This window comes from Pseudomonas sp. R3.Fl (assembly GCF_023516765.1).
In the GTDB taxonomy this organism is placed as follows: domain Bacteria; phylum Pseudomonadota; class Gammaproteobacteria; order Pseudomonadales; family Pseudomonadaceae; genus Pseudomonas; species Pseudomonas citronellolis.
This window is the reverse complement of sequence record NZ_JAMGSO010000001.1, coordinates 2,813,095-2,866,986: the sequence shown is the minus strand read 5'-3', so window position 1 is coordinate 2,866,986 and position 53,892 is coordinate 2,813,095. Positions and strand designations below refer to the sequence as shown.

Sequence of the window (53,892 nt, the reverse complement as noted above, 5' to 3'; positions counted from 1 at the left end):
CCGTCCCGTCGTAATGCCCTGGCCATGCGCTGGCTGGTGGACTACGCCCGCAAGCGCGGCGAGAAGTCCATGGCCCTGCGCCTCGCCGGCGAGCTGCTGGATGCCGCCGAAGGCAAAGGCGCCGCCGTCAAGAAGCGTGAAGACGTGCACCGTATGGCTGAAGCCAACAAGGCCTTCTCCCACTACCGCTTCTAATCGCGGCTTCCATTCTTTTGCGAGGGCTTTATGGCTCGTACTACAGCAATTAACCGCTACCGGAACATTGGTATCTGCGCCCACGTCGACGCGGGCAAGACCACCACTACCGAGCGGATCCTGTTCTACACAGGTCTCAGCCACAAGATGGGTGAGGTGCACGACGGCGCTGCTACCACCGACTGGATGGTGCAGGAGCAGGAGCGTGGTATCACCATCACTTCCGCTGCGATCACGACCTTCTGGGAAGGTTCGCGCGGCCAGTACGACAAGTACCGCGTAAACGTCATCGACACCCCCGGCCACGTAGACTTCACCATTGAAGTCGAGCGCTCCCTGCGCGTACTGGACGGCGCTGTCGTGGTGTTCTGCGGCACCTCCGGCGTTGAGCCGCAGTCCGAAACCGTATGGCGTCAGGCCAACAAGTACGGCGTTCCGCGTATCGTCTACGTGAACAAGATGGACCGCGCCGGCGCCAACTTCCTGCGCGTCGTCGCTCAGATCAAGAACCGCCTGGGCCACACCCCGGTTCCGGTTCAGCTGGCCATCGGTGCAGAAGATGACTTCCAGGGTCAGATCGACCTGATGAAGATGAAGGCCATCTACTGGAACGAAGACGACAAGGGCACCAGCTACCGCGAGGAAGAGATTCCCGCTGAGCTGCTGGACCTGGCCAACGAATGGCGCAACAACATGGTCGAGGCTGCTGCCGAGGCCAACGAAGAGCTGATGAACAAGTACCTGGAAGAGGGTGAGCTGACGATCGAAGAGATCAAGGCCGGCCTGCGCCAGCGTACCATCGCCTGCGAAATCGTTCCGGCGGTCTGCGGTTCGTCCTTCAAGAACAAGGGCGTGCCCCTGGTTCTGGACGCCGTCATCGACTTCCTGCCTGCTCCGACCGAGATCCCGGCCATCCAGGGCGTCCACCCGGACAGCACCGATGACAACGAGATCCATGACGAGCGTCCGGCTGACGACAACGCTCCGTTCTCCGCTCTGGCGTTCAAGATCGCTACCGACCCGTTCGTCGGTACCCTGACCTTCGTCCGCGTCTACTCGGGCGTTCTGGAGTCCGGTAACTCCGTTATCAACTCCGTGAAGGGCAAGAAAGAGCGCGTTGGTCGTATGGTGCAGATGCACGCCAACCAGCGTGACGAGATCAAAGAAGTGCGCGCTGGCGACATCGCGGCTCTGATCGGCATGAAGGACGTCACCACCGGTGACACCCTGTGCGACATCGAGAAGCCGATCATCCTCGAGCGCATGGACTTCCCGGAGCCGGTCATCTCGGTAGCTGTCGAGCCGAAGACCAAGGCTGACCAGGAGAAGATGGGTATCGCCCTCGGCAAACTGGCCCAGGAAGACCCGTCGTTCCGCGTCAAGACCGACGAAGAAACCGGCCAGACCATCATCTCCGGTATGGGTGAACTGCACCTGGACATCCTCGTCGACCGCATGAAGCGCGAGTTCGGCGTCGAGGCCAACATCGGCAAGCCGCAGGTTTCCTATCGCGAAACCATCTCGAAGGACAACGTCGAGATCGAAGGCAAGTTCGTTCGCCAGTCCGGTGGTCGCGGCCAGTTCGGTCACTGCTGGATCCGCTTCTCGACTCCGGATGTGGATGAGAAGGGCAACATCACCGAAGGTCTGGTGTTCACCAGCGAAGTTGTGGGTGGTGTGGTTCCGAAGGAATACATCCCGGCGATCCAGAAGGGCATCGAAGAGCAGATGAAGAACGGCGTCGTCGCCGGCTATCCGCTCATCGGCCTGAAGGCCACCGTGTTCGATGGTTCCTACCACGACGTCGACTCCAACGAGATGGCGTTCAAGATCGCTGCTTCCATGGCGACCAAGCAGCTGGCCCAGAAGGGCGGTGGCAAGGTGCTCGAGCCGATCATGAAGGTGGAAGTGGTGACTCCTGAGGACTACATGGGCGACGTGATGGGCGACCTGAACCGTCGTCGCGGTCTGATTCAGGGGATGGAAGACTCGGTTTCCGGTAAGGTTATCCGTGCCGAGGTTCCGCTGGGCGAGATGTTCGGTTATGCGACCGACGTACGTTCCATGTCCCAGGGTCGCGCGAGCTACTCCATGGAATTCTCCAAATACGCCGAAGCTCCGTCGAACATCGTCGAAGCGCTGGTTAAAAAACAAGCTTGATTCAGCCCTTTAAGTAAGAGGTTACTGTCGTGGCTAAGGAAAAATTTGAACGTAACAAACCGCACGTCAACGTCGGCACCATCGGTCACGTTGACCACGGTAAGACCACTCTGACCGCTGCTCTGACCAAGGTCTGCTCCGAGACCTGGGGTGGCTCCGCTCGCGCCTTCGACCAGATCGACAACGCGCCGGAAGAGAAAGCCCGTGGTATCACCATCAACACTTCGCACGTCGAATACGACTCGCCGGTACGCCACTACGCTCACGTAGACTGCCCGGGCCACGCCGACTACGTGAAGAACATGATCACCGGTGCTGCCCAGATGGACGGCGCGATCCTGGTTTGCTCGGCTGCTGATGGCCCCATGCCGCAGACCCGCGAGCACATCCTGCTGTCCCGTCAGGTAGGCGTTCCCTACATCGTCGTGTTCCTGAACAAGGCCGACATGGTTGACGACGCCGAGCTGCTGGAACTGGTCGAGATGGAAGTTCGCGACCTGCTGAACACCTACGACTTCCCGGGCGACGACACTCCGATCGTGATCGGTTCCGCTCTGATGGCTCTGAACGGCCAGGACGACAACGAGATGGGCGTTTCCGCCGTGCGCAAGCTGGTAGAAACCCTGGACTCCTACATCCCCGAGCCGGTTCGTGCCATCGACCAGCCGTTCCTGATGCCGATCGAAGACGTGTTCTCGATCTCCGGCCGCGGCACCGTGGTAACCGGTCGTGTTGAGCGCGGTATCGTCAAGGTCCAGGAAGAAGTGGAAATCGTCGGCATCCGTCCGACCACCAAGACCACCTGCACCGGCGTTGAAATGTTCCGCAAGCTGCTCGACGAAGGTCGTGCTGGCGAGAACGTCGGCGTCCTGCTGCGCGGCACCAAGCGTGAAGACGTAGAGCGTGGCCAGGTTCTGGCCAAGCCGGGCACCATCAAGCCGCACACCAAGTTCGAGTGCGAAGTGTACGTGCTGTCCAAGGAAGAAGGTGGTCGTCACACCCCGTTCTTCAAGGGCTACCGTCCGCAGTTCTACTTCCGTACCACCGACGTGACCGGCAACTGCGAGCTGCCGGAAGGCGTCGAGATGGTAATGCCGGGTGACAACGTCAAGATGACCGTCACCCTGATCGCTCCGATCGCCATGGAAGACGGCCTGCGCTTCGCTATCCGCGAAGGCGGCCGTACCGTTGGCGCCGGCGTGGTTGCCAAGATCATCGAGTAATCGACTGATCTAGCGCATGAGGAAAAGGGGCCCTTCGGGGCCCCTTTTTCGTTGGATTGGTTAAATATTGACACCCTCGGGGGGCATCCGTACAATTGCGCCTCCTTTTAACGGGCGGAGTCCGTCCGTTGGGAAAGGCAACTTGGAGTCTGAGGTCAAATGCAAAATCAACAAATCCGTATTCGGTTGAAGGCTTTTGACCACCGCCTGATCGACCAATCTACCCAGGAAATCGTGGAAACCGCGAAACGTACTGGGGCTCAGGTGCGTGGTCCGATTCCTCTGCCGACCCGCAAGGAACGTTACACCGTGCTGATTTCCCCGCACGTCAACAAGGACGCTCGTGACCAGTACGAAATTCGTACCCACAAGCGTGTGCTCGACATCGTTCAGCCGACCGACAAGACCGTCGACGCGCTGATGAAGCTCGACCTTGCTGCTGGCGTCGAAGTACAGATCAGCCTCGGCTAATGCCTTCGGCATTGGTCGTGTAACGCTCTGAAATGGGCGGCCATAGCGGGTGAAAGCCCCGTACACTAAAGAGGTTCTTAAGATGACAATTGGTGTTGTCGGTCGTAAGTGCGGCATGACCCGCATTTTCACCGAAGATGGTGTCTCCATTCCGGTCACGGTCATTGAGGTCGAGCCGAATCGCGTCACCCAGTTCAAAAACGAAGAGACCGATGGCTATCGCGCTGTGCAGGTAACTGCCGGCGAGCGTCGTGCTTCTCGCGTGACCAAGGCTCAGGCCGGTCACTTTGCCAAGGCGAATGTCGCCGCCGGTCGCGGCGTGTGGGAATTCCGTCTGGGCGAAGAGGAGTTCAAGGCAGGCGATTCCATCTCCGTCGATCTGTTCCAGGCAGGCCAGCTGGTAGACGTTACCGGCGAGTCGAAGGGTAAAGGCTACGCCGGTACCATCAAGCGCTGGAACTTCCGTGGTCAAGACAATACCCACGGTAACTCCGTTTCCCACCGCGTCCCGGGTTCGATCGGCCAGTGCCAGACTCCTGGTCGAGTGTTCAAGGGCAAGAAAATGTCCGGTCACATGGGTGCTGAGCGTGTAACCGTTCAATCCCTTGAGGTCGTGCGTGTCGATGCCGAGCGTAATCTGCTGCTGGTCAAGGGTGCCGTTCCTGGCGCTACCGGCGGTGACGTTCTCGTGCGTCCGGCAGCCAAGGCTCGCGGTTAAGAGGGGAAGCTGAGATGCAACTTAATGTGAATGGCGCTCAGGCTATCGAAGTCTCCGAGCGTACCTTTGGCAGCGAATTCAACGAGACTCTGGTTCACCAGGCTGTCGTCGCCTACATGGCTGGCGGCCGTCAGGGCACCCGTGCTCAGAAGACTCGTTCCGAAGTTTCCGGTGGCGGCAAGAAGCCGTGGCGTCAGAAGGGCACCGGTCGTGCTCGTGCTGGTACCATCCGCAGCCCCATCTGGCGTGGGGGCGGCACCACTTTCGCCGCCAAACCGCAGGATCACTCCCAGAAGCTCAACAAGAAGATGTACCGCGCAGCCCTGCGCTCCATCCTCTCCGAGCTGGTCCGTCTGGACCGCCTGGTTGTCGTTGCCGACTTCGCTGTCGATGCACCGAAAACCAAAGGTCTGGTCAGCAAGCTGGACGGCCTGGGCCTGAAAGACGTGCTGATCGTCACCGATGGCGTTGATGAAAACCTGTACCTGGCTGCGCGCAACCTGGCGCACGTCGATGTACGCGACGTCCAGGGTTCCGACCCGGTCAGCCTGATCGCCTACGACAAGGTGCTCGTCACCGTGTCCGCCGTGAAGAAGTTCGAGGAGCTGCTGGCATGAACCAGGAACGCGTATTCAAAGTGCTGCTGGGCCCGCATATCTCCGAGAAAGCCACGGGGCTGGCGGACGGCAAGAGCCAATTCGTTTTCAAGGTTGCCACTGATGCAACCAAGCTGGAAATCAAGAAGGCCGTCGAAAGCCTGTTCGGCGTGAAAGTACGTCGCGTCACCACCCTGAACGTTCAGGGCAAGACCAAGCGTACCGTTCGCGGCCTGGGCAAGCGTAACGACTGGAAGAAGGCGTACATCGCCCTTCAGCCCGGCCAAGATCTCGATTTCGCAGCTGGCGCTGAGTAAAGGGGTGCATCATGGCAATCGTTAAATGCAAACCGACTTCCGCTGGTCGTCGCTTCGTCGTCAAGGTCGTGAACCAGAACCTGCACAAGGGTGCTCCGTTCGCTGGCCTGGTCGAGAAGAAGTCCAAGTCGGGCGGCCGTAACAACAACGGTCGTATCACCACCCGCCACATCGGCGGTGGTCACAAGCAGCACTACCGTCTGGTCGACTTCCGCCGCAACAAGGATGGCATCCCTGCCATCGTCGAGCGCGTGGAATATGACCCGAACCGCACTGCGCACATCGCTCTGCTGAAGTACGCGGACGGTGAGCGTCGTTACATCATCGCCCCCAAAGGCGTGGTGGCTGGCGATCAACTGATCTCCGGTATCGGCGCTCCGATCAAGCCCGGCAACAACATGCCGCTGCGCAACATCCCGGTTGGTAGCACCATCCACGGTATCGAGCTGAAGCCGGGCAAAGGCGCCCAGCTGGTTCGCTCCGCTGGCGCCTCGGCCCAGCTGGTAGCCCGTGAAGGCGCTTACGTGACCGTGCGTCTGCGTTCCGGTGAAATGCGTAAAGTCCTGGCTGACTGCCGTGCGACCCTGGGCGAAGTCTCGAACTCCGAGCACAGCCTGCGTTCGCTGGGTAAAGCTGGTGCCAAACGCTGGCGCGGCATTCGCCCGACCGTTCGTGGCGTCGCCATGAACCCGGTCGACCACCCGCATGGTGGTGGTGAAGGTCGTACCTCTGCTGGTCGTCATCCGGTATCGCCGTGGGGTCTTCAGACCAAGGGTAAGAAGACTCGCGCGAACAAGCGTACCGATAACATGATCGTCCGTCGCCGCAAGTAAATAGAGGGATACGACAGTGCCGCGTTCTCTGAAAAAAGGTCCTTTTATCGATCTTCACCTGCTGAAGAAGGTCGAAGTGGCGGTGGAAAAGAACGACCGTAAGCCGATCAAGACCTGGTCGCGTCGTTCGATGATTCTGCCGCATATGGTTGGTCTGACCATCGCTGTCCACAATGGCCGTCAACACGTGCCGGTCCTGGTCAACGAAGACATGGTCGGTCACAAACTCGGCGAGTTCGCTGCTACCCGCACTTATCGTGGGCATGCTGCGGACAAGAAAGCCAAGCGTTAAGGGGTAAGGAAGATGGAAGTAGCCGCTAAGCTGTCGGGCGCTCGTATCTCCGCCCAGAAAGCCCGCTTGGTCGCCGACCAGATCCGCGGGAAGAAGGTGGGCGAAGCGCTCAACCTCCTGGCTTTCAGCAGTAAGAAAGCCGCCGAGATCATGAAGAAAGTGCTGGAGTCGGCTGTTGCCAACGCTGAGCACAACGAAGGCGCCGATGTGGATGACCTGAAGGTCTCCACCGTCTTCGTCAACGAAGGTCGTTCGCTCAAGCGCATCATGCCGCGCGCCAAAGGCCGTGCTGATCGCATCGTCAAGCGGTCTTGCCATATCACTGTCAAGGTTGCGGACAAGTAACGGAGTCGATCAGATGGGTCAGAAAGTACATCCCAATGGCATCCGCCTGGGTATCGTCAAGGAGCACACCTCCGTTTGGTACGCAGATAAGCGCACTTACGCCGATTATCTGTTCGCCGACCTGAAGGTTCGTGAGTACCTCCAAGACAAACTAAAAAGCGCGTCCGTAAGCCGTATCGATATCCATCGCCCGGCTCAAACCGCACGTATCACCATCCACACCGCCCGTCCCGGTATCGTGATCGGCAAGAAAGGTGAAGATGTTGAGAAGCTGCGCCAGGACCTGACCAAGCAAATGGGTGTGCCCGTGCACATCAACATCGAGGAAATCCGCAAGCCGGAACTCGATAGCATGCTGGTTGCGCAGAGCGTAGCTCAGCAGCTGGAACGCCGCGTCATGTTCCGTCGCGCCATGAAGCGCGCCGTGCAGAACGCCATGCGTATTGGTGCCAAGGGCATCAAGATCCAGGTGAGTGGTCGTTTGGGCGGCGCTGAAATTGCTCGTACCGAATGGTATCGCGAAGGTCGTGTGCCCCTGCACACCCTGCGTGCCGATATCGACTATGCCACCTACGAAGCGCACACCACCTACGGTGTGATCGGTGTCAAGGTTTGGATCTTCAAAGGCGAGGTCATCGGTGGCCGCCAGGAAGAGCTCAAGCCGGTAGCGCCCGCTCCTCGTAAAAAAGCTGCTAAGTAAGGAGTACGCAAATGCTGCAACCTAAGCGTACGAAGTTCCGCAAGCAAATGACCGGTCACAACCGTGGCCTGGCTCATCGCGGTAGCAAAGTCAGCTTCGGCGAGTTCGCCCTCAAGGCGACCAGCCGTGGCCGTCTCACCGCGCGTCAGATCGAGTCCGCACGTCGTGCGCTGACCCGTCACGTAAAACGTGGCGGCAAGATCTGGATCCGCGTATTCCCCGACAAGCCGGTTACCAAGAAGCCCCTCGAAGTTCGTATGGGTAAAGGTAAGGGCGGCGTCGAGTACTGGGTAGCCCAGATTCAACCGGGCAAGGTCCTGTACGAGATCGAGGGTGTATCCGAAGAGCTGGCGCGTGAGGCATTCGCCCTGGCTGCTGCAAAGCTGCCGCTCGCCACCTCCTTTGTTAAGCGGACGGTGATGTGATGAAAGCGAATGAACTTCGTGAGAAATCCGTGGAGCAGCTGAACGAGCAACTGCTCGGCCTGCTGCGCGACCAGTTCAATCTGCGCATGCAGAAAGCAACTGGCCAGTTGGCGCAGTCCCACCTGCTCTCGCAGGTGAAGCGCGACATCGCTCGCGTCAAAACTGTGCTCAATCAGCAAGCAGGTAAGTGAACATGGCTGAAGCTCAGAAAACCGTCCGTACGCTGACCGGCCGCGTCGTCAGCGACAAGATGGACAAGACCGTCACCGTTCTGATCGAGCGTCGCGTCAAGCACCCGATCTACGGCAAATACGTGAAGCGTTCGACCAAGCTGCACGCCCACGACGAAACCAATCAGTGCCGCATTGGTGACCTAGTCACCATTCGCGAAACCCGTCCGCTGGCCAAGACCAAGGCCTGGACCCTGGTTGATATCGTCGAGCGCGCAGTGGAAGTCTAAGGGTCGGAGATAGATAATGATTCAGACTCAATCCATGCTCGATGTCGCTGATAACAGCGGCGCGCGTCGCGTAATGTGCATCAAGGTGCTCGGCGGTTCCCACCGTCGCTACGCCGGCATTGGCGACATCATCAAAGTCACCGTCAAGGAAGCGATTCCGCGCGGCAAGGTGAAGAAAGGCCAGGTGATGACTGCCGTGGTCGTTCGTACCAAGCACGGCGTTCGTCGCACCGACGGCTCCATCATCCGCTTCGACGGTAACGCCGCCGTCCTGCTGAACAACAAGCAGGAGCCGATCGGCACCCGTATCTTCGGGCCCGTGACTCGTGAACTTCGTACCGAGAAGTTCATGAAGATCGTCTCGCTCGCCCCTGAAGTGCTGTAAGGAGTAGCCGTCATGCAAAAAATTCGTCGTGACGACGAAGTCATCGTCATTGCCGGCAAGGACAAGGGCAAGCGTGGCAAGGTGCTGAAAGTTCTCGCTGACGACCGTCTGGTCGTTGGCGGTGTGAACCTGATCAAGCGCCACACCAAGCCCAACCCCATGCTCAACCAGCAAGGCGGGATCGTCGAGAAGGAGGCGCCTCTGCACGTCTCCAACGTCGCCATCTTCAACCCGGAAACCAGCAAGGCTGACCGCGTTGGCTTCAAGGTAGAAGACGGTAAGAAGGTTCGTGTCTTCAAGTCGACCCAGAAACCGGTCCAGGCTTGAGGGAGTAGGTAGATACCATGGCACGATTGAAAGAACTGTACCGGAAGGAAATCGCGCCCAAGCTGAAGCAAGAGCTTCAGCTGGCGAACGTGATGGAAGTTCCGCGCGTTACCAAAATCACCCTGAACATGGGTCTTGGCGAAGCTGTCGGTGACAAGAAAGTCATCGAGAGCGCCGTGGCCGATCTGGAAAAGATCGCAGGCCAGAAGCCGGTCGTGACTTACGCTCGTAAGTCCATCGCCGGCTTCAAGATCCGTGAAGGCTGGCCGATCGGCGTGAAGGTCACCCTGCGTGGCGAGCGCATGTACGAATTCCTGGACCGCCTGCTCTCCATCTCCCTGCCGCGCGTGCGTGACTTCCGCGGCCTGAATGCCAAGTCCTTCGATGGCCGCGGCAACTACAGCATGGGTGTGAAAGAGCAGATCATCTTCCCGGAAATCGATTACGACAAGATCGATGCTCTGCGCGGCATGGACATCACTCTGACCACCACCGCCCGTACGGACGATGAAGGTCGCGCTCTGCTGCGCGCCTTCAACTTCCCGTTCCGCAACTGATTGGAGTAGGAACATGGCCAAAGAGAGCATGAAAAACCGTGAGCTGAAGCGTCAGCGCACGGTCGCCAAGTACGCCCAGAAGCGTGCCGAGCTGAAAGCGATCATCGCTAATCCGAACTCCTCCCAGGAAGAGCGTTGGAATGCGCAGGTCGCCCTGCAGAAGCAACCGCGTGACGCGAGCGCCAGCCGCCTGCGTAACCGTTGCCGCCTGACCGGTCGTCCGCACGGCTTCTACCGCAAGTTCGGCCTGAGCCGTAACAAGCTGCGTGAAGCCGCCATGCGCGGCGACGTACCGGGCCTGGTGAAAGCCAGCTGGTAAGTCGGTCGAGACGGGGCCGGCAACGGCTCCGTTGATCGCTTTGCGAATCAAGCCCCCTCGTGGGGCTTGATTCGTTTTTGAGCGATCTCTAGAATACCCGGCTCCCCCGAGCCTGGGCTTTTCTCGCCCTGTGTTTTGAGGGTGAGTATCGTTGAAGGCTTATCTTTTGTATCAGGAGCATTAAGCCCATGAGTATGCAGGACCCGTTAGCAGACATGCTAACTCGCATCCGTAATGCCCAGATGGCTGAGAAGACCGTCGTGAGCATGCCGTCTTCCAAGCTGAAGGCGGCAGTAGCCAAAGTCCTCAAGGACGAAGGTTACATTGCGGACTATCAGGTCAGCGCCGAGGCCAAGCCTCAGCTGTCCATCGAGCTGAAGTACTTCGAAGGCAAACCCGTCATCGAAGAAGTGAAGCGAATCAGCCGTCCTGGCCTGCGCCAGTACAAGTCCGTAGATCAGCTGCCGAAAGTTCGCGGCGGTCTGGGTGTGTCGATCGTCTCCACCAACAAAGGTGTGATGACCGACCGCGCTGCCCGTGCCGCTGGCGTTGGTGGCGAAGTGCTCTGCACTGTGTTCTAAGGGGAATCAGCATGTCTCGCGTTGCTAAGAACCCCGTCAAACTGCCCGCCGGCGTTGAAATCAAGCTGGCTGGTCAGGAACTCTCGGTCAAGGGCTCCAAAGGCTCCCTCGAGCTGAAAGTCCACCCGTCCGTAGAAGTCATCCAGGACAACGGTGAGCTGCGTTTCGCTGCCCGTAACGGCGACCAGCAGACCCGTGCCATGGCCGGTACCACCCGCGCCCTGGTCAACAACATGGTGATCGGCGTCAGCCAGGGCTTCGAGCGCAAGCTCCAGCTGGTCGGCGTTGGTTACAAGGCGCAGGCCAAAGGCCAAGTGCTGTCCCTGGCCCTCGGCTTCTCCCATCCGGTCGATTACGAACTGCCCGCCGGCATCGTCGCCGAAACCCCCAGCCAGACCGATATCCTGATCAAGGGCATCGACAAGCAGCTGGTCGGCCAGGTTGCCGCGGAGATCCGCGATTTCCGTCCGCCGGAGCCGTACAAAGGCAAGGGCGTGCGGTATTCGGACGAAGTCGTACTTCGTAAAGAAGCCAAGAAGAAGTAGGGCATAGCAAATGAGCGTCAAGAAAGAAACCCGTCTGCGTCGCGCTCGCAAGGCACGCCTGAAGATGCGCGAGCTGGAAGCCGTACGCCTTTGCGTGTACCGCTCCTCCCAGCACATTTACGCCCAGGTCATCGCGGCCGACGGCGGCAAGGTCCTGGCCAGCGCCTCGACCCTGGACAAGGAACTGCGCGAAGGTGCCACCGGCAACGTCGACGCAGCCAAGAAAGTTGGTCAACTGGTCGCCGAACGCGCCAAGGCTGCCGGCGTCACTCAGGTGGCGTTCGACCGTTCTGGCTTCAAGTACCACGGCCGCATCAAGGCCCTGGCTGATGCCGCTCGCGAAGGCGGTCTGGAGTTCTAAGTTATGGCAAACAACGATCAAAAGCGCGACGAAGGCTACATCGAGAAGCTGGTTCAAGTTAACCGCGTCGCCAAAACCGTAAAAGGTGGCCGTATCTTCGCCTTCACCGCGCTGACCGTGGTTGGCGATGGCAAGGGCCGTGTTGGCTTCGGTCGTGGCAAGGCGCGTGAAGTGCCTGCCGCCATCCAGAAGGCCATGGAAGCTGCCCGCCGCAACATGATCCAGGTGGATCTGAACGGCACCACCCTGCAGTACCCGACCAAGTCCGCCCATGGCGCCTCCAAGGTGTACATGCAGCCGGCTTCCGAAGGTACCGGCATCATCGCCGGCGGCGCCATGCGTGCCGTCCTGGAAGTGGCCGGTGTGCAGAACGTTCTGGCCAAGTGCTACGGTTCGACCAACCCGGTGAACGTGGTTTACGCCACCTTCAAGGGCCTGAAGAACATGCAGTCCCCTGAGTCGGTAGCGGCCAAGCGTGGCAAGAGCGTCGAGGAGATTCTCTAACCATGGCAACTGTCAAAGTTACCCTGATCAAAAGCCTGAACGGCCGTCTGGCCAATCACAAGGCTTGCGTCAAAGGCCTCGGCCTGCGTCGCATCAATCATACCGTCGAAGTTCAGGACACTCCTGAGAACCGCGGCATGATCAACAAGGCCTACTACCTGCTGCGTGTGGAGGGTTAATCCATGCAACTGAACGATCTGCGTTCCGCGCCGGGTGCCCGTCGCGAGAAGCTGCGTCCGGGCCGTGGCATCGGTAGCGGTCTGGGCAAGACCGGTGGCCGTGGCCACAAAGGTCAGACCTCGCGCTCCGGCGGCACCATCGCCCCGGGCTTCGAGGGTGGCCAGCAGCCGCTGCACCGCCGTCTGCCGAAGTTCGGCTTCAAGTCCCTGAAGGCCCTGGATCGCGCCGAGGTTCGTACCTCCGAGCTGGCCAAGGTCGAAGGCGACGTAGTCACCGTGCAATCCCTGAAGGATGCCAACGTGATCAACCGCAACGTACAGCGCGTCAAAGTCGTGCTGTCCGGTGAAGTTGCCCGCGCGGTTACCCTGAAGGGCATCGGCGCCACCAAAGGCGCTCGTGCGGCTATCGAAGCAGCTGGCGGCAAATTCGAGGACTAAATGGCTAAGCAAGGTGCTCTCTCTGCGCTGAGCAACGGTGGTGGTCTGTCCGAGCTCTGGGCACGTCTGCGTTTCCTGTTCCTGGCGATCATCGTCTACCGGATAGGTGCGCACATCCCGGTTCCGGGCATCAACCCCGATCGCTTGGCGGCACTGTTCCGGCAGAACGAGGGGACCATTCTTAGCCTCTTCAACATGTTTTCCGGCGGCGCGCTGGAGCGCATGAGCATCTTCGCACTGGGGATCATGCCGTACATCTCGGCATCGATCATCATGCAGCTCATGACCGCTATCAGCCCGCAGCTGGAGCAGTTGAAGAAAGAGGGTGAGTCTGGGCGTCGCAAGATCAGCCAGTACACCCGCTACGCAACGCTCGTCCTGGCACTCGTCCAGGCCATCGGCATGGCCGTTGGTCTGGGCAGCCAGGGCGTGGCCTTCTCCAATGACTTCGGCTTCTACTTCGTGGCAGTCACCACCTTCGTGGCGGGTGCGCTGTTCATGATGTGGCTGGGCGAGCAGATCACCGAGCGGGGCGTCGGCAATGGTATCTCCATGCTGATCTTCTCCGGGATCGTCGCCGGCCTGCCGCGCGCCATCGGGCAGTCTTTCGAGTCCGCCCGCCAAGGTGACATCAACATCTTCGCCCTGATCTCCGTCGGCCTGCTGGCCGTCGCGATCATCGCGTTCGTGGTGTTCATCGAGCGCGGTCAGCGCCGCATCGCCGTGCATTACGCCAAGCGCCAGCAAGGTCGCAAGGTGTTTGCCGCGCAAACCAGCCATCTGCCGCTGAAAGTGAACATGGCGGGCGTGATCCCGGCCATCTTCGCCAGCAGCATCCTGCTGTTCCCGGCGTCCCTGGGCGCCTGGTTCGGTCAGTCGGAGGGCCTGGGTTGGCTGCAGGACGTCGCGCAAGCGATCGCGCCGGGGCAGCCGCTGAACATTCTGCTGTTTAGTGCAGGGATCATCTTCTTCTGCTTCTTCTACACAGCGCTGATGTTCAATCCCAAGGACGTGGCGGAAAACCTCAAGAAGTCCGGTGCATTTATTCCGGGTATCCGTCCGGGCGAACAGTCCGCTCGCTACATCGATGGCGTGCTGACCCGTTTGACCATGTTCGGTGCCCTGTACATGACGGCGGTGTGCCTGTTGCCCCAGTTCCTGGTGGTGGCTGCCCACGTTCCGTTCTACCTCGGCGGGACCTCGTTGCTGATCGTGGTCGTGGTTGTGATGGACTTTATGGCCCAAGTACAATCGCACCTCGTTTCTCACCAGTACGAATCCCTCATGAAGAAAGCCAACCTGAAGGGTTATGGCGGCAGCAGCATGCTGCGCTGACCGGCCCGTAAGGTTAGTAGGAGTCACTGATGAAAGTTCGTGCATCGGTTAAGAAGCTGTGCCGCAACTGCAAGATCATCCGTCGCGAAGGCGTCGTTCGCGTGATCTGCAGCGCGGAGCCGCGTCACAAGCAGCGCCAAGGCTGAGTGTGAACCACGCGTTATAGCCCGGCAGCTAGTGCGCTGCCGGGTTGATTATTTGTTATTACAGCGCTAATATCCGCGCCCTTTCTTGGCTTCCTGGGCGCCGGGTAGCTGTCAATTGGAGTTTTTCTGAATGGCCCGTATTGCAGGCGTAAACATTCCGGATAACAAGCACACTGTTATCTCGCTGACCTACATCTATGGTGTAGGTCGCACCACCGCACAGAGCATCTGCGCTGCCACTGGCATCAGCCCGGTAGTAAAGATCAAGGAACTGAGCGAAGAGCAGATCGATTCGCTGCGCAACGAGGTGGCCAAGCTGACCACCGAAGGTGACCTGCGCCGCGAAATCAACATGAACATCAAGCGTCTGATGGACCTCGGTTGCTACCGCGGTCTGCGTCATCGTCGCGGTCTGCCGGTTCGCGGTCAGCGTACCAAGACCAACGCGCGCACCCGTAAGGGCCCGCGTAAGCCGATCCGCAAGTAATCGCTTAGGAATATAGTCATGGCAAAACCTGCTGCTCGTCCTCGCAAGAAAGTCAAAAAGACGGTGGTTGACGGGATCGCGCATATCCACGCGTCCTTCAACAACACCATCGTTACCATCACCGACCGTCAGGGCAACGCCCTGTCCTGGGCCACCTCCGGTGGTTCGGGCTTCCGCGGCTCGCGTAAGAGCACCCCGTTCGCTGCCCAGGTAGCGGCCGAGCGTGCCGGCCAGGCTGCTCTGGAATACGGTCTGAAGAACCTTGACGTCAACGTCAAAGGCCCGGGCCCGGGTCGCGAATCGGCTGTTCGTGCGCTGAATGCCTGCGGTTACAAGATCGCCAGCATCACCGACGTAACCCCGATCCCGCACAACGGCTGCCGCCCGCCGAAAAAGCGTCGCGTGTAATAGGAGACAGTGAGAAATGGCTCGTTACATTGGTCCCAAATGCAAACTGTCTCGCCGTGAAGGCACCGACCTGTTCCTGAAGAGCGGCGCTCGCGCTCTGGACTCCAAGTGCAAGGCCGAACAGGTTCCTGGCCAGCACGGCGCTCGCCGTGGCCGTCTGTCCGACTACGGTCTGCAGCTGCGTGAGAAGCAGAAAGTTCGCCGCATCTACGGCGTTCTGGAGCGTCAGTTCCGTGGCTACTACCAAGAGGCTTCCCGCCGCAAGGGCTCCACTGGTGAGAACCTGCTGCAACTGCTGGAATGCCGTCTGGACAACGTCGTCTATCGTATGGGCTTCGGCTCCACCCGTTCGGAATCCCGTCAGCTGGTGTCCCACAAGACCATCAGCGTGAACGGTCAGACCGTCAACATCCCGTCCTATCAGGTGAAGGCCGGCGACGTCGTTGCTGTTCGCGAGAAATCGAAGAACCAGCTGCGTATCGCTCAAGCCCTCGAACTGTGCGCCCAGCGCGGTCGCGTTGAGTGGGTCGAAGTGGACACCGACAAGAAGGCCGGTACCTTCAAGAGCGTTCCGGCTCGTGCCGACCTGTCCGCCGACATCAACGAAAACCTGATTGTCGAGCTCTACTCCAAGTAAGGGCTAGAAAATAGGTGCATCCATGCAGAGTTCGGTAAATGAGTTCCTGACCCCCCGCCACATCGATGTGCAGGTGGTCAGCCAAACCCGCGCCAAGATCACGCTCGAGCCTCTCGAGCGTGGCTTCGGCCATACCCTGGGCAACGCGCTGCGTCGCATCCTGTTGTCCTCCATGCCCGGCTGTGCAGTGGTCGAGGCCGAGATCGACGGCGTACTCCACGAGTACTCGGCGATCGAAGGTGTTCAGGAAGACGTCATCGAAATCCTGCTCAACCTGAAAGGTCTGGCCATCAAGCTGCACGGCCGTGACGAAGTGACGCTGACCCTGGCGAAAAAGGGCTCGGGTGTGGTGACCGCTGCCGATATTCAGCTGGATCATGATGTCGAGATCGTCAACGGTGACCATGTTATCGCCCACCTGGCCGATAACGGCGCGCTGAACATGAAGCTGAAAGTCGCTCGTGGCCGTGGCTACGAGCCGGCTGATGCCCGCTCGAGCGATGAAGACGAAAGCCGCAGCATCGGCCGTCTGCAGCTCGACGCCTCGTTCAGCCCCGTACGTCGTGTTGCCTACGTGGTCGAGAACGCCCGTGTCGAACAGCGTACCAACCTGGACAAGCTGGTCCTCGATCTGGAAACCAACGGCACCCTGGACCCCGAAGAGGCTATCCGTCGCGCCGCTACCATCCTGCAACAGCAGCTGGCAGCGTTCGTGGACCTCAAGGGCGACAGCGAACCCGTCGTTGAAGAGCAGGAAGACGAGATCGATCCGATCCTGCTGCGTCCGGTCGATGACCTGGAGCTGACCGTTCGTTCGGCCAACTGCCTGAAGGCGGAGAACATCTACTACATCGGTGACCTGATCCAGCGCACCGAAGTAGAGCTGCTGAAAACTCCGAACCTGGGCAAGAAGTCCCTGACCGAAATCAAGGACGTTCTGGCCTCTCGCGGTCTGTCCCTCGGTATGCGCCTCGACAACTGGCCGCCGGCAAGTCTTAAGAAAGACGACAAGGCTACTGCCTGATCGTCGTAGCTACCGAACGTAAAGTTTGGAAAGGAATTGAACCATGCGCCATCGTAAAAGTGGTCGTCACCTGAGCCGCACCAGCGCGCACCGCAAGGCTATGTTCCAGAACATGGCTGTGTCGCTGTTCGAACACGAACTGATCAAAACCACCCTGCCCAAGGCCAAGGAACTGCGTCGCGTTGCCGAGCCGCTGATCACCCTGGCCAAGGAAGACAGCGTCGCCAACCGTCGTCTGGCTTTCGACCGTACCCGTTCGAAAGCTGCCGTAGGCAAGCTGTTCAACGAGCTGGGCAAGCGCTACGCCAACCGTCCGGGCGGCTACCTGCGCATCCTCAAGTGCGGTTTCCGCGCTGGCGACAACGCCCCCATGGCGTACGTCGAGCTGGTTGATCGTGCTGTAGGCGGCGAAGCGGTTGAAGCTGCTGAGTAAGGCGAAAGCCACTCATGAAAAACCGGGCCTTGGCCCGGTTTTTTATTGCCCGCTGGAAATGTATCTCGTTCCCTTCGGCCCATGATCTGCGCGTCTGGCAAGGCGCTATGGCGCCGGTGGGACTATCCTCGACTTGATGCGGATCATGGTCGTCGAGGCGCCAATTCTCTTCAATTCCTCATCGGACTCATGGAGCTGACTGATGCAAGGCCATGCTGAAGTAATCGACTACCTCAATACCCTGCTGACCGGCGAGCTGGCCGCGCGCGACCAGTACTTCATCCACTCGCGCATGTACGAGGACTGGGGCTTCGCCAAGCTCTACGAGCGCCTCAACCACGAGATGGAAGAGGAAACCCAGCACGCCGACGCCCTGATCCGCCGCATCCTGTTGCTGGAAGGCACGCCGCGCATGCGTCCCGACGATATCCACCCGGGCCGTACCGTGCCGGAAATGCTCGAAGCCGATCTCAAGCTGGAGCGCCAGGTGCGTGCGGCCCTGGCCAAGGGCATCGCGCTGTGCGAACAGCACAAGGACTTCGTCAGCCGCGACATCCTCAAGGTCCAGTTGGCCGACACCGAGGAAGACCACGCCTACTGGCTGGAGCAGCAACTCGGGCTGATCGCCAAGATGGGCCTGGAGAACTACCTGCAGTCGCAGATATGAGGTTTCGTCCGCAATGAAAGAAGCCCCTCGCGTCCGTCGGTCGCAGGGGCTTTTTTGTTTCCACCAGGCGCCGCCAAGGGGGGATTTCGGTGCTGTATTTCCGCTGTTCGGGAGGCTATCACGCACGGTTCTGGTAAGAGATAAAAACTATCGTGCCGTTGCTTTTCATAAATTGGTCCCTCCAGCGGAGCGGTACTAGTCTTAATCCACCGTCGGCAGCTGTCGACCAGACCGACCCGATGAGGACAAAGGAGAAAGCAATGTCGAATGAATCGAAATGCCCGTTCCATTATGTTGCTGGTGGCGGTACTACCAACGAGGACTGGTGGCCGAACCAACTGAAGCTGGACGTACTGAACCAGCATTCGGAAAGATCCAACCCGTTGGGTGAGAAGTTCAACTACCGCGACGAGTTCAAGAAACTCGACTACTCGGCCCTGAAGGCCGACTTGAAGCACCTGATGACCGACTCCCAGGAATGGTGGCCGGCCGACTGGGGCCACTATGGTGGCCTGATGATCCGCATGGCCTGGCACGCCGCCGGGACCTATCGTATCGCCGACGGCCGCGGCGGCGCCGGCCGTGCGCAACAGCGCTTCGCTCCGCTGAACTCCTGGCCGGACAACGTCAGCCTGGACAAGGCGCGGCGCCTGCTCTGGCCGATCAAGCAGAAGTATGGCCAGAAGATTTCCTGGGGCGACCTGATGGTGCTCGCCGGCAACGTGGCCCTGGAGACCATGGGCTTCCGCACCTTCGGTTTCGGCGCCGGCCGCGAGGATGTCTGGGAGCCGGATACCGACGTCAACTGGGGCGACGAAAAGGCCTGGCTGGTCCACCGTGACCCCGAAGCTCTGGCCAAGAACCCGCTGGCCGCCACCGAGATGGGCCTGATCTACGTGAACCCGGAAGGCCCGAATGCCAGCGGCGACCCGTTGTCGGCCGCGCCGGCCATCCGCGCGACCTTCGGCAACATGGCGATGAACGACGAGGAAATCGTCGCCCTGATCGCCGGTGGCCATACCCTCGGCAAGACCCACGGTGCCGGCCCGGGCGACAACGTAGGCGCGGCGCCCGAAGCCGCCGCCATCGAACAGCAGGGTATCGGCTGGGTCAGCAGCTATGGCTCCGGCAGCGGTGCCGATGCCATCACCTCCGGCATCGAGGTGGTGTGGACGCAGACGCCCACCCAGTGGAGCAACTTCTTCTTCGAGAACCTGTTCAAGTACGAATGGGAGCAGACCCGCTCGCCCGCCGGGGCGATCCAGTGGGTCGCCAAGGATGCGCCGGAGATCATCCCCGATCCCTTCGATCCGTCGAAGAAGCGCAAGCCCACCATGCTCACCACTGACCTGACGCTGCGCTTCGATCCGGAATTCGGGAAAATCTCGAAGCGCTTCCTCAACGATCCGCAGGCCTTCGCCGACGCCTTCGCCCGCGCCTGGTTCAAGCTGACCCACCGCGACATGGGGCCGAAGGCCCGCTACCTCGGCCCTGAAGTGCCGAAGGAAGACCTGATCTGGCAGGACCCGCTGCCGCCGGCCACGCACAACCCGAGCGCCGCGGACATCGCCGACCTGAAGGCGAAGATCGCCGAGTCCGGCCTGTCGATCGCCGAGCTGGTTTCCACCGCCTGGGCCTCGGCCTCCACCTTCCGCGGTGGCGACAAGCGTGGCGGCGCCAATGGCGCGCGCATTCGCCTGACGCCGCAGAAGGATTGGGAGGTCAACAATCCGCAGCAGCTCGCCAAGGTATTGGCCAAGCTCGACGAGATCCAGCGGTTCTCCGGCAAGGCTTCGCTGGCCGACGTGATCGTGCTGGCCGGTAACGTGGGCGTCGAGCAGGCTGCCAAGGCTGCCGGCGTGAACATCGAGGTGCCCTTCGCCCCGGGCCGCGCGGATGCCCGCCAGGACCAGACCGACGTCGAGACCTTCGAGGTGCTCGAGCCCATCGCCGATGGCTTCCGCAACTACAAGAGCGCCAATCCCGGTGCGTCCACCGAGGCACTGCTGGTCGACAAGGCCCAGTTGCTGACCCTGACCGCTCCGGAAATGACCGTGCTCGTCGGCGGCCTGCGCATGCTGGGGGCCAACTACGACGGTAGCGCCCATGGCGTGTTCACCGATCGGCCCGGTGTGCTCAGCAATGACTTCTTCGTCAACCTGCTGGACATGGGGACCGTCTGGGCGCCGGTGGACGGTTCCGCGGAGGTCTTCGAGGGCCGGGCCCGCAAGGGCGGCGAGCTGAAGTGGACCGCTACCCGTGCCGACCTGATCTTCGGTTCGCACTCGGTGCTGCGGGCGCTGGCCGAGGTCTATGCCAGTGGCGATGCCAAGGAGAAATTCGTCAAGGACTTCGTCGCTGCCTGGACCAAGGTGATGAACCTGGATCGTTTCGATCTGGCCTGATGTTCTTGGGCTGGGAAGAAAAGGCGCCGCTTTGGCGGTAGCAGTGGCCACTTGAAAGAGAATGCCGTTTCCCTTTTACGGGGAAGCGGCATTTTCATGTGGGTTGCCGGCTGCTTCGAGGCGCTTTTCGTAGGATGGGTTGAGCTTGCGAAACCCATGCGGCCATCGGTGATGGGTATCGCTTCGCTCAACGCCATCCTACGAAAAGCCACGCTCGCTCATGCGGTAGGAGCGGACTAGCCAGAGGTCGAGGCGCGGTTCGCGGATAAGATCCGCTCCTACGCCGCCCCAGGACATGACATTGCCATGTAGGAGCGCGCCCTGCGCGCGAAATCGCGGACGGAGTCCGCTCCTACGGTTCCAGGAAGCACGGGCGTAGGAGCGGACTTTGTCCGCGATTGGACTCACCGGCCCCCCCCCGGCGCCCGGGGGCACGGACAGCCCCCTTCAGCGCTCAGGCCCGATCGCGCTCCAGCAGCGGCTTGAGGAAGCGCCCGGTGTGCGACGCTTCCATCTCCGCCACCTGCTCCGGCGTGCCGCTGGCGATGATCTGGCCGCCTTTGGAGCCGCCCTCGGGGCCGAGGTCGACCAGCCAGTCGGCGGTCTTGATCACGTCCAGGTTGTGCTCGATCACCACCACCGTGTTGCCGTGGTCGCGCAGGCGGTGCAGCACGTCGAGCAGTTGCTGGATATCCGCGAAGTGCAGGCCGGTGGTCGGCTCGTCGAGGATGTACAGGGTCTTGCCGGTGTCGCGCTTGGACAGCTCGCGGGACAGCTTCACGCGCTGCGCCTCGCCGCCGGACAGGGTGGTCGCGCTCTGCCCCAGCTTGATGTACGACAGGCCCACGTCGATCAGCGTCTGCAGCTTGCGGGCGATGGCCGGCACGGCGTCGAAGAACGCGCGGGCGTCCTCGATGGTCATGTCCAGCACCTCGGTGATGCTCTTGCCCTTGTAGCGGATCTCCAGCGTCTCGCGGTTGTAGCGCTTGCCCTTGCAGACGTCGCAGGGCACGTAGATGTCCGGCAGGAAGTGCATCTCTACCTTGATCACGCCGTCGCCCTGGCAGGCTTCGCAACGGCCGCCCTTGACGTTGAACGAGAAGCGCCCCGGGCCGTAGCCGCGGGAGCGGGCTTCCGGCACGCCGGCGAACAGCTCGCGGATCGGGGTGAACAGGCCGGTGTAGGTCGCCGGGTTGGAGCGCGGCGTGCGGCCGATCGGGCTCTGGTCGATGTCCACCACCTTGTCCAGGTGCTGCAGGCCGTCGAAGGAGTCGTAGGGCGCGACTTCCAGGCTGGTGGCGCCGTTCAGCGCGGTGGCGGTGATCGGGAACAGGGTGTTGTTGATCAGCGTCGACTTGCCCGAGCCGGACACGCCGGTGACGCAGGTGAACAGGCCGACCGGGAGTTCCAGGTTGACGTTGCGCAGGTTGTTGCCGCGCGCGCCCTTGAGCTTGAGCAGCTGCTTCTTGTTGCGCGGCGTGCGCTGCGCCGGCACCACGATCTTCTGGCGGCCGGAGAGGTACTTGCCGGTCACCGAGTCCGGGTGGCTCATGACCTGCTCGGGCGTGCCTTCGGCGACGATCTGCCCGCCATGCACGCCGGCGCCGGGGCCGATGTCCACCACGTAGTCGGCGAGACGGATGGCGTCCTCGTCGTGCTCCACCACTATCACCGTGTTGCCCAGGTTGCGCAGGTGGGTGAGGGTGGCCAGCAGGCGCTCGTTGTCGCGCTGGTGCAGGCCGATGGAGGGCTCGTCGAGGATGTACATCACGCCCACCAGGCCGGCGCCGATCTGGCTGGCCAGGCGAATGCGCTGGGCCTCGCCGCCGGACAGGGTGTCGGCGCTGCGGTCGAGGGTCAGGTAGTCGAGGCCGACGTTGACCAGGAACTGCAGGCGCTCGCGGATTTCCTTGAGGATCTTCGCCGCGATCTCGCCGCGGCGGCCGGTCAGGGTCAGGCCGGCGGCGTATTCGCTGGCCTCGCCCACCGGCATCGCGGTGACCGCCGGCAGCGTCTTGTCGCCCACCCACACGTGGCGTGCCTCGCGGCGCAGGCGGGTGCCGTGGCAGTCCGGGCAGGGCTGGGTGCTGAGGAACTTGGCCAGCTCCTCGCGCACGGTCATGGACTCGGTCTCGCGGTAGCGGCGCTCCAGGTTCGGCAGGATGCCCTCGAAGGGGTGCGCGCGCTTGACGATGTCGCCGCGGTCGTTGAGGTAGCGGAACTCGACGTTCTCGCGCCCCGAGCCGCCGAGGATGAACTTCTGGTGCTCGGGCGAGAGTTCCTGGAAGGGCACCTCCAGGCTGAAGCCGAAATGCGCGGCCAGCGAGCCGAGCATCTGGAAGTAATAGACGTTGCGCCTGTCCCAGCCACGGATGGCGCCCTCGGCCAGGGTCAGCTCGCCGTTGACCACCCGGCGCGCGTCGAAGAACTGCTTCACGCCCAGGCCGTCGCAGGTGGGGCAGGCGCCGGCGGGGTTGTTGAAGGAGAACAGCTTGGGTTCCAGCTCGCTGATGGAGTGGCCGCACACCGGGCAGGCGAAGCGCGCGGAGAAGATCATCTCCTCGCCTTCTTCGCCATCCATCGGTGCTACCAGGGCGATGCCGTCGGCCAGGTTGATGGCCGTCTCGAAGGATTCCGCCAGGCGCTGCTGCAGGTCGCCGCGGACCTTGAAGCGGTCCACCACCACGTCGATGGAGTGCTTCTGCTTCTTGTCCAGCTTGGGCAGCTCGTCCAGCTCGTAGAGCTTGCCGTCGACCCGCGCGCGGACGAAGCCCTGGGCGCGCATCTCGTCGAACACCGCCAGGTGCTCGCCCTTGCGCTCGCGGATCACCGGGGCCAGCAGCATCAGCCGGCGGCCCTCGGGCAGCGCCAGCACCTGGTCGACCATCTGGCTGACGGTCTGCGCCTCCAGCGGGATGTCGTGGTCCGGGCAGCGCGGGATGCCGACGCGGGCGTAGAGCAGGCGCAGGTAGTCGTAGATCTCGGTGATGGTGCCCACGGTGGAGCGCGGGTTGTGCGAGGTGGACTTCTGCTCGATGGAAATCGCCGGCGACAGGCCCTCGATGGTGTCGACGTCGGGTTTTTCCATCATCGAGAGGAACTGCCGGGCGTAGGCCGACAGGGATTCCACGTAGCGGCGCTGGCCCTCGGCGTAGAGGGTGTCGAAGGCCAGGGACGACTTGCCGGAGCCGGACAGGCCGGTGATCACGATCAGCTTGTCGCGTGGCAGGGTCAGGTCGATGTTCTTCAGGTTGTGGGTACGTGCCCCACGGATGAGGATCTTGTCCACAGCGGCCTCGCATGGCGGGCGAAAACCGTTGAGTATACGTTTCCCCGGCAGTACGCGGCAAAGTGGCGCGTCTGTGCCTCCGGGCGGCTGGGCTGCTAGAATGCCCGGCTATTTTTCGGCGTCGGCGGCAGCCGGCCATCCGGGAACGGATGGGCACGCCATTGCGGGGGCAAGAAGCACAGCCCGCTCCAGTCATTCCCCTGAGGGACTTATGCACGACACCCACACTGAGCGCATGAGTGGCACCGAAACCCGCGCGGCCGTCGGCCTTTCCCTGGTCTTCGCGTTCCGCATGCTCGGCATGTTCATGGTCCTGCCGGTCCTGGCCACCTACGGCCAGGACCTGGCCGGCGCGACCCCGGCGCTGATCGGCCTGGCCATCGGCGCCTACGGCCTGACCCAGGCCATCCTGCAGATTCCCCTGGGCACCCTGTCCGACCGCATCGGCCGCCGGCCGATCATCGTCGTCGGGCTGCTGGTGTTCGCCCTCGGCGCGGCGGTGGCGGCCAACGCCGACAGCATCTGGGGCGTGATCGCCGGGCGGGTGATCCAGGGCGCCGGGGCGATCTCCGCGGCGGTGATGGCGATGCTCTCGGACCTGACCCGCGAGCAGCACCGCACCAAGGCCATGGCCACCATCGGCATGAGCATCGGCGTATCCTTCGCCGTGGCCATGGTCGCCGGCCCCGTGCTGACGCACTTGTTCGGCCTGCACGGGCTGTTCTGGTTCACCGCCGGCATGGCCCTGGTCGGCCTGCTGATGATCCTGTTCTTCGTGCCCACCCCGGACCACCGCCTGCAGCACCGCGAGTCCAGCGTCGCCGGCCAGGCGCTGCTGCCGACGCTGAAGAACGCCGAGCTGCTGCGCCTGGACGCCGGCATCCTGGTGCTGCACGCGATCCTCATGGCCAGCTTCGTGGCCTTGCCGCTGGCCCTGGTGGAGCGCGCCGGGCTGCCCAAGGAAGAACACTGGTGGGTCTACCTGACCGCGCTGCTGGTGGGCTTCTTCGGCATGGTGCCGTTCATCATCTACGCCGAGAAGAAGCGCCAGATGAAGCGCGTGCTGGCCGGCGCGGTGGCCACCCTGATGCTCTGCGAGCTGTTCTTCTGGGAATTCGGATACAGCCTGAAGGAACTGCTGTTCGGCATCGTCGTCTACTTCACCGCGTTCAACCTGCTGGAAGCCTCGCTGCCGTCTCTGGTGAGCAAGGTCTCGCCGGCCGGCGGCAAGGGCACGGCGATGGGCGTGTACTCCACCAGCCAGTTCCTCGGCGCCGCCGTGGGCGGCATCCTGGGCGGCTGGATGTTCCAGCACGGCGGGTTGGACGGGGTGTTCATCGGCTGCGCCGTGCTGGCTGCCATATGGCTCGCGATTGCTGTTACCATGCGCGAACCGCCGTATGTAACGAGCATCCGCCTGCCCCTGTCCGATGAGGCGCTGCGCGATGCCTCGTTGGCCGAGCGTTTCAAGGCATTGCCCGGTGTGAGCGATGTGATGGTGGTCGCCGAAGAGGCCGCCGCTTATGTCAAAGTAGATTCCCAACAAGTGGATCGCACGTCCCTCGAGCGCCTGGCAGGCGCCGAGCCGGCGACGTGCTGAAGCCTTTAGGAGAGCGTCATGGCCCGTGGGGTTAACAAAGTCATTCTGGTGGGTAACGTCGGTGGCGATCCGGAAACCCGCTACCTGCCCAACGGCAACGCGGTGACCAACGTCACCCTGGCCACCAGCGAGAGCTGGAAGGACAAGCAGACCGGCCAGCAGCAGGAACGTACCGAGTGGCACCGCGTGGTGTTCTTCGGCCGCCTGGCGGAGATCGTCGCCGAGTACGTGCGCAAGGGCTCGCAGATCTACGTCGAAGGCAGCCTGCGCACCCGCAAGTGGCAGGGCCAGGACGGTCAGGACAAATACACCACCGAGATCGTGGTGGACATCAACGGCAACATGCAACTGCTCGGCGGCCGTCCGGGCGCCGGTGGCGACGACGCCCCGCGCGCGCCGCGCGAACCCCAGCAGCGCCCGCAACAGGCCCCGCGCCCAGCGCCGCAACAGCAGGCCGCCCCGGCCCCGCAACCGGCCGCCGACTACGACAGCTTCGACGACGACATTCCGTTCTAAGCGTCGGACAGGTCCGAAAAAGCCCGGCATTCCCTTTTGGGGATGCCGGGCTTTTTCATGTCCACCTGCAGAGCGTTGGCAGTCTTGCCGTGCTCTTCGTAGGAGCGAGCTTGCTCGCGAACAGATCCCGTGCCGAAGCGGTTCGCGAGCAAGCTCGCTCCTACGGGAAGCCGTGCCGGCTCGGCCTGCAATCCGCGCCGGGATGTCCGGCTATCGCGGACAAGGTCCGCTCCGAGGAAACTCCATGCCTCACAGCAAATTGTAGGAGCGGGCCCTGCCCGCGATATCGCGCGCAGGGCGCGCTCCTACATGGGAATGGCGTGGGTTGGGCAGCGTAGGAGCGGATCTCATCCGAGATCCGCGCCAGGACGTCCGGCTATCGCGGACAAGGTCCGCTCCTACGAGGAAACTCCATGCCTCACAGCAAATTGTAGGAGCGGGCCCTGCCCGCGATATCGCGCGCAGGGCGCGCTCCTACATGGGAATGGCGCGGGTTGGGCCGCGTAGGAGCGGATCTCATCCGCGATCCGTGCCGGGGTGTCCGGCTATCGCGGACAAGGTCCGCTCCTATGCCAGCCGGCGAACACAACACCCGTAGGATGGGTTGAGCGAAGCGATACCCATCGCCATCGCCGCATGGGGTTCGCAGGCTCAACCCATCCTACGAAAAGCGCCCCGGCTCAGTGGGCAAGACAGTTGCTCTCGCGTTCCCCACGCTTTTCGCAAAAAACCTTTGCCGATTCGGCTATTTAGTTAGCTGGCTAATTAAGTGATTCTGACTCCGCCTTGATGCAAGTCAAACAACGGAGAAGAACCGATGAGCGTAGTTGTCACTGAGCGCGACGAAGACCATAAATCCCGCGAATTCCGTGCCCTTGGCCGGCGCTGCTGGGACGTGCACCAGCAGGGCCTGTTGGTCGGCGTGTTCCACAGCGAGCAGGAGGCCCACGCCTACCGCGAGAGCCTGGAGCGGGAAGAGGTGCAGCGCCACGCGCAGGACGCGGAGCGGTTCTGAGCGGCCCGCGGGGCCAGGCGCCGGCCTGGCCCCGCCGCCCGGCTCAGAAGTAGTAGCCGATGTTCAGGTTGGTGCGGAAGTACCAGTCGTTGCTGCCCGAGGAGGTGGTCGAGGTCCAGCCCGTGCCGTTCTCCGCGCCGCCCCAGGGGTTGGCGTTGCGCGCCCAGGTGAAGTCCAGCCAGGCCATCACCGGCAGGGCGAAGAACTGGATGCCGGCGGTGTACATCTGCGAGTCGTCCCAGCCGCTCTTGTCCTTCCACAGCCGGCTGTAGTCGTTGTACAGCTTCACTTTCTTCACCGGCCCCAGCCAGGGCGTGGCGACGTCGTAGCCGACGTTGAGTCCGCCGATGCTGCCCTTGGCCGCCACCAGGAAGGCCGGGGTCAGGCCGTTGCCGCCCATGAGCACCGAATCGTCGCTGACGCCGCTGGGGTTCTTCGGATCGTATTCGTAGCGGATCGCCTGGCTCGAGATCGTCCAGGGACCGTTCTTGAACACCCCGTGGGCGCCGGCCGCCCAGAAGCTGCCGTTGTCGTCGGTGGTGGCGTTGTACAGCCGCGAGGCGGCCAGGGAAGCGCCCAGCTCGTTGTTCCAGTCGCCGGCCTGGAAGCTGCGCGCCAGGCGCAGGTTGACCTGGTCGCGCTTCTCGTTGTCCTGGCGGCCGTGCAGCGCCGGGATGGCGTTGTCCTTGAGGTCCGCGTAGCGCCCGACTTCCGGGGCGTAGCGGATGCTCGACGGCAGCATGCGCGGGTAGTAGGCGGCCTGGAAGTCCCAGTCGCTGTCCTTGTAGCCGTACTTCAGGCCGGTGCCGGTGTTCACGCCGAAGCCGAGGAAGAACGGGATGTGGTAGCTCCAGCCGAACTGCGGGTAGGGCAGCAGGCCGAAGGGCCTGGCCGGCGCGCCCACCTGCAGGTCGGAACGCTCGTCGAAGCGGTAGCCGAGGTAGGCGCGGTCCACCGCGCGCTTGTTGCGGTCCTGGAACCAGTAGCCGGCGTCGAGGCTGAACTGCTGGTAGCGGCCCTGCACGTCCAGGCGGAAGGTGTCGAACAGCCAGCGCGCCGGGCGGTTGATGCTGCTGTCCCAGTCCTCGTAGCGGTAGTTGGCGCGCAGCGCGCCGCCGACATCCAGGCTGGCGTCGCCGTCCTCGCTGCGCCAGGAGATGTGCGGGAAGGGCTTGTTCTGCATGCCCTGGCTGATGGTCGGCGCCGGGCCGGGCTCGGTGGCGAACAGCAGCGGAGCGTGTGCCAGCGCGAATGCGGCCAGCAGGGTGGGTCTCAACATGGAAGCGTCACCTCGGAAAAGGCAGCCTCGGAAGTGGGCCAGCAGGGCCGCACGCAGCTTCACGAAGGCTGGTCGTTTTTGTTTCTTGTATGAATCAACGTTTCAATTTCCTGCCCGAGGAGGAGAGCAGTTTCCATGCCATGGATGGGAGGCTGTTTTTCTATATATTTCCTATTTATATCAATGTGTTATGGGTGAAACGCGGGCGTTTGAACCACCCGTGAAACGCCCCCGGAGCGGTGTTACGCGGATGCCCAGGCGTGGGGCGCGAGGGGCGAATCCGGTGCGTTGGGAAACGCCGGCAGAAACGAAAACGGCAGCCCGGGGGCTGCCGTTTTGCGCAAGGCGAGGGAAGGCTACAGGTCGAGCACCAGGCGCCGGCTGCGGCAGCCGGAGACGCAGACCATCATCGACTGGTTGGCCGCGCGCTCGGCTTTGGTCAGCACGCCGTCGCGGTGGTCCACTTCGCCTTCCAGCACCTTGACCTCGCAGGAGCCGCAGACGCCCTCGCGGCAGCTGTAGTCGAGGTCGCAGCCCTGTTCCAGCAGCACGTCCAGCAGCACCATGCCGGCTTCCATGCGCAGGTGCTTGCCGCTCTTGCGCAGTTCCACCTCGTAGCTGTCCAGGGCGTCTTCCGCGGCGGCCTGTTCGACGGCGGCGAAGCGTTCGATGTGCGCGTTGGGGTAGCCCAGGGCCTCGCAGGTGCGTTCGAAGGCGTCGAGCATCGGCGTCGGGCCGCAGCAGTAGAAGTGCGCGTCGGTGGAGCGGCCGGCCAGGTAGGTGGCGAGGTCCGGCGGCAGGCCTTTCTCGTCGTCGAAGTGCAGTTGCACCCGGGCGTCCAGGCCGCGCAGTTCTTCCAGCAGCGCGGCCTCGCGGCGCGAGCGCGCGCAGTAGATCAGCTCGGCGGAGCGGCCAAGGGCGAGCAGCTGGCGGAACATGCAGTAGATCGGCGTGATGCCGATGCCGCCGGCCACCAGCACGCTGTGGCTGGCGCCGGCGTCGAGGGCGAAGTTGTTGCGCGGCGCGGCGATCTGCAGCTGGGTGCCGACGCGCAGGTTGTCGTGCACCCAGCGCGAGCCGCCGCGGCTGTTGCGGTCACGGAGGATGCCGACCACGTAGCGCCCCTGGTCGCTCGGCGAGTTGAGCAGCGAGTAGCTGCGCACCAGGCCGTTGGGCAGGTACAGGTCGATGTGCGAACCGGCCTCGAACGGCGGGAACCGGGTGTCGCCCCAGGGGCGCAGTTCCACGCTCATGATGCCTTCGGCCTCGTGGCGCAGGGTGTGCACCAGCGCCGGGATGGTTGCGTTGCTCATGGCTGTACCTCGGCGGTGCGCAGGTCGACGTCCAGGCGCGCGCTGGCCTCGATCTCGACGCGCAGTTCGGGGAACACCAGGCCGTTCACTGCCACCAGGGTGGAGGTGGGGTAGCAGGCCTGGCCGGCGAAGAAGTCGCGGCGGGCGCGGCCGACTTCGTCCTTGGCGGCGATGTCGGTGACGTAGACGGTCAGCCGGTAGAGGTTGCCGACGTGGCCGCCGGCGGCCTCGACCAGCGCCCGGCACTTGCCCAGCACCAGCAGCGTCTGCTCGTAGACGCCCAGCGGCGCGCCGCGCTCGGCGGCCTCGCGGGTGGCGGGATGCCCGGTCATTCCGGACATCACCACTTCGTTGCCGATGCGCAGGGCGTTGGACCAGCTGGCGCCGGGCGCTTCCGCCAGCGCCTCGGCCCGTACCCGGACGACTGCGTTCATAGCTGCCTGGCCTCGATCAGTTCCAGCTGCTCCTTGGCCTTGTTCTTCAGGTAGCGGCGGATGCGCACCACGCCCAGGTCGTGCTGGTAGAGGTTCTCGCGCTGGTTGGCGTCCGGCTCCATGTGCTCCAGCAGCACCCGGTCCTGCTCCAGCACCGCCCAGTGGCGCGCCTCCAGGCGGTTCTTGTAGAGGAAGCGCCAGGTGTCGCGCTGCCAGCCGGTGAGCGGGCGGCAGCGCCAGTGGAACACCGCGCACAGCTGCGGGCTGCTGGGCGTGTAGCTGCCGACGATGGTGAAGTTGCCGCCCGGGCCGCCGGTCTTCGGGTAGGGGATTTCCAGGCGCAGCCAGTGGCAGCCGTTGTCGACGAACTCGGTCCAGTCGAAGTTCACCCCGCGCTGGCCTTCCTTCTCGAAGAAGAAACCCTGCTCGGTGTCGCGGGTGACGAACTTGGCGCTGGCCGCGCCTTCGCTCATGGAGTGGGACATCTTGTGCAGGTAGGTGCCGTGCATCGGGTCCATGACGTTGTCGATGACGTAGCGGTAGTCGCCGCGCCACTCGGTGTAGCAGATGAAGCTGCTCCACTCGGGCGAGGTCAGCTGCTCGGGCAGCACCAGCTCCGGCGGGCTTTCCAGGTGCGCGTCGGCGGCGTTGTAGAGGAAGATCGCGCCGGCCGCCTCGCGGACGTGGAACATGCGCGTCGGGCGGCTGCCTTCGAGCTTGCAGCCGGGGCTGCCGGGGACCTTGGTGACGGTGCCGTCGCAGCGCACTTCCACGCCGTGGTAGGGGCACTGCAGGCGGTCGCCCAGCACCGGGCCGAGGGACAGCGGCGCGCCGCGGTGCGGGCAGTGGTCCTCGAGGGCGTGGACGCTGCCATCGTTGTCGCGCCAGAGGGCGATCTTGTAGCCCAGGCGGCGGATGGACAGCGGCTTGTCGCCGAGCAGTTGCGAAGGCAGGACGGGGAACCAGAGGTTCTTCAGGCCATTGGCCAGGATCTTCTCGACAGGATCGACGGTCAGTTGCGCGGTCATTTTCTCGTTCCTCGCCCGTTATTCGCCCAGGCGGGCCATCAGGGTCTTGTAGGCGTCTTCGGTCCACTCGCCGCTGGTCAGCGGGCAGGGCGGGCCGGCCAGGTTCAGGTGCTCCAGCAGGCTCGGCAGGTCGTGCCTGCCGGCGGCGTAGGCGCGCTCGATGGAGTCGCCCAGCAGGTCTTCGAAGGGCGTGCTCGGGCGGCCGCGCGACTGGTGCGTCTCGTTGTAGGGCTCGGTCATTTCATTGGCCTCCATTGCGGACCCGTTCGCGGATGCTTTCGCGCACCGGGACGAAGTCGTAGGTCGGGTAGCATTCGCTGCGGAACACGCCCCAGGCGGAGCGTTCCAGTTCGACGTTGACGCGCGGCAGCAGCGCCGGCGGCAGGCGCAGGGTGACGATCTGGCCCAGGCCCATGGCCACGGTCCAGGAGACGATCTCCACGCCTTCGCCGGGGAAGCGCTCCCACCAGTCCATCTTTTTCATGTGGGCCTGGATGTCCTCCAGGTTCTTCGACTGGTCGTGGCGCAGCAGCACGGTCAACAGCAGGGTTTCGCTCATGTTCGGTGCTCAGGCGGCGTTGTCGGACGGGGTGGCCCAGGCGTCGTAGCCGTAGACCCAGTCGGCGTTGCCGCCGGCCTTGAGCCACTGGTTGCCGCGCGAGCCGATCTGGATCTGGCTGGTGCGCTCCAGGCGCGCGTCCTGGTAGGCCCTGAGCGCCGCCGGGACCTGCGCCAGGTCGCGCACGCCGGCGAGCATGCGGCCGAGCACCACGGCGTCCTCGATGGCCTGGCCGGCGCCCTGGGCCATGAACGGCATCATCGGGTGGCAGGCGTCGCCGAGCAGGGCCAGGTTGTCGCGGGTCCAGTAGGGCAGCGGGTCGCGCTCGTAGAGGGCGGTCTTGAGCACCTCGTCGCAGGCTTCCAGCAGGGCGCGGGCGTGCGGGTGGTAGTGCGCGTAGCTTTCGCGCAGCTCCTCGACGCTGCCTGGGGTGGTCCAGCTTTCCAGGTGCCAGCTGTCCTGGGCGGTGGTGGCGAAGATGAAGATGTCGCGACCGCGGTTGAGCGGGAAGGTGACGATCTGGCTCTGCGGGTTCGGCCCCCACCACTTGGTGAAGGCCTGGATGTGCGGCACCTGGGCGACCTTCACCGCCGGCACCACGGCGCGGTAGGCGACCACCCCGGTGAAGCGCGGGTGCTCCTCGCCGAACAGCGCGGCGCGCACCACCGAATGGATGCCGTCGGCGCCGATCAGCACGTCGACGCGATCCTGGCCGCCGTCGGCGAATTCGATGTGCACGCCGTCGGCCTCCTGGCGCACGGCCTGGGCGCGCCGGGCGAAGCGCACGCGCTCCAGGGGGAAGGCTTCGGCCAGGGCGGCCAGCAGGTCGGCGCGGTGGATGGTCAGTTGCGGCGCGCCGTACTTGCGCTCGGCGGCGTCGGCCATCTCCAGGCGCGAGGTTTCCTCGCCGCTGTCCCAGGTGCGGCTGATGCGGTGGGTGGGCCGCGCCGCGCTGGCGCGCACCGCCTCGCCGACGCCCAGGCCGTCGATGGCCTTGACCGCGTTGGGCGTCAGGTTGATGTCGGCGCCGACGCGCAGGAACGCCTTGGCCTGTTCGTACACTACGACCTCGTGGCCGGCGCGCAGCAGGGCGATGGCGGCGCACAGGCCGCCGATGCCGGCGCCGAGCACGCCGATCTTCAGCTTGGACATGGGCTTTCTCCTCAGCTCTTGTTCTTTTCGGTCAGGAATTTGCCTTGCGGGCCCTCGGCGCCTTTCTGCCGCCGGGTGACGCCGTCCAGGCCGCCGGCGATGGCCCACTCGGCGAACACCGTGGGGCCCGGCTCGAAGCTGCGCGGCTGCCAGTCGCCGGTCAGTTGGTCCTCGTCGGCGTAGTACTCCACCAGCGCCCCGGCGGGGTTCTTGAAGTACCAGAAGAACGCCGAGGACACCGGGTGACGGCCCGGGCCGATCTCGGTGTCCCAGCCGCAGCGGGCGATGTGCATGCCGCCGCCGAACACCTCGTTGATGTCGCGCACGCTGAAGGCGACGTGGTTCAGCCCGGCGCGCGGTGCCGGCAGCTGGAGCATGAACAGGTCGTGGTGGCCGCCTTCCTCGGCGGTGCGCAGGAAGGCGCCACGGCCGGGGTAGCGGTCCGAGGTCTGGAAGCCGAAGGCTTCGCGGTAGAAGGCCTCGCAGGCATCCACGTCCTTGACGAAGAACACCACGTGGCCGACTTCCACCGGGGTGGCGCGCTCGTAGACCGGGCTGGGCTTGTTGATCCGCGCCTTGCTGTTCCAGGTGTTGTGCGCGCCGCATTCCTCCAGCACCAGTTCGCGCTTGCGGGTGACCTGCAGGCGGATCGCCAGGCCGTTGGGGTCGGTGCAGCCGATGCGCCCGCCGCCCTCGACGAAGCCCGGCGCCATGGCGATGCGGCTGGCATAAAGCGCCAGGTCGTCGGCGCTGGCCACGCCCCACACCACCTCGCGCACCGTCGAGCCGGGCTCGATGGCCGGCGGCAGGCCGGGCCTGTCCAGGGCGGCGACCACCACGCGGCAACCGTTGAGGGTTTCGAAGACCACCTGGTCGGCTTGCTCGTCGACCAGGCTCAGGCCCCAGTCCTCGAAGAAGCGCCGGCAGCGCGGCAGGTCTTCCACGCCGTAGGTGATCTCGTCGATGCCAAGTACGCTCATGCTGTCGCTCCGGCCCAGGCGATGGGCTGCTGGTTGAGGCCCCAGTACAGGGCTTTCTGCTCCATGTACTGGAGGATGCCCAGGCGCCCCTTCTCGCGCCCCAGGCCACTGTCGTTCCAGCCACCGAAGGGGGTGGCGATGGAGAATTGCTTGTAGGTGTTGATCCACACGGTGCCGGCCTGCACGGCGCGGCCCAGGCGCCAGGCGCGCTGGAAGTCGCGGGTCCAGATGCCGGCGGCGAGGGCGTAGACGCTGTGGTTGGCCTGCTCGATCAGCTGGCGCTCGTCGTCGAAGGGCAGGGCCGCCAGCACCGGGCCGAACACCTCTTCCTGGCACAGGCGCGCGTCGTTGCCCAGGCCGTCGATGATGGTCGGGGTGTAGAACCAGCCACGCTCGTACTGTTGCCCTTGCGGGCGGCGGCCGCCGGCGAGCAGGCGGCCGCCCTCGGACAGGCCGAGGTCGACGTAGCGCTCGACGCTCTCGCGGTGGCGCTCGCTGATCAGCGGGCCCATCTGCGTGGCTTCGTCGGCCGGGTCGCCGATGCGCAGGCGCTCGGCGCCTTCGACCAGGCGTTGCAGGAAGCGTTCGTACAGCGGCCGGGCGACGAACAGCCGCGAGCCGGCGATGCAGGATTCCCCCGAGCTGCTGAAGATGCCGTAGAGCACCCCGGCCACGGCGTGGTCGAGGTCGGCGTCTTCCAGGACGATGGTCGGCGACTTGCCGCCCAGCTCCATGGACACCGGCATCATCTTGTCCGCGGCGATGCGCGCGATGTGCTTGCCGGTGCTGGTGCCGCCGGTGAAGGACACGCGCTTGACCAGCGGGTGGCGGGTGATGGCGTCGCCGATCAGCGAGCCCTTGCCCGGCAGCACGCTGATCAACCCGGCCGGCACCCCGGCCTGGATGCACAGGCGCGCCAGGGCCAGGGCCGCCAGCGGAGTGATCTCCGCCGGCTTGATCAGCACCGCGTTGCCGGCGGCCAGGGCCGGCGCCAGCTTCTGCGCCTCGGAGGCGATCGGCGAGTTCCACGGGGTGATGGCGGCGACCACGCCCATGGGCTCGTACACGCTCATGCTGAGGAAGTCGCCGCGCGAGGGGCTGATGCTTTCCTCCAGGGTTTCGCAGGCCGCGGCGAAGAACTGGAAGGTGCCGGCGGCGCTGGCCACCAGGGCGCGGGTCTCGCGGATCGGCTTGCCGTTGTCCAGGCGCTGCAGTTGCGCCAGTTCCTCGGCGTGCTCGCGGATCAGCTGCGCCACGCGGTACAGCACCGCGGCGCGCTCGTGGGGCTTGCGCTGCGCCCAGCCGCTGGCGAGGAAGGCGCGCTGGGCGCCCTGGATGGCTTCCTCCACGTCGGCCAGGCCGGCGGCGTGCAGGCGGGCGATGGGCGAGCCGTCGGCCGGGTAGTGGCTGGTGTACAGGTCGCCGCCGCCCAGGCGCCACTGGCCGGCGATGCAGATGGGTTGGATTGCGTCGAGATCGAGCATGGCGCTGTCCTCAGATGGAGACGGCGTGGGCGTGGTTGCCCAGCGCGCGGACGATGCTGAGCACGGTCAGCATCGAGGTCTTGGGGTTGGCCGCCAGCGGCTTGCCGCGCAGGGTCATCTCGAATTCGCCGAAGGCGCCGCGGGCCTGGTAGTGGTGCACGTTCTCCTCGCTGGTGGGGTCGGCGATCAGGCGCACGCGGGTGGCGTCCAGGCCCAGGCCGGCCAGCGACAGGGTGGCGGCGACGTTGGCGTTCTTCGGGTAGCGCGAGGAGGCCTCGCGGGCGCTGCCTTCGAAGATCACCGTGGGCTCGGTGAGGCCGTCGAGGTCGAAGCGCTCGTCGGCCGGCGTGCCCTTCCAGGCGCGGCTCGGCTTGCGCCCGCTGTAGACCACCGAGTCCAGCCCGGCGACCTTGGCCGCGGCCAGCGCGTCGATGCCGCCGATGGCCCCGGAGAGCAGTTCGACCTGGGTGCCGCCGCGCCGCGCGGCTTCTTCCAGGCGCGCGGCCAGGCCGTCCTCGGAGAGCGCGCCGATGGACACCAGCAGGCACGGGATGCCGCGCTCCAGGGCCGGGATCACGTGTTCGGCCAGGGCCGCGTGGCCGGCGCATTCCACCAGCAGGTCGGGGCGCCGGGCGTAGTCCAGGGTTTCGACGACGCGTGCCTGCGCGGCGATGCCGGCCAGGCGCTGGCGCGCCTGGTCGAGGTGGCCGGCCGGGACCACCACCTGGTCGAGCGCCAGGTCGCGGTCGTCCTTGAGCATTTCCAGCACGCTGAGGCCGATGGCGCCGCAGCCGATCATGGCGATGTGCAGCATGGCGGGGTCCTCAGGCCGTGGCCTTCTGGTGGCGGGTTTCCATGTTCGGCGGGCCGGCGAACTGCTTGGCGAAGTTGCCCACCGCGCACATGTCCACCTCCAGCAGGAAGGGGCCGTCGGCGGCGTAGGCGCTTTCCAGCACGCCGGCGAAGTCCGCCAGGTCCTTGACCAGCGCGTGGCGCAGCCCCACCGACTCGGCCAGGCGCGCGTAGTCCGGGGTGTGCAGGTCGACGTAGCAGTGGCGGCCGCCGTACACGGCGTCCTGGATGTTGCGGATGACGCCGTAGCGCTGGTCGTTCATCAGCAGGATCACTACCTTGGCCTTTTCCTGCACCAGGGTGGCGATCTCGCCCAGGTTGAGGATGAAGCCGCCGTCGCCGCACAGCGCGAAGACCTTGCGTTGCGGCGCGTTCTCCGCCGCCGCGATGGCCGCGCCTATGCCCATGCACAGGCCCTGGCCGATGCCGCCGCCGAGGGCGTGGATGCCGGCCTGGGGGTGGAACAGGTGGATCAGGCGGTTGCCCCAGATGCTGTTGGACAGGGTCACGTCGCGCACCCAGGTGAAGTCGCGGCCGGTCATGCCCTGCAACTGCTCGACCATCGAGGCGTAGGGGCCGAGTTCTTCCAGCAGTTGCGCGCGCGACTGCTCGCGCACCTGGCGCAGTTCCTCGGCGAAGCCCGGCTCGACCTTCAGCCGGCCCTCCAGGCGCTCGGCCAGGCCGGCCAGGGCCAGCGCCGAGTCGCCGCAGATGAACAGCTCGCTGTTGTAGCAGCGGCCCTCGATGGCCGGGTTGGCGTCGATGCGGTAGGTCACCGGCGGCAGCTTCAGGGCGTACTTGAAGGTCTCGTTGCTGCGCAGCCGCGAGCCGGCCACCAGCAGCGCGTCGCAGCCTTGCAGGAAGGCTTCCACCCGCTTGTTCTGGGAGAAGGCGCCGAGGCAGCGCGGGTCGTCCTCGTTGACCACGCCGCGGCCCTGGGTGGAGGTGATGACGCCCACGCCCAGGTCCATCAGGCGCTTCACTTCGCGGCCGGCGTGGCGCGCGCCGCCGCCGAGCCAGAGCATCGGCCGGCGCGCGCTGGCCAGGCGCTCGGCGACGCGGTCCAGGGCCTCGGCGGTGGGTGCGGCGACCGGCACCGGCAGCGGCGCCAGGTCTTCGGGCATGGGGATGTAGGCGGATTGGATGTCGATCGGGATTTCCACGCTGACCGGCCCGGCCGGCGCGCTCAGGGCGGTCTGCACGGCGAGCTTGAGGGTGCTCAGCGCGGTCTCGGCGCTGCGCACGCGGAAGGCCGCCTTGGACACCGCCTTGAGCATGGCCAGCTGGTCGCGGGCCTCGTGGATGTAGGCCAGGTCCTGGTCCAGGTAGGGCGTCTCGATCTGCCCGGTCAGGTGCAGCAGCGGGGTGCCGGCGGTCAGCGCCTCGACCAGGGCCCCGGCGGCGTTGCCGGCGGCGGTGCCGGTGGAGGTCAGGCACACGCCCAGGCTGCCGTTGGCGCGGGCGTAGGCGTCGGCCATGTTGGTGGCGCCGGCTTCGCCGCGGGCCATGACGAAACGGATGTTGCCGCGCACGGCGAAGGCGTCGAGGATCGGCATGTTGTGGATGGAAATCACCCCGAAGGCGGCCTTGACCCCGCACTGTTCGAGAAAGGCGGCGATGGCGGCGCCCACGGTGACCGAGTTTTCGTTACGCATGGCGGGACAAGCCTCCGGATACATCGATGTGGCTGCCGGTGGTGTAGGCCGACAGCGGTGAAACGAGGAACAGCAGGGCGTTGGCGGCTTCGCGCGGCAGGCCCAGGCGCCCCAGGGGAATCTGTTTGCTGCGCGCCAGTTGCGCGGTCCATTGCGCCCAGTCCAGCTCGCGTTCTTCGCGGGCCTCGAAGCGCCGGCGCCACTGGCCGGACTCCACCAGGCCGATGAGGATGCCGTTGACGCGGATGCCCCAGGGGGCGAACTCGACGGCCAGCGAGCGCACCAGGTTCTTCAGCCCGGCGCGGGCCGCCGAGGTGCAGACCATGTGCGGCTCCGGCTGGCTGGCGAGCAGCGAGTTGGTGCAGACGATGGCCGCGTCCGCCTGGCCTTCCAGCTGCGCCAGGAAGGCACGCACCGGGTGGATCACCGAGAAGAACTTCAGCTCCAGCTCGTCGCGCCAGGCTTCGTCGCTGGTCTGCGCGAAGGTGGAGACGCGGCCCTGGCCGGCGTTGCACACCAGCATGCTGGCGGCGCCCAGTTGCTGCTGGCAGCGCGCGGCGAAGTCGCGCACCTGGCCGGCGTCGAGCACGTCGCAGGGGGCGGCCAGCAGGCGCGCGTCGGGGAAGCGCTGGCGCAGTTCGGCTTCGGCTTGCGCCAGGCGCTCAGCGTCGCGGCCGCAGAAGGCCACGGCGGCGCCGGCTTCCAGCAGCAGTTCGACGGTGGCCAGGCCGATGCCGGAACTGCCGCCGGTGACCACGGCGACGCGGCCGCGCAGGTCGCACAGGCTCATGAATGCACCCTCTGCAGCGACAGGACGTTGGGGTTGGGCATGTGCCCGAGCAGGCCGGAGAGTTCCTCGGCGCTGTTGCGCACCTGGCGCACCAGCGGTTCCAGCAGGTGCTCGGCGATGCGCGTGGCGGGGATGGTTACGCCCATGGCGGCGCAGACCCGGCCGGTGTGGTCGCGCACCGGCGCGGCGACGGTGGAGATGCTCGCCTCGAAGAAGCCTTCGCTCAGCGCATAGCCGCGCAGGCGGTCGTTCTGCACCAGGTCGAAGAGTTCCTCGGTGCTGCGCGGGGTGCCCTCGGAGAAGCGCTCCAGTTGCTTCTCCGGGTACAGCTCGCGCAGCGCGGCGAGGTCCAGGTCTTCCAGGAGGATGCGCCCGAGCACGGTGGCGTGGGCCGGCAGGCGGGTGCCGACGTTGACCGCGCTGGTGAGGATCGACGGCGGCGAGATCTTCGCCACGTAGACGATGTTGCGCCCGTCACGCACCACCAGGTTGCAGGAGTAGCCGATGGCGTCGCACAGGCGGCGCAGGATCGGCTGGCCCAGCTCGGTGAGTTCCAGCGAGGCCAGGTATTCGAAGCCCAGGCGCAGCACCGCCATGCCCAGGCGGTATTCGTTGCCGCTGCGGGTGACGAAGCCCAGGGCCTCCAGGGTGGCCAGCAGGCGGAAGATGGTGGTGCGCGGCAGCTGCAGGCGGCGCGCCAGTTCCGGGGCGGTGAGGGTGCGGTCGTGGCGGGTGAACTCGCCCAGCAGCGTCAGGCCGCGTTCCAGCCCCGGAACCATGTAGCGTTCCTGGTTTTCGGTGAGGGTGTCGGTACTCATGGTTTCAGTCCTTGTCGAGGAAGCGGACGAGGTGTCCGGCCAGGGCTTCGGGGCATTCGATGGGGCTGGCGTGGCCGGCGCCGGGGACGAGCTGGAAAGGCGCCGCCAGCGCCGCGGCGACTTCACGGCAGGCGGCCGGCGGGGTGATGCCGTCCTCGCTGCCGCACAGCACCTCGACGGGCATCGGCGGGCGGCCCAGGCGCAGCAGGTCGTCGCCGCACAGCAGCTCCACCGCCTGGCGGTAGCCGTGGGGCTTGAGCCTCGCCATGTTCCAGCGCACCCAGGCCAGCGCCTCGGCACTCGGGCTGGCGCCGAGCATGGCCGGGGCGCGGCGTTCGGCGAGGCCAGCGATGCCCTCGCTGGCCAGAGCGGCCAGGCGCCGGCTGCGCACCGCCTCGCCTTCGGCCGGGCGCGCGCCGTAGCCGCGCGCCGGGCTCAGCAGCAGCAGGCGGGCGATGCGCCGCGGCTCGGCGTTGGCCAGGGCGAGGGCGGTCAGCGCGCCCAGGGAATGGCCCAGCAGTACGCAGCGCTGCACGTCCAGCGCGTCCAGCAGCTCGCGCAGGCGCAGCATGTAGGCTTCCGCCCGTGGCGCGGCTTCGGCCAGCGGCGTGGATTCGCCGTAGCCGGGGGCGTCCCAGGCGATGAGCCGCGCGCGCGCCTTCAGGCACTGCGCCAGCGGCAGCCAGGAGGCGGCGCCGGAGCCGATGCCGTGCAGCAGCACCAGCGCCGGGGCATCAGCCGCACCGGCCTCGCGCCAGGCGCTGACGACCTCGCCGTGGCGCACCAGGCGCTGCGGGAAGTCGCGTTCCAGGTCGGCCTGCCAGGCGGCCGCCGTGCTCATCGCCGTCATCGTCCGGCCCTCAGCGCTTGATGCTGGCCAGCGGGTGCTCTGGCGGGTAGGTCGGGGTGATCGGCTTCTTCGCCCCGAGCATCACGCACATCAGCGCGTCCTCGTCGCCGATGTTGATTTCCTCGCGGTACACGCCCGGCGGCACCGAGATCACGTCGCGGTCGCCGAGGATGGTCTCGAAGCGCTCGCCGTCCTTCTCCAGGATCACCTTGAGCTTGCCGCGCAGGACGAAGAACACCTCCTCCACGTCGACGTGCAGGTGCGGCGGGCCTTCATGCCCGGCCGGGATGACCATGGTGGAGAAGGTGAAGTGCTCGGAGGGGATGGTGTTGTTGTCGGCGTTCACGCCGGTGCCGCCGGTGCCGATGTAGCGCATCTGCGCGCGGCGGTACTTGGGGTCGTAGTCGGCCTGGAACTTCAGCGCGTTCCAGTCGTACTGGCGGGTGGAATAGCGCGCGATGCGCGAGTTGCACCACTGCTCGAAGCTGGTGTCGGCCGGGCGTTCCCAGCTCTTGGGTTGCGGTTGCAGGTTGAGATCGGTCATCGGTTTTCTCCTCAGAGCATGACGAACCCGCCGTTGACCGGCAGGGTCTGGCCAGTGACGAAGCGGGACAGGTCGGACAGGGCGAACAGCACGGCGCCGCTCACGTCCCCGGGCAGCTGCGCGCGCTGGATGGCGCGCTGACGGCGGTACAGCTCGTGGCGTTCGGCGGGGACGTAGGCGGTGGCCTCGACCTCCACCAGGCCGGGGGCGATGGCGTTGACGGTGATGCCGTCGGCGCCCAGTTCGCGCGCCAGGGTGCGCGTCATGGCGATCAGCGCGCCCTTGCTGGCGGTGTAGGCGAGCAGGTTGGGCGCGCCCCACAGCGGGGTGTCGGAGGCCAGGTTGACGATGGCGCCGCGGCCGCTTGCGCGCAGCGCCGGCAGGCAGGCGTTGGTCATCAGCCAGGCGCCGCGCACGTTGACTTGCATGACCAGGTCCCAGGTGGCGATGTCCAGCGCCTCGCCGGGCTTGCCGCCGGAGTTGGTCACCGCGGCGTTGTTGACCAGGCCGTCGAGGCCGCCGAGGCGTTCCACGGCGGCTTCCACGCAGGTTGTGATGGAGTGCGGCTCGCGCAGGTCGAGGGCCAGGCCGTCGACCGGCAGCCCCTGCTCGCGCAGGTTGGCGGCGGCCGCCTGGACCTCGTCGCCGCGCAGGTCGGCGATCGCCACGCGGGCCCCGGCGCGGGCCGCCGCTTCGGCGAAGGCCAGGCCCAGGCCGCCGGCGCCGCCGGTGATGAGCACGCGGCGCCCTTGCAACAGGTTGCTTGCAGTCATGGGTGCGTCCTCAGGCGGTGGCCAGGTTGGCCTTGGGCAGGTAGTGCAGGACGCGCTTCTCGGCCCAGACCACCGCGGCGTAGGCGAGCACGCCGATCAGCGTCAGCGCGACTATGGTGACGAACACCCCGGCGGTGTTGCCCTGGCCCTCGGCGTCCACCAGCAGGAAGCCCAGGCCCTTGTTGCCGCCGACCAGCTCGCCGACGGTGACGCCGATCACCGCCAGGGTGGAGGCGATGCGCAGGCCGGAGAACAGCGCGCTCATCGCCGAGGGGAACTCCACCAGGCGGAACAGCTGCCAGCGGTTGGCGCTCAGGGCGCGGACCAGGTTGATCATGTCCGGGTCGACGGTGCGGATCGCCGAGAGCACGTTGATCATCACCGGGAAGAACACGATGAGGATGGCGATGAGGATCTTCGGGTACACGGTGTAGCCCAGCCACATCACGAACAGCGGGGCGAAGGCCACCTTGGGGGCGATCTGCAGCGCCAGGATGTAGGGCGAGAGCATGGCTTCGGCCGACGGCGACAGGCCCAGGGCGACGCCGATGACCACGCCCAGCAGGGCGCCCAGGGCGAAGCCGACGATGATCTCCAGGGTGGTGATCAGGCTGTGCTCCAGCAGGTTGCCGGCCTGCCACATGGCCACGGCCTCCCGGGCCACGCGGGTGAGGTTGGGCAGGACGAACTCGGGCATTCCGAGCAGGCCCGGGCCCCATTGCCAGAGGGCGAGGAAAACCACCAGCAGCGCCAGGCTGCCGGCGCTCGAACGGGAAAGCGTCATGTGCGACTCCGGGTGCTTACTGTTGCGCCAGGCGGGCGGCGTTGGCCTCGACGAAGCGGTTGGTGTAGAGCTCGGCCAGCGGGGTGGCGCGCGGCACTATCTTTTCTTCGACGTAGAAGTGCGCGACCTTGGCCAGGCGCTGCTCGTCGATCTGCCCGGGGACCGCCTGGCCCGGGTACACGTGCTCGTCGTAGAGCCGGAAGATGCGCTCCAGCGAGGCCTCCTTGCCCTTGTAGGCCGGCACGGCGGCGGCGAAGGTGGCGGCGGCGCCCTTGGGGTCGGCCATGATGTCGGCCATGCCCTTGAGGGTGGCGCTGACCACGCCCTGGACCACGTCCGGGTGGTTGGCGATGGCGTCGTCGGAGGCGAGGATGGCCTGGGCCATGCTCTCGAACACCTGGTCCTGGGGCAGCAGCTTCGCCTTCAGCCCGGCGTCCTCGGCGTTGACGAACCAGTCCGGCACCCCGGCCATGGCCTGCGCCTTGCCGGCGGAGAACAGCTGCCAGACGCCGGCCGGGCCGGCGGCCTGGATGTCCACGTCGTCGCGGCCCAGGCCGGCCTTGCGCAGCGAGGCGAGCAGGGCGTAGTAGGTGGTGTCGGAGTAGGACATCACCGTCAGGGTCTTGCCCTTGAGCGCCTTCACCGAGTCGATGCCGCTGTCGGCGCTGGCCGCCAGTAGGGTCACGCCGCCGCCGCCGAGCACGGCCACGGCCTTCACCGGCACGCCATTGGCGCGCACCACGATGGGCGTATCGCCGATGGCGCCGCCGACCAGGGCGTTGCCCGAGCCGATCTGCTTGGCCACGTCGACGCCGCCCTTGCCGGCGAGGAAGGTCACCTTGAGGTTCTCGGCCGCGTAGTAGCCCTTCTGCTGGGCGATGACCCAGGGCGCGAAGGCCGGCGAGCTGGGCGGCGCCGGCAGCAGGTAGGTGACCTCGGTGGGCGCGGCGCTGGCGGCGCAGGCGCACAGGGCGAGCAGCGGCCCGGCGAAGCGGGAGAGCAGGGTGTTGCGCATGAGCGGGTCCTCGTGCGGGGTCAGTGGAGAAGGTCGTCGCCGACTTTCAGCAGGTCCATCAGGCGCCCGACCAGGGGGCCGGCGCCGGGCAGCTTGCGGCGTTCCAGGGGATTGTCGCGGTGCGGCAGGTCGACCTCGATCTCCTTGATGATGTTGCCGGGGCGGGCGCTCATGACCAGGATGCGGTCGGAGAGGGCGATGGCTTCCATGAGGTCGTGGGTGATGAACAGCGCGGTCTTCTGCTGCTCGTAGAGCATCTGCGCCAGGTCCTGCTGGAGGATCATCTTGGTCTGCGCGTCGAGGGCCGAGAACGGCTCGTCGAGGAACAGCACCTGCGGGTCGATGGCCAGGGTGCGGGCCAGGGCCGCGCGCTGGCGCATGCCGCCGGAGAGCTGGAACGGGTAGTGGTCGCCGAAGCCGGCCAGGTGGCACTTGTCGATCAGCCGCTCGGCCACCGCGCGCCGCTGCACCGCGGCCACGCCCTGGATCTCCAGGCCCAGCTCGACGTTGCGGCGGATGCTGCGCCAGGGCATGAGCAGGTCCTTCTGCAGCATGAAGGCGACCTTGGCCACCGGCTTGACCACCCGCTCGCCGCCGACGAACACGGCGCCTTCGCTGGGGGTATAAAGCCCGCTGCCCATGTTCAGCAGGGTGCTCTTGCCGCAGCCGGAGGGGCCGATGATGGAAACCACCTCGCCCTTGCGGATGCTGAAGTTCAGCCCTCGCACGGCGAAGGGCGCATCGCGCTCGCCCTTCTTCGGGAAGCACTTGCCGACGTTCTCGAAGACGATCTCCACGTCGGCCGGCCGCGCACCTTCCTGGCGACGCATGGGGTCGGTTCCCCGTTCTACGACGGCGTACATCTCTTGGGTGGCAGCCATGTTCCTCATCTCGCTTTGTTTCATATACGGTGCGTTGATTTATGCATGAACAATGCCACGTGATTTTTCTCTCGGAGACTTTTGTTTATTCCTTATTAATCAAATAGTTGTGCGTTTCCGCTGTGAAACGTCCGATTGTTTCACCCATGAAATGGTTTTTCGAAGGCACTGGGAAATTTCTGCACAGCGCGGTAGCAGATCGGTTGCGGGTGCTACCTATCAGTGCGCCATCAGGGGAGGCGCGGCGGGAAGGCGAGGGGGACTGTGTAGGAGCGAGCTTGCTCGCGAACAGGGCCAGCCGGCTGACTGCGTGGCTCTTCGTTCTGCCCAACGGCCCCCTCTCCCTGAAGGGCGGGGGCCGTCCGTGCATGGGGGAAGAATCGAGTACGCCGGCCAGCCCGGCAGGCGTCTGACCGGGTCTACGTTTACAAATGCGCTTTGGCACACTCCGCCAGCACCGAGCACGGCCTCCCTTGCAGGGTCATATGCACGCGGTGGGGGAAGTCCTTGAAGCGCTTGGTCAGGTAGGCCAGGCCGGAGCTGGTGGCCGACAGGTAGAGCCTCCTGCCTCTACTCACCACGTTCAAACCCGGGTCGGTACCCAGCCCAATCCACCCCGGATTTTTCACGCACCAATACGGGCTCAAGCCGACTTCACCTCCCCTATTCGAACTGCTGCCATGCCGGGTTATCCCGCCTCGGCGGTTCGTACAGGAGCGCTTCATGATCAGCAACCCCAACCGCCTGCACGGCATGAGCCATGACGACGCCCGCAACCCGATCGCCAGTTGCCCGGCGCGCCAGAACGAGCTGTACGTCGTCCCGGCGCGCTACGCCCTGGCCGAGCACCCCGCCCGCCACGTCAGCCTGCAACCGGCCGTGCGCGCCAGCAGCCACCCCATGGCTCTGCGCCGCCTGCGCGGTGGCTTCCTCTACCTCTGGCATGGGCAGGGGCCGCTGCAACGCTATGCCGTGGCCGCCGACGGGTTGCTGCAGGCGCAGCCGCTGACGGCCGACGAGAGCGTCCTGCTGCACGGCAGCCAGGCCGGCTTCGCCCTGGACAAGCGCCACGATGCCTGGCTCCTGTACAGCGAAATCCCCCTCGGCGCAGACGCCTGCGCCCAACTGGCGGAGGCCGGCATCCGCCAGCAGCGTATGCGCCACGTTGCCCTGGGCGAGGTCGCCCTGCGCCTGCAGGCATCGCACTGCCCTCCGCTCGACGCAAGTGAAACGCTGCTGGCCGAACTGATGCCGGAGGTCCGCGAGCGCGTTCTGGCCAAGGAACATGCGCAGAACCGCGAGGCGGACAAACGACGGACCCGGGAACTGGCCGAGCGGATGAAAACCGCCCCCACCCAGGAGAACGTGCGCGCCTATATCCACGCCATGGAGTGGTACAACGCCGGCTCACAAGCCGCCATGCGCCACCCCCGGGCCGAGCAGGAGGACGCGCCGGGCGCCTGGAGCGCCCAGGTGTGGGAAGTGCCAGCCACCTCGGCGTGGCTGGACAGCGCACGCAGCGAGGCCGGGGAACTGCATGCGGTGCTCGCCGCGCTCGACGACGACCTGGGCGTGCTGCGCGACCTCAACCACGAGCAGGAACAGCTGGAAGCCCGCCACGAAGCCTGGATGGCCGACAACAACCTGCGCCAGAACGTCGGCGGCTTCATCCGCAGCCTGGTCCGCGAGGACGGTGGCGAGCTGGCCAGCCTGCTCAATTACCGTTACCGCGAACACGATATCCAGCTCACCCCCGAGCAGGGCGAGCAATTGCTCGCCGCCCAGGCGCCCCTCAAGGCCCTGCTGGACGAAGAGACCCAGGTCAACGTCCACGAGCGCCAGCGCATCGGTCACGCCGCCGCCGACGAGCGCATCGCGGATATCGCCCGCCGTCGCGAACACCGCCTGGCGCCGCTGCGCGCCTTCATCCCCGCCGAGCTGCAGCAGCAGGTACAGGACATCGTGCGCGACTACCGCCAGGACAAGGCCAGCCAGCTCGCCGGCGGCCGGGCCAGCGCCAAGGTCGCCGAATACATCGACCTGGAACGCATGGATCGCTGGCTGGACGAGCAGGCCCCGGCGCATTTCCGCCAGGTCGAGGCCCGCCATGCCAGCCTCTATGCCGACCGCCAGGCCTTCCTGCCGCGCCACGACCTGGGCAGTTGGTTCGTCGAGCACGACAACCCGCAGCACCAGCGCTGGCTGGACGAACTGGCCGACGCCTGCCTCAGCGCCCAGTGCCATCGCCGCCAAGGCGTCGAGCAGTTCAGCGACTTCCTGCGCGCCAAGGACGGCGGCGTCTTCCGCTTGCTGTTCCTGGGCTGGAGCCCATCGCTGGAAGCGGCGGTGAACAACACCGCGCGCCTGGGCGAGCTGCAGGCGGCGCTCGCCCAGGACAACCTGAGCGCCACCCACGAGGCCCTGAGCCGCCTGCTCGGCGCCGCGACCGTGCAGGCGCTGCAGCGCCTGGCCAGCGACGTCGACGGCTACTGGAGCCTCACCGTGGCCCGCCTGGGTGCCGTGCTGCTGGCGCTGCAGCAGAAGGGCGTCCTGCCGGGGCAATGGCTGGGCACCCTGCTGGTCACCCGCCTGAGCGCCGGCGCCCCGCTGGTCCGCACCCTGAACAACGGCGTGGCCACCTGGCGCCTGCTCGGCCAGCAGGCGCAACAGCTCGGCCAGTGGGCCAACAACACCGCCCAGGCCATCGGCCAGGGCCGCGCCGCCGGCATCCTGCAAAGCCCCGCGGTGCAGAACAGCGGCGGCTTGCTGCCGCTGGCGGCGCTGCTGGTCAACGCGCTCAATGCCGAGAGCTACCTGGCGCAGGCCCATGCCCTGGAGCGGATGGATACCCAGCGCCGGGCCGAGAGCATTTCGGCCACGCTCTATGCGGGAGCGGCATTGGTGGCGGTGGTGCAGAATTGGGTGATTGTTGGCTGGGGAGTACAGGAGTTCAACTTACGTGGGGTTATCGCTCCAACTCTGACACTGTTTGGTGGGTTGGTGGGATTCCTATCCCTAACAGCAGCAAGTACGGAGTTTGTGGCACTACAGATACAAATAGAAGCGACTCAGAGCAACATCGATCCCTGGGTGGAAATCCGCCGGCTAGCGGTGGCTGGTCAGATCGGCACCTATGCTGCTCAGGCTGCGCTGGGGCTGGGGTTGACCGGTATGCGCCTGTTCAATCGCATCGACACTCCTACAGCCATCCGCCGCTTCCGCCTGGGCATGGGACCGATCAATTTGCTGCTGCTCGCATTGGGAGGCGTGTACCTGTACGCCTGGTGGCGACAATCCACACCGCTGCAGCAGTACCTGGCCAACTGCTGCTGGTCCAAGGCTCGCGCCGGCAATACCGATCCCATTCCCGCCGAGCAGCAGCAACGGGAGTTCGACCAGTTGCTGATACTGCTTTACCAGCCACGCGTCAGCGTGGACAGCAAGTCCCAGCGGGTGCCCGGCTCCCTGGGCGACACCGTCAGCCTGGAAGCCATCCAGCGCCTGACCATCGACCTGCCGGGTGCCGAACCGTCCAGTGTCGAACTGGAGTTGGGCCTGATCGGCACTCCCATACCCGACCACTTCCGCATGTTCCGCAGCAACGACCAGCCCAACCTGGATATTGGCGATCTCTGGCTCGAGCGCAGCCAATGCACCTGGATGCCGGCGGACCAAGGCCAAGGGCTGCGCCTGAGCGGCACCCTCCACCAGGCCCAGGTGCGCCTCTCGCTACGCCTGCGCTACCACAACCCGCTGGCGGATCTGGCCGGTATCACGACCATTGGAGGAGAACAGGGCTTGGCCTATGTCCTGACGGCGGAAAGTGCACCTGTCACATTGCGCCCCGGCGAACCTACCCCGGAACTGGACCGTGCACAAACCTACCGCCTGACTGGCGAGAACCACCTGCATCCCAAGGAAACTCGATGACACTTCCCCCCGCCGGCAGCCAGAAGCAGGGTCTGTTCTCCCGCGAGGACTACCTGGCACCTCCGGCCATTCCCACCGGGCAACCTCCAAGGGATGTGCTTAATACCATCTGGCGCAAGAACGAGGTGTTTCTCGATATCGGCCAGTACAGCATTGGCTCGTTTGTAATAATGCTATGGCCGCAGCTACTAATAGCCATCTGGTTACTCATCAATGTACGAGATAACGGCGAACTCTTCTCGATGTTCAGCATATTGTTCTCTTTTGTTATTGGTATTCCTCTGTTGATGCTCCTCTATAGCCTGGCCAAGCCTGTATCACTTCCCACCCGCTTCAACCGCCAACGCCGCGAAGTCTGCGTACCGCAGAAAGACGGCAGTTACTGGATAGTGCCTTGGGAAACCGTAGTGGCGCAGGCCATTGCCATGGACTCGGTGGGACGCCATGGCAAGACCACCCAAGGCATGCTGGTGGTGGGTTTCAAGAACCCGGACCCGAATGCGAAGGAAGGCGAACGGGACTGCAGCATGGGGTTCAGTTGTGGTGGCGGTACTACGGCGATGCGCCTTTGGGAATGCATGCGCAGTTATATGGAAGTCGGGCCGGAAGCAGTCTCCGACAACCTTTGGCGCCTGAACAGGAAGAAAGGAATCCTGGCCAGCTATATCGATGATGTTATCGAGGCGGGGAAAACCAAGGGCTGGCTGCGGGCGTTGCTATGGGAAGGCTTCTGCGGGTTGATTGTGTTCAACACCTTGCTGATCGACCTGATCGAGCGAAAGAAACTCTCACCCCCTCCCGACCTGACCGATCCCAATATCGTCGAATGGTCTAAACCCCTGCCACCCGAACAATGGGCCAAACGCTCCCCTGAGTGGGACGAAGCCATTCGACAACGTGAGGCGGAATTGGCAGGGAAGGCTGCGACGTGACCTTGCCCCCCGCCAGCAGCCAAAAGAAGGGCCAGCTCTCCCGCGAGGACTACCTGGCGCCACCGGCCATTCCCACCGGGCAGCCCCCAAGGGATGTACTTAATACCATCTGGCGCAAGAGCGAGGTGTTTCTCGATATCGGCCAGTACAGCATTGGTTCGTTTGTGATGATAGTTTGGCCTTTAATATTGTTATTTTTCCTGATCAACGACATGCCATCTCTGGATGAGTCACAGGAAATACAAGTGCTCTATTGGTTTGGTTTCTTCTGCTTTGTTGCTTTCCCTATTCTCATATTGCTTTATGCATTGATTCAATCACCTCCTCCTCCCACCCGCTTCAACCGCCAACGCCGCGAAGTCTGCGTACCACAGAAAGACGGCAGTTACTGGATAGTGCCCTGGGAAACCGTGGTGGCGCAGGCCATTGCCATGGACTCGGTGGGACGCCATGGCAAGACCACCCAAGGCATGCTGGTGGTGGGTTTCAAGAACCCGGACCCGAATGCGAAGGAAGGCGAACGGGACTGCAGTATGGGGTTCAGTTGTGGCGGCGGCACAACGGCAATGCGCCTGTGGGAATGCATGCGCAGTTATATGGAAGTTGGGCCGGAAGCTGTCCCCGACAACCTTTGGCGCCTGAACAGGAAGAAAGGAATCCTGGCCAGCTATATCGATGATGTTATCGAAGCGGGGAAAACCAAGGGCTGGCTGCGGGCGCTGCTATGGGAAGGCTTCTGCGGGTTGATTGTGTTCAACACCTTGCTGATCGACCTGATCGAGCGAAAGAAACTCTCACCACCTCCTGACCTGACTGATCCCAATATCGTCGAATGGTCCAAACCCCTACCGCCCGAGCAATGGGCCAAGCGCTCCCCCGAATGGGACGAAGCCATTCGACAACGTGAGGCTGAGTTGGCGGGAGAGGCTGTGACGTGATACGCCCCATTCCACCGAGCAGCAGCGGGAGTTCGACCTGTTGCTGATACTGCTTCACCAAGTTCCCTGGGCGATACCGTCAGCCTGGAATCCGCTCGCTCCTACTAGGGAATGGCCGCCCTCACCCCAGCCCTCTCCCGCGTGTCCGGTCCTGGGGAGGGAATGCGGCGGGCGGAAGAGGGCTGGGGTGAGGGGCCGCCCGCGGTGCGGGCGGCTTGGGCTCAGAACTGGTAGTTGACCGTGGCGGTGACGTTGCGCTTTTCGCCGAAGTAGCAGTAGTCGAGGTTGTAGCAGGAGGCCACGTAGTCCTTGTCCAGCAGGTTGTTGGCGTTGAGGCTGACGTCCAGGCCCTTCATGCCGAGCTTGCCGAGGTCGTAGCCGATGCGGGCGTCGACCAGGGTGTAGTCGGGTACGCGCAGGGTGTTTTCCTTGTCCGCCCAGGTTTCGCCGACGTAGCGGGCGCCGCCGCCGATGCTCAGGCCGTCCAGCGGGCCGGCGTCGAAGGCGTAGTCGGCCCAGACCGAGGCCATGTGCTTGGGCGCCTGGTTCGGGGTGTGGCCCTGGTTGCCGTCCAGCGCCTTGCTGTAGGTGATGTCGGTGTAGGTGTAGCTGCCCAGCAGCTTGAGGTTCTGCGTCGCCTGGATGTGCGCTTCCAGTTCCAGGCCCTGGGAGCGGATCTCGCCGACCGAGGTGTAGAAGTTGTCCTGCGGCTCCTTGGTGGCCACGTTCTCCTGGGTGATGTGGAACAGCGAGGCGGTGTACAGGCTGGCGCTGCCCGGCGGCTGGTACTTCAGGCCCAGTTCCCACTGCTTGCCTTCGGTGGGCTCCAGCGGGGTGCCGTTCTGGTCGGAGTAGGCGTTGGGGTTGAACGACTCGGAGTAGCTGACGTAGGGCGCCATGCCGTTGTCGAACAGGTAGAGCACGCCGGCGCGGCCGGTGAATTTCTTCCAGTCGTCGTCGGCCTTGCTGCCGCTGCTGCGGTTCTTGTCTTCCACCGTCACCCAGTCCTGGCGCATGCCCAGGGAGAAGCGCCAGTTGTCCAGGTCGATCAGGTCCTGGGCGTAGACGCCGGTCTGCTCCAGGCGGCGGGTGTGGTTGTCGTCGGGGTAGTAGCTGATGGCGGCGTTGCCGTAGACCGGGTCGAAGGCGTTCAGCGGCGCCACCGAGCCCGAGGACCAGTCCACCGAGGTGTGCCGGCGCTGGTAGTCCAGGCCCATCAGCAGGGTGTGCTGCGCCGCGCCGGTGGCGAATTCGGCCTGGGCCATGTTGTCGATGATGTAGGCCTCCAGGCGCTCGCGGGCGCCGGAGAAGTAGCGCGTCAGCTCGTTGCTGTCCGCGGCGGTCCAGCCGTAGCCATAGACTTGCGCCAGGCTTACGTCGGACTCCAGGTAGCGGAAGTTCTGCCGCGCCGACCAGACGTCGTCGATGCGGTGCTCCAGCTGGTAGCCGAACATGCGCTGGGTGCGGTCGAAGTCGTCGATGCTCGGTTCGCCGTCGAAGAAGTCGCGGTCGATCTTGCGGCCGTTGTGGTGGTACAGCGCGCCGTCGGCCGGCACGCCGCTGTGGTAGCCGCCGTTGGGGTCGTGCTGCAGGTAGCCCTGGAGGGTCAGGGTGGTGTCGTCGCTGAAGTCGATGGCCAGGCTCGGGGCGATGGCGTAGCGCTCTTCCTTGGTGTGGTCGAACTGGGTGTCGGCGCCCTTGCCCAGGCCGACCACGCGGTAGGCGATGCGTTTCTCCTCGTCCAGCGGGCCGCTGAAGTCGAAGCCCAGTTCGCGCTGCTGCATGTTGCCGACGCTGGCGGTGACCTGGTGGTAGTCCTCGTACAGCGGCTTCTTGCTGGTCAGCGCCACCAGGCCGCCGGGCAGGCTGCGGCCGTAGAGCACCGAGGACGGGCCCTTGAGCACGTCGATGCGCTCGAGGAAGTACGGGTCGACCTGCATCGAGCTGAAGGTGCCGCTGTCGCCCATGGCCTTGAGGCCGTCCAGGTAGATGTTGTCCACGCTGTTGTCGGCGAAGCCGCGCATGACGATGTAGTCGTAGCGGTTGGAGGCGCCGACCTGGCCGGTGAAGATGCCGGGGGTGTAGCGGATCGCCTGCTGCACGGTCTTCGAGCCCTGGTCCTGGATCTGCTCGCGGGTCACCACCGAGACGCTCTGGCTGGTTTCCAGCAGGGCCTTGGAGGTCTTGGTGGCGATCTGGCTGTGGGTGGCCAGGTAGCCGTCCTCGCTGCCCAGCGCGTTGCCCAGGGCGAACACGCTGGTGGCCGGCAGGGCCAGGGCGTCCTGGGGCGCGACGCTGCGCAGCACGTAGCTGCCGTCGCCCTGGTCTTCGGCCTGCAGCGGGGTGTCGGCGAGCAGGCGGGCCAGGCCCTGGTCCACCGAGTAGGTGCCGTTGAGCCCTTCGGACTGCAGCCCGGCGGTCTGCTGCGGGGTGGCCGAGAGGGTGATGCCGGCTTCGCGGGCGAAGCTGTTGAGCACCTCGCCCAGGGGCCCGGCGGGGATGGCGTAGGCGCGGCTGCGGGTGACGCTGGCGGCGTCGGCGGCCCAGGCCGTCAGGGGCAGGGCGCTGCCCAGGGCGGCGCACAGCAGGGCGCCGCGCACGGCGATGGAGAGGCGGCTGGCGGGGGAGTTCGGGGCGGGAGATCGGGCCGGGACTGCGCGCATGGAGGGGTATCCGTCAGGGCGGGAAATGGGAGGGTTTATCTCCATGCCGGCCGATGATGGAAAACCCGACAAAAATAATTCTCATCCGCGAAAATTTCCGATGGCGCCCATGCGGCTCTTCGTAGGAGCGAGCTTGCTCGCGAACAGCCCCGGCACCGATCTCCAACCCGTCGTCCCCGCGAACGCGGGGATCCAGAGTCTCTGGGTTCCCGCGTTCGCGGGAATGACGGGGGAAGGTGCGGTGCGAAGCGAGTTCGCGAGCAAGCTCGCTCCTACAGGTACAGGGGAGTGCGGCTCAGGTGCGGGCCTCGATGGTCACCCACCAGTCGCTGCGGCGCATGACGCGTACCGGCAGGGTGCGCGGCAGCAGGTCGAGGAGTTTGTCGGTGTCGTCCAGGCGGAACACGCCGGACAGGCGCAGGTCGGCCACCAGCGGGTCGCAGCCGAGGTGGCCGTGGCGGTAGCGGGCGACCTCGGCGAGGAAGTCGGCCAGGCGCATGTCGCGGCTGACGATCAGGCCGTCGGCCCAGGCGCTGCTGTCCATGCCGCTGGCGGCCAGCGGGGTGGCGCCGTTGGCGTCGACCAGGTAGCGCTGGCCGGCCTCGGCCACCGTGCTGGTCTGGCCCTGGCGGCGCGGGGCGATGGCCACGGCGCCCTGCTGTACGCTGAGCAGGGTGTCGCTCGCGTTCTGGCGCAGCACGAAGCGGGTGCCCAGGGCTTCGAACAGGCCGTCGCGGTTGCGCACGCGCAGCGGCCGGGCGGGGTCCTTGGCGGTGCTGACGAGGATTTCGCCGCGCTGCAGGACCAGCAGGCGCTGCTGCGGGGCGAAGAAGACGTCGACGGCGGTGTCGGTGTTCAGTTGCAGTCTGCTGCCGTCGGCCAGGACGAAGCGCTTGCGTTCGCCGATGCCGCTGGCGTAGTCGGCGCTCCAGCGCTGCCAGGGGCCGAGGTCGCGGCTCAGCCACAGGGCGGAGCCGCCCAGGGCGACCACCGAGAGCAGTTTCAGGGCCTGGCGCCGTTGCAGGCGCTGGCTGCCTTTCTCCAGGGTTTCCAGGGCCACGCGGCTGCCCGGCACGCTCTGCAGGCCGCTGCGCAGTTCCTGGTTCAGCGACTGCACGCGTTGCCAGGCCAGTTCGTGCTCGGCGTGCTGGGCGCGCCAGTGGGCGCAGGCTTCCTGCACGGCCGGGTCGGCGCCGCCGGAGAGGCGCAGCATCCACTGGATGGCCTGCTTGACCACTCGGGCATCGGGTTGCAGTTCGGCGGTGGCGTTCATTCGGCGTAGCGCGCCTGGTAGCAGTGGAACAGCGCCTCGGCCACGTAGCGCTCCACCGAGCGCACGGAAACC

The 53,892-nt window shown here is 65.1% G+C and carries 63 protein-coding genes and 1 pseudogene (2 of these 64 cut by a window edge); 39 read left to right on the top strand and 25 right to left on the bottom strand.

Features of this window, described 5'->3' with window-relative positions; genetic code table 11:
- The 33 genes from rpsG to katG form a co-directional block, all read left to right on the top strand.
- Positions 1–195: the 3' end of a 30S ribosomal protein S7 gene (rpsG, locus tag M8R19_RS12540; protein WP_074986512.1), read on the top strand. Its footprint begins 276 nt before the window's first position; only the last 195 of its 471 coding nucleotides appear in the window; its start codon lies beyond the left edge, outside the window; its stop codon occupies positions 193–195.
- 30 nt (positions 196–225) lie between these two features.
- The gene (gene fusA, locus M8R19_RS12535; RefSeq protein ID WP_074986510.1) at positions 226–2,355 is read left to right on the top strand and encodes an elongation factor G; all 2,130 of its coding nucleotides are present in this window, start codon (positions 226–228) and stop codon (positions 2,353–2,355) included.
- A gap of 29 nt (positions 2,356–2,384) precedes the next feature.
- The gene (gene tuf / locus M8R19_RS12530) at positions 2,385–3,578 is read left to right on the top strand and encodes an elongation factor Tu (RefSeq protein WP_009617114.1); all 1,194 of its coding nucleotides are present in this window, start codon (positions 2,385–2,387) and stop codon (positions 3,576–3,578) included.
- 159 nt (positions 3,579–3,737) lie between these two features.
- On the top strand, positions 3,738–4,049 hold the full coding sequence (gene rpsJ, locus M8R19_RS12525; protein WP_003243886.1) for a 30S ribosomal protein S10: 312 nt from the start codon (positions 3,738–3,740) through the stop codon (positions 4,047–4,049).
- Between the two features lie 82 nt (positions 4,050–4,131).
- Entirely contained in the window at positions 4,132–4,767 is a 636-nt protein-coding gene (gene rplC / locus M8R19_RS12520; protein WP_009617147.1) for a 50S ribosomal protein L3, read from the top strand.
- 14 nt (positions 4,768–4,781) lie between these two features.
- Positions 4,782–5,384 (top strand): 50S ribosomal protein L4, encoded by a 603-nt coding sequence (rplD, locus tag M8R19_RS12515; protein ID WP_009617148.1) that lies wholly within the window; start codon positions 4,782–4,784, stop codon positions 5,382–5,384.
- On the top strand, positions 5,381–5,680 hold the full coding sequence (rplW, locus tag M8R19_RS12510) for a 50S ribosomal protein L23 (RefSeq protein WP_043273414.1): 300 nt from the start codon (positions 5,381–5,383) through the stop codon (positions 5,678–5,680). The genes rplD and rplW overlap by 4 nt, the downstream gene beginning before the upstream one ends.
- Before the next feature lie 11 nt (positions 5,681–5,691).
- Positions 5,692–6,513 carry a 50S ribosomal protein L2 gene (rplB, locus tag M8R19_RS12505; RefSeq protein ID WP_009617152.1) on the top strand — a complete coding sequence of 274 codons (822 nt, stop codon included), beginning with the start codon at positions 5,692–5,694 and terminating at the stop codon, positions 6,511–6,513.
- Between the two features lie 16 nt (positions 6,514–6,529).
- Entirely contained in the window at positions 6,530–6,805 is a 276-nt protein-coding gene (gene rpsS, locus M8R19_RS12500; protein ID WP_003093734.1) for a 30S ribosomal protein S19, read from the top strand.
- A gap of 12 nt (positions 6,806–6,817) precedes the next feature.
- Complete coding sequence (gene rplV, locus M8R19_RS12495; protein ID WP_003103908.1) at positions 6,818–7,150, top strand: 50S ribosomal protein L22; 333 nt, start codon at positions 6,818–6,820, stop codon at positions 7,148–7,150.
- Positions 7,151–7,163: 13 nt separating this feature from the next.
- A complete protein-coding gene (gene rpsC / locus M8R19_RS12490) occupies positions 7,164–7,850 on the top strand; it encodes a 30S ribosomal protein S3 (RefSeq protein WP_009617162.1) in 687 nt (228 codons plus the stop codon).
- A gap of 11 nt (positions 7,851–7,861) precedes the next feature.
- On the top strand, positions 7,862–8,275 hold the full coding sequence (gene rplP / locus M8R19_RS12485; protein ID WP_009617163.1) for a 50S ribosomal protein L16: 414 nt from the start codon (positions 7,862–7,864) through the stop codon (positions 8,273–8,275).
- The gene (rpmC, locus tag M8R19_RS12480; protein ID WP_009617164.1) at positions 8,275–8,466 is read left to right on the top strand and encodes a 50S ribosomal protein L29; all 192 of its coding nucleotides are present in this window, start codon (positions 8,275–8,277) and stop codon (positions 8,464–8,466) included. Before rplP ends, rpmC begins: the two co-directional genes overlap by 1 nt.
- A 2-nt stretch (positions 8,467–8,468) precedes the next feature.
- Positions 8,469–8,735: a 30S ribosomal protein S17 gene (gene rpsQ / locus M8R19_RS12475; protein ID WP_009617165.1), complete on the top strand. Its 267-nt coding sequence runs from the start codon at positions 8,469–8,471 to the stop codon at positions 8,733–8,735.
- A 16-nt stretch (positions 8,736–8,751) separates the two neighbouring features.
- Positions 8,752–9,120, top strand: coding sequence for a 50S ribosomal protein L14 (gene rplN, locus M8R19_RS12470; protein ID WP_003093714.1), 369 nt, complete (start codon positions 8,752–8,754; stop codon positions 9,118–9,120).
- 12 nt (positions 9,121–9,132) lie between these two features.
- Positions 9,133–9,447 (top strand): 50S ribosomal protein L24, encoded by a 315-nt coding sequence (gene rplX / locus M8R19_RS12465; protein WP_009617167.1) that lies wholly within the window; start codon positions 9,133–9,135, stop codon positions 9,445–9,447.
- Positions 9,448–9,464: 17 nt separating this feature from the next.
- Entirely contained in the window at positions 9,465–10,004 is a 540-nt protein-coding gene (gene rplE / locus M8R19_RS12460; RefSeq protein ID WP_249917949.1) for a 50S ribosomal protein L5, read from the top strand.
- Positions 10,005–10,017: 13 nt separating this feature from the next.
- Complete coding sequence (rpsN, locus tag M8R19_RS12455; RefSeq protein WP_009617169.1) at positions 10,018–10,323, top strand: 30S ribosomal protein S14; 306 nt, start codon at positions 10,018–10,020, stop codon at positions 10,321–10,323.
- A 188-nt stretch (positions 10,324–10,511) separates the two neighbouring features.
- Positions 10,512–10,904, top strand: coding sequence for a 30S ribosomal protein S8 (gene rpsH, locus M8R19_RS12450; RefSeq protein WP_009617170.1), 393 nt, complete (start codon positions 10,512–10,514; stop codon positions 10,902–10,904).
- An 11-nt stretch (positions 10,905–10,915) separates the two neighbouring features.
- Positions 10,916–11,449, top strand: coding sequence for a 50S ribosomal protein L6 (rplF, locus tag M8R19_RS12445; RefSeq protein WP_009617171.1), 534 nt, complete (start codon positions 10,916–10,918; stop codon positions 11,447–11,449).
- 10 nt (positions 11,450–11,459) lie between these two features.
- Positions 11,460–11,810 (top strand): 50S ribosomal protein L18, encoded by a 351-nt coding sequence (rplR, locus tag M8R19_RS12440; protein WP_009617172.1) that lies wholly within the window; start codon positions 11,460–11,462, stop codon positions 11,808–11,810.
- A 3-nt stretch (positions 11,811–11,813) separates the two neighbouring features.
- Positions 11,814–12,314: a 30S ribosomal protein S5 gene (gene rpsE / locus M8R19_RS12435; protein ID WP_009617173.1), complete on the top strand. Its 501-nt coding sequence runs from the start codon at positions 11,814–11,816 to the stop codon at positions 12,312–12,314.
- Between the two features lie 2 nt (positions 12,315–12,316).
- Entirely contained in the window at positions 12,317–12,493 is a 177-nt protein-coding gene (gene rpmD / locus M8R19_RS12430; RefSeq protein ID WP_009617174.1) for a 50S ribosomal protein L30, read from the top strand.
- A gap of 3 nt (positions 12,494–12,496) precedes the next feature.
- The gene (rplO, locus tag M8R19_RS12425; protein ID WP_074985970.1) at positions 12,497–12,931 is read left to right on the top strand and encodes a 50S ribosomal protein L15; all 435 of its coding nucleotides are present in this window, start codon (positions 12,497–12,499) and stop codon (positions 12,929–12,931) included.
- Positions 12,932–14,266 carry a preprotein translocase subunit SecY gene (gene secY, locus M8R19_RS12420; protein WP_074985972.1) on the top strand — a complete coding sequence of 445 codons (1,335 nt, stop codon included), beginning with the start codon at positions 12,932–12,934 and terminating at the stop codon, positions 14,264–14,266.
- A 29-nt stretch (positions 14,267–14,295) separates the two neighbouring features.
- Entirely contained in the window at positions 14,296–14,412 is a 117-nt protein-coding gene (gene rpmJ, locus M8R19_RS12415; RefSeq protein ID WP_002555468.1) for a 50S ribosomal protein L36, read from the top strand.
- Positions 14,413–14,542: 130 nt separating this feature from the next.
- Positions 14,543–14,899, top strand: coding sequence for a 30S ribosomal protein S13 (gene rpsM / locus M8R19_RS12410; protein WP_074985975.1), 357 nt, complete (start codon positions 14,543–14,545; stop codon positions 14,897–14,899).
- Positions 14,900–14,917: 18 nt separating this feature from the next.
- Positions 14,918–15,307, top strand: coding sequence for a 30S ribosomal protein S11 (gene rpsK, locus M8R19_RS12405; protein ID WP_003093689.1), 390 nt, complete (start codon positions 14,918–14,920; stop codon positions 15,305–15,307).
- A 16-nt stretch (positions 15,308–15,323) separates the two neighbouring features.
- Positions 15,324–15,944: a 30S ribosomal protein S4 gene (gene rpsD, locus M8R19_RS12400; RefSeq protein WP_009617181.1), complete on the top strand. Its 621-nt coding sequence runs from the start codon at positions 15,324–15,326 to the stop codon at positions 15,942–15,944.
- 22 nt (positions 15,945–15,966) lie between these two features.
- Positions 15,967–16,968 (top strand): DNA-directed RNA polymerase subunit alpha, encoded by a 1,002-nt coding sequence (locus M8R19_RS12395; protein WP_009617182.1) that lies wholly within the window; start codon positions 15,967–15,969, stop codon positions 16,966–16,968.
- Positions 16,969–17,011: 43 nt separating this feature from the next.
- Complete coding sequence (rplQ, locus tag M8R19_RS12390; protein WP_009617183.1) at positions 17,012–17,401, top strand: 50S ribosomal protein L17; 390 nt, start codon at positions 17,012–17,014, stop codon at positions 17,399–17,401.
- A 202-nt stretch (positions 17,402–17,603) separates the two neighbouring features.
- On the top strand, positions 17,604–18,068 hold the full coding sequence (gene bfr, locus M8R19_RS12385; RefSeq protein WP_074985978.1) for a bacterioferritin: 465 nt from the start codon (positions 17,604–17,606) through the stop codon (positions 18,066–18,068).
- Between the two features lie 260 nt (positions 18,069–18,328).
- Complete coding sequence (gene katG / locus M8R19_RS12380) at positions 18,329–20,473, top strand: catalase/peroxidase HPI (protein WP_249917948.1); 2,145 nt, start codon at positions 18,329–18,331, stop codon at positions 20,471–20,473.
- A gap of 454 nt (positions 20,474–20,927) precedes the next feature.
- Here katG and uvrA read toward each other — a convergent pair whose 3' ends face one another.
- Positions 20,928–23,762 (bottom strand): excinuclease ABC subunit UvrA, encoded by a 2,835-nt coding sequence (gene uvrA, locus M8R19_RS12375; protein WP_074985982.1) that lies wholly within the window; start codon positions 23,760–23,762, stop codon positions 20,928–20,930.
- A gap of 211 nt (positions 23,763–23,973) precedes the next feature.
- On the opposite strand from uvrA, the gene M8R19_RS12370 reads away from it, so the two are divergent.
- Both M8R19_RS12370 and ssb read left to right on the top strand, forming a co-directional pair.
- Entirely contained in the window at positions 23,974–25,362 is a 1,389-nt protein-coding gene (locus tag M8R19_RS12370; protein WP_043315336.1) for an MFS transporter, read from the top strand.
- Between the two features lie 18 nt (positions 25,363–25,380).
- Entirely contained in the window at positions 25,381–25,878 is a 498-nt protein-coding gene (ssb, locus tag M8R19_RS12365) for a single-stranded DNA-binding protein (protein ID WP_249917947.1), read from the top strand.
- Here the strand turns inward: ssb and M8R19_RS12360 are convergent.
- Entirely contained in the window at positions 25,875–26,030 is a 156-nt protein-coding gene (locus M8R19_RS12360) for a hypothetical protein (RefSeq protein WP_249917946.1), read from the bottom strand. The two genes, ssb and M8R19_RS12360, sit on opposite strands and share 4 nt — an antisense overlap.
- A 665-nt stretch (positions 26,031–26,695) precedes the next feature.
- Between M8R19_RS12360 and M8R19_RS12355 the strand changes: the two genes are divergently transcribed.
- Positions 26,696–26,893, top strand: a complete 198-nt coding sequence (locus tag M8R19_RS12355) for a hypothetical protein (protein WP_074985986.1) — start codon at positions 26,696–26,698, stop codon at positions 26,891–26,893.
- Between the two features lie 43 nt (positions 26,894–26,936).
- Here the strand turns inward: M8R19_RS12355 and M8R19_RS12350 are convergent, their stop codons facing one another.
- The 20 genes and pseudogenes from M8R19_RS12350 to M8R19_RS33420 all read right to left on the bottom strand — a co-directional run.
- Entirely contained in the window at positions 26,937–28,172 is a 1,236-nt protein-coding gene (locus M8R19_RS12350; RefSeq protein ID WP_249917945.1) for a putative porin, read from the bottom strand.
- 356 nt (positions 28,173–28,528) lie between these two features.
- Positions 28,529–29,485 (bottom strand): PDR/VanB family oxidoreductase, encoded by a 957-nt coding sequence (locus tag M8R19_RS12345; protein WP_249917944.1) that lies wholly within the window; start codon positions 29,483–29,485, stop codon positions 28,529–28,531.
- A complete protein-coding gene (locus M8R19_RS12340; protein ID WP_249917943.1) occupies positions 29,482–29,919 on the bottom strand; it encodes a RidA family protein in 438 nt (145 codons plus the stop codon). The genes M8R19_RS12345 and M8R19_RS12340 overlap by 4 nt, the downstream gene beginning before the upstream one ends.
- Complete coding sequence (locus M8R19_RS12335; RefSeq protein ID WP_249917942.1) at positions 29,916–30,947, bottom strand: Rieske 2Fe-2S domain-containing protein; 1,032 nt, start codon at positions 30,945–30,947, stop codon at positions 29,916–29,918. Before M8R19_RS12335 ends, M8R19_RS12340 begins: the two co-directional genes overlap by 4 nt.
- An 18-nt stretch (positions 30,948–30,965) precedes the next feature.
- Positions 30,966–31,187, bottom strand: coding sequence for a recombinase-like helix-turn-helix domain-containing protein (locus M8R19_RS12330; RefSeq protein ID WP_249917941.1), 222 nt, complete (start codon positions 31,185–31,187; stop codon positions 30,966–30,968).
- Between the two features lies 1 nt (position 31,188).
- Positions 31,189–31,506, bottom strand: a complete 318-nt coding sequence (locus tag M8R19_RS12325; protein WP_061560595.1) for a hypothetical protein — start codon at positions 31,504–31,506, stop codon at positions 31,189–31,191.
- Between the two features lie 9 nt (positions 31,507–31,515).
- Entirely contained in the window at positions 31,516–32,658 is a 1,143-nt protein-coding gene (locus M8R19_RS12320) for an FAD-dependent monooxygenase (protein WP_249917940.1), read from the bottom strand.
- Positions 32,659–32,669: 11 nt separating this feature from the next.
- On the bottom strand, positions 32,670–33,638 hold the full coding sequence (locus M8R19_RS12315; protein WP_249917939.1) for a VOC family protein: 969 nt from the start codon (positions 33,636–33,638) through the stop codon (positions 32,670–32,672).
- Positions 33,635–35,122: an aldehyde dehydrogenase gene (locus M8R19_RS12310; protein WP_249917938.1), complete on the bottom strand. Its 1,488-nt coding sequence runs from the start codon at positions 35,120–35,122 to the stop codon at positions 33,635–33,637. The genes M8R19_RS12315 and M8R19_RS12310 overlap by 4 nt, the downstream gene beginning before the upstream one ends.
- A 10-nt stretch (positions 35,123–35,132) precedes the next feature.
- On the bottom strand, positions 35,133–35,936 hold the full coding sequence (locus M8R19_RS12305) for an aspartate dehydrogenase (protein WP_058071795.1): 804 nt from the start codon (positions 35,934–35,936) through the stop codon (positions 35,133–35,135).
- Between the two features lie 10 nt (positions 35,937–35,946).
- Entirely contained in the window at positions 35,947–37,629 is a 1,683-nt protein-coding gene (locus M8R19_RS12300) for a thiamine pyrophosphate-binding protein (RefSeq protein ID WP_116426058.1), read from the bottom strand.
- Positions 37,622–38,419 (bottom strand): SDR family oxidoreductase, encoded by a 798-nt coding sequence (locus tag M8R19_RS12295; RefSeq protein ID WP_249917937.1) that lies wholly within the window; start codon positions 38,417–38,419, stop codon positions 37,622–37,624. The genes M8R19_RS12300 and M8R19_RS12295 overlap by 8 nt, the downstream gene beginning before the upstream one ends.
- Positions 38,416–39,237, bottom strand: coding sequence for an IclR family transcriptional regulator (locus M8R19_RS12290; RefSeq protein ID WP_058071792.1), 822 nt, complete (start codon positions 39,235–39,237; stop codon positions 38,416–38,418). Before M8R19_RS12290 ends, M8R19_RS12295 begins: the two co-directional genes overlap by 4 nt.
- A 4-nt stretch (positions 39,238–39,241) precedes the next feature.
- Complete coding sequence (locus M8R19_RS12285) at positions 39,242–40,078, bottom strand: alpha/beta fold hydrolase (protein WP_249917936.1); 837 nt, start codon at positions 40,076–40,078, stop codon at positions 39,242–39,244.
- Between the two features lie 19 nt (positions 40,079–40,097).
- Positions 40,098–40,631 (bottom strand): cupin domain-containing protein, encoded by a 534-nt coding sequence (locus M8R19_RS12280; RefSeq protein ID WP_116426055.1) that lies wholly within the window; start codon positions 40,629–40,631, stop codon positions 40,098–40,100.
- A gap of 11 nt (positions 40,632–40,642) precedes the next feature.
- The gene (locus M8R19_RS12275; protein ID WP_249917935.1) at positions 40,643–41,404 is read right to left on the bottom strand and encodes an SDR family oxidoreductase; all 762 of its coding nucleotides are present in this window, start codon (positions 41,402–41,404) and stop codon (positions 40,643–40,645) included.
- 10 nt (positions 41,405–41,414) lie between these two features.
- Positions 41,415–42,188, bottom strand: coding sequence for an ABC transporter permease (locus M8R19_RS12270; RefSeq protein ID WP_043315312.1), 774 nt, complete (start codon positions 42,186–42,188; stop codon positions 41,415–41,417).
- A gap of 16 nt (positions 42,189–42,204) precedes the next feature.
- Entirely contained in the window at positions 42,205–43,203 is a 999-nt protein-coding gene (locus M8R19_RS12265) for an ABC transporter substrate-binding protein (RefSeq protein ID WP_249917934.1), read from the bottom strand.
- 20 nt (positions 43,204–43,223) lie between these two features.
- Entirely contained in the window at positions 43,224–44,066 is an 843-nt protein-coding gene (locus M8R19_RS12260; protein ID WP_249920173.1) for an ABC transporter ATP-binding protein, read from the bottom strand.
- Between the two features lie 443 nt (positions 44,067–44,509).
- Positions 44,510–44,641: pseudogene (locus M8R19_RS33420) on the bottom strand (hypothetical protein); the annotation flags it as partial.
- 166 nt (positions 44,642–44,807) lie between these two features.
- Here M8R19_RS33420 and M8R19_RS12255 point away from each other — a divergent pair.
- The 3 genes from M8R19_RS12255 to M8R19_RS12245 are packed head-to-tail and all read left to right on the top strand — an operon-like array spanning position 44,808 to position 49,884.
- Positions 44,808–48,014, top strand: coding sequence for a toxin VasX (locus M8R19_RS12255; RefSeq protein ID WP_249917933.1), 3,207 nt, complete (start codon positions 44,808–44,810; stop codon positions 48,012–48,014).
- Positions 48,011–48,946: a hypothetical protein gene (locus M8R19_RS12250; RefSeq protein WP_249917932.1), complete on the top strand. Its 936-nt coding sequence runs from the start codon at positions 48,011–48,013 to the stop codon at positions 48,944–48,946. The genes M8R19_RS12255 and M8R19_RS12250 overlap by 4 nt, the downstream gene beginning before the upstream one ends.
- On the top strand, positions 48,943–49,884 hold the full coding sequence (locus tag M8R19_RS12245) for a hypothetical protein (protein ID WP_249917931.1): 942 nt from the start codon (positions 48,943–48,945) through the stop codon (positions 49,882–49,884). Before M8R19_RS12250 ends, M8R19_RS12245 begins: the two co-directional genes overlap by 4 nt.
- Positions 49,885–50,105: 221 nt before the next feature.
- Here M8R19_RS12245 and M8R19_RS12240 read toward each other — a convergent pair whose 3' ends face one another.
- The 3 genes from M8R19_RS12240 to M8R19_RS12230 form a co-directional block, all read right to left on the bottom strand.
- Positions 50,106–52,547 carry a TonB-dependent siderophore receptor gene (locus M8R19_RS12240; RefSeq protein ID WP_249917930.1) on the bottom strand — a complete coding sequence of 814 codons (2,442 nt, stop codon included), beginning with the start codon at positions 52,545–52,547 and terminating at the stop codon, positions 50,106–50,108.
- Positions 52,548–52,842: 295 nt separating this feature from the next.
- The gene (locus tag M8R19_RS12235; RefSeq protein WP_249917929.1) at positions 52,843–53,820 is read right to left on the bottom strand and encodes a FecR domain-containing protein; all 978 of its coding nucleotides are present in this window, start codon (positions 53,818–53,820) and stop codon (positions 52,843–52,845) included.
- On the bottom strand, positions 53,817–53,892 hold the final stretch of the coding sequence (locus M8R19_RS12230) for a sigma-70 family RNA polymerase sigma factor (protein ID WP_249917928.1). It continues 425 nt past the right edge of the window; 76 of the gene's 501 nt are visible here — the last part of the coding sequence; its start codon lies off the right edge, out of view; its stop codon occupies positions 53,817–53,819. The genes M8R19_RS12235 and M8R19_RS12230 overlap by 4 nt, the downstream gene beginning before the upstream one ends.

Excerpts from the sequence above, each read along its gene's own strand:
- rplV (WP_003103908.1), top strand. The coding sequence starts at position 6,818 with ATGGAAGTAGCCGCTAAGCTGTCGGGCGCTCGTATCTCCGCCCAGAAA.
- M8R19_RS12325 (WP_061560595.1), bottom strand. The coding sequence starts at position 31,506 with ATGAGCGAAACCCTGCTGTTGACCGTGCTGCTGCGCCACGACCAGTCG.
- M8R19_RS12265 (WP_249917934.1), bottom strand. The coding sequence starts at position 43,203 with ATGCGCAACACCCTGCTCTCCCGCTTCGCCGGGCCGCTGCTCGCCCTG.
- rpmJ (WP_002555468.1), top strand. The coding sequence starts at position 14,296 with ATGAAAGTTCGTGCATCGGTTAAGAAGCTGTGCCGCAACTGCAAGATC.
- rplR (WP_009617172.1), top strand. The coding sequence starts at position 11,460 with ATGAGCGTCAAGAAAGAAACCCGTCTGCGTCGCGCTCGCAAGGCACGC.
- M8R19_RS12275 (WP_249917935.1), bottom strand. The coding sequence starts at position 41,404 with ATGACTGCAAGCAACCTGTTGCAAGGGCGCCGCGTGCTCATCACCGGC.
- M8R19_RS12295 (WP_249917937.1), bottom strand. The coding sequence starts at position 38,419 with ATGAGCCTGTGCGACCTGCGCGGCCGCGTCGCCGTGGTCACCGGCGGC.
- rplX (WP_009617167.1), top strand. The coding sequence starts at position 9,133 with ATGCAAAAAATTCGTCGTGACGACGAAGTCATCGTCATTGCCGGCAAG.
- M8R19_RS12330 (WP_249917941.1), bottom strand. The coding sequence starts at position 31,187 with ATGACCGAGCCCTACAACGAGACGCACCAGTCGCGCGGCCGCCCGAGC.
- rpsM (WP_074985975.1), top strand. The coding sequence starts at position 14,543 with ATGGCCCGTATTGCAGGCGTAAACATTCCGGATAACAAGCACACTGTT.
- M8R19_RS12340 (WP_249917943.1), bottom strand. The coding sequence starts at position 29,919 with ATGAACGCAGTCGTCCGGGTACGGGCCGAGGCGCTGGCGGAAGCGCCC.
- M8R19_RS12270 (WP_043315312.1), bottom strand. The coding sequence starts at position 42,188 with ATGACGCTTTCCCGTTCGAGCGCCGGCAGCCTGGCGCTGCTGGTGGTT.
- rplP (WP_009617163.1), top strand. The coding sequence starts at position 7,862 with ATGCTGCAACCTAAGCGTACGAAGTTCCGCAAGCAAATGACCGGTCAC.
- M8R19_RS12310 (WP_249917938.1), bottom strand. The coding sequence starts at position 35,122 with ATGCTCGATCTCGACGCAATCCAACCCATCTGCATCGCCGGCCAGTGG.
- M8R19_RS12335 (WP_249917942.1), bottom strand. The coding sequence starts at position 30,947 with ATGACCGCGCAACTGACCGTCGATCCTGTCGAGAAGATCCTGGCCAAT.
- M8R19_RS12395 (WP_009617182.1), top strand. The coding sequence starts at position 15,967 with ATGCAGAGTTCGGTAAATGAGTTCCTGACCCCCCGCCACATCGATGTG.
- rpsH (WP_009617170.1), top strand. The coding sequence starts at position 10,512 with ATGAGTATGCAGGACCCGTTAGCAGACATGCTAACTCGCATCCGTAAT.
- M8R19_RS12290 (WP_058071792.1), bottom strand. The coding sequence starts at position 39,237 with ATGAGTACCGACACCCTCACCGAAAACCAGGAACGCTACATGGTTCCG.
- rplW (WP_043273414.1), top strand. The coding sequence starts at position 5,381 with ATGAACCAGGAACGCGTATTCAAAGTGCTGCTGGGCCCGCATATCTCC.
- M8R19_RS12305 (WP_058071795.1), bottom strand. The coding sequence starts at position 35,936 with ATGCTGCACATCGCCATGATCGGCTGCGGCGCCATCGGCCTCAGCGTG.
- M8R19_RS12250 (WP_249917932.1), top strand. The coding sequence starts at position 48,011 with ATGACACTTCCCCCCGCCGGCAGCCAGAAGCAGGGTCTGTTCTCCCGC.
- M8R19_RS12320 (WP_249917940.1), bottom strand. The coding sequence starts at position 32,658 with ATGTCCAAGCTGAAGATCGGCGTGCTCGGCGCCGGCATCGGCGGCCTG.
- M8R19_RS12315 (WP_249917939.1), bottom strand. The coding sequence starts at position 33,638 with ATGAGCGTACTTGGCATCGACGAGATCACCTACGGCGTGGAAGACCTG.
- ssb (WP_249917947.1), top strand. The coding sequence starts at position 25,381 with ATGGCCCGTGGGGTTAACAAAGTCATTCTGGTGGGTAACGTCGGTGGC.
- rpmD (WP_009617174.1), top strand. The coding sequence starts at position 12,317 with ATGGCAACTGTCAAAGTTACCCTGATCAAAAGCCTGAACGGCCGTCTG.
- rplE (WP_249917949.1), top strand. The coding sequence starts at position 9,465 with ATGGCACGATTGAAAGAACTGTACCGGAAGGAAATCGCGCCCAAGCTG.
- rplO (WP_074985970.1), top strand. The coding sequence starts at position 12,497 with ATGCAACTGAACGATCTGCGTTCCGCGCCGGGTGCCCGTCGCGAGAAG.
- rpsC (WP_009617162.1), top strand. The coding sequence starts at position 7,164 with ATGGGTCAGAAAGTACATCCCAATGGCATCCGCCTGGGTATCGTCAAG.
- rpsQ (WP_009617165.1), top strand. The coding sequence starts at position 8,469 with ATGGCTGAAGCTCAGAAAACCGTCCGTACGCTGACCGGCCGCGTCGTC.
- bfr (WP_074985978.1), top strand. The coding sequence starts at position 17,604 with ATGCAAGGCCATGCTGAAGTAATCGACTACCTCAATACCCTGCTGACC.
- M8R19_RS12235 (WP_249917929.1), bottom strand. The coding sequence starts at position 53,820 with ATGAACGCCACCGCCGAACTGCAACCCGATGCCCGAGTGGTCAAGCAG.
- M8R19_RS12255 (WP_249917933.1), top strand. The coding sequence starts at position 44,808 with ATGATCAGCAACCCCAACCGCCTGCACGGCATGAGCCATGACGACGCC.
- secY (WP_074985972.1), top strand. The coding sequence starts at position 12,932 with ATGGCTAAGCAAGGTGCTCTCTCTGCGCTGAGCAACGGTGGTGGTCTG.
- rpsD (WP_009617181.1), top strand. The coding sequence starts at position 15,324 with ATGGCTCGTTACATTGGTCCCAAATGCAAACTGTCTCGCCGTGAAGGC.
- rplF (WP_009617171.1), top strand. The coding sequence starts at position 10,916 with ATGTCTCGCGTTGCTAAGAACCCCGTCAAACTGCCCGCCGGCGTTGAA.
- rpsE (WP_009617173.1), top strand. The coding sequence starts at position 11,814 with ATGGCAAACAACGATCAAAAGCGCGACGAAGGCTACATCGAGAAGCTG.
- M8R19_RS12300 (WP_116426058.1), bottom strand. The coding sequence starts at position 37,629 with ATGCGTAACGAAAACTCGGTCACCGTGGGCGCCGCCATCGCCGCCTTT.
- M8R19_RS12370 (WP_043315336.1), top strand. The coding sequence starts at position 23,974 with ATGCACGACACCCACACTGAGCGCATGAGTGGCACCGAAACCCGCGCG.
- M8R19_RS12285 (WP_249917936.1), bottom strand. The coding sequence starts at position 40,078 with ATGAGCACGGCGGCCGCCTGGCAGGCCGACCTGGAACGCGACTTCCCG.
- M8R19_RS12345 (WP_249917944.1), bottom strand. The coding sequence starts at position 29,485 with ATGAGCAACGCAACCATCCCGGCGCTGGTGCACACCCTGCGCCACGAG.
- rplC (WP_009617147.1), top strand. The coding sequence starts at position 4,132 with ATGACAATTGGTGTTGTCGGTCGTAAGTGCGGCATGACCCGCATTTTC.
- rplN (WP_003093714.1), top strand. The coding sequence starts at position 8,752 with ATGATTCAGACTCAATCCATGCTCGATGTCGCTGATAACAGCGGCGCG.
- rplB (WP_009617152.1), top strand. The coding sequence starts at position 5,692 with ATGGCAATCGTTAAATGCAAACCGACTTCCGCTGGTCGTCGCTTCGTC.
- fusA (WP_074986510.1), top strand. The coding sequence starts at position 226 with ATGGCTCGTACTACAGCAATTAACCGCTACCGGAACATTGGTATCTGC.
- M8R19_RS12355 (WP_074985986.1), top strand. The coding sequence starts at position 26,696 with ATGAGCGTAGTTGTCACTGAGCGCGACGAAGACCATAAATCCCGCGAA.
- rpsJ (WP_003243886.1), top strand. The coding sequence starts at position 3,738 with ATGCAAAATCAACAAATCCGTATTCGGTTGAAGGCTTTTGACCACCGC.
- M8R19_RS12350 (WP_249917945.1), bottom strand. The coding sequence starts at position 28,172 with ATGTTGAGACCCACCCTGCTGGCCGCATTCGCGCTGGCACACGCTCCG.
- rplD (WP_009617148.1), top strand. The coding sequence starts at position 4,782 with ATGCAACTTAATGTGAATGGCGCTCAGGCTATCGAAGTCTCCGAGCGT.
- rpsK (WP_003093689.1), top strand. The coding sequence starts at position 14,918 with ATGGCAAAACCTGCTGCTCGTCCTCGCAAGAAAGTCAAAAAGACGGTG.
- M8R19_RS12260 (WP_249920173.1), bottom strand. The coding sequence starts at position 44,066 with ATGTACGCCGTCGTAGAACGGGGAACCGACCCCATGCGTCGCCAGGAA.
- katG (WP_249917948.1), top strand. The coding sequence starts at position 18,329 with ATGTCGAATGAATCGAAATGCCCGTTCCATTATGTTGCTGGTGGCGGT.
- M8R19_RS12240 (WP_249917930.1), bottom strand. The coding sequence starts at position 52,547 with ATGCGCGCAGTCCCGGCCCGATCTCCCGCCCCGAACTCCCCCGCCAGC.
- rpsN (WP_009617169.1), top strand. The coding sequence starts at position 10,018 with ATGGCCAAAGAGAGCATGAAAAACCGTGAGCTGAAGCGTCAGCGCACG.
- rpmC (WP_009617164.1), top strand. The coding sequence starts at position 8,275 with ATGAAAGCGAATGAACTTCGTGAGAAATCCGTGGAGCAGCTGAACGAG.
- M8R19_RS12280 (WP_116426055.1), bottom strand. The coding sequence starts at position 40,631 with ATGACCGATCTCAACCTGCAACCGCAACCCAAGAGCTGGGAACGCCCG.
- rplQ (WP_009617183.1), top strand. The coding sequence starts at position 17,012 with ATGCGCCATCGTAAAAGTGGTCGTCACCTGAGCCGCACCAGCGCGCAC.